General features: G+C 40.5%; 58 protein-coding genes, 1 tRNA gene and 3 pseudogenes (1 of these 62 running past the window's edge). 31 read left to right on the forward strand and 31 right to left on the reverse strand.

The genetic code is table 11. From position 1 onward, the window contains the following. Window positions 1-161: 161 nt before the first annotated feature. Window positions 162-536, forward strand: a pseudogene (locus RMY32_RS29160) (AAA family ATPase); the annotation flags it as partial. A 172-nt stretch (window positions 537-708) separates the two neighbouring features. Here the strand turns inward: RMY32_RS29160 and RMY32_RS29165 are convergent. From RMY32_RS29165 to RMY32_RS29180, 4 genes are all read right to left on the reverse strand, one after another. Continuing rightward, window positions 709-972, reverse strand: a complete 264-nt coding sequence (locus RMY32_RS29165) for a hypothetical protein (protein WP_322683890.1) — start codon at window positions 970-972, stop codon at window positions 709-711. Window positions 973-1,032: 60 nt separating this feature from the next. Beyond that, window positions 1,033-1,284 carry a colicin E3/pyocin S6 family cytotoxin gene (locus RMY32_RS29170; protein ID WP_322683889.1) on the reverse strand — a complete coding sequence of 84 codons (252 nt, stop codon included), beginning with the start codon at window positions 1,282-1,284 and terminating at the stop codon, window positions 1,033-1,035. A gap of 839 nt (window positions 1,285-2,123) precedes the next feature. Continuing rightward, complete coding sequence (locus RMY32_RS29175; RefSeq protein ID WP_322712922.1) at window positions 2,124-3,203, reverse strand: hypothetical protein; 1,080 nt, start codon at window positions 3,201-3,203, stop codon at window positions 2,124-2,126. 53 nt (window positions 3,204-3,256) lie between these two features. Further along, window positions 3,257-4,240: a hypothetical protein gene (locus tag RMY32_RS29180; protein WP_322712924.1), complete on the reverse strand. Its 984-nt coding sequence runs from the start codon at window positions 4,238-4,240 to the stop codon at window positions 3,257-3,259. 512 nt (window positions 4,241-4,752) lie between these two features. Between RMY32_RS29180 and RMY32_RS29185 the strand changes: the two genes are divergently transcribed. The 5 genes from RMY32_RS29185 (at window position 4,753) to RMY32_RS29205 (ending at window position 10,449) form a co-directional block, all read left to right on the forward strand. After that, window positions 4,753-5,505 (forward strand): winged helix-turn-helix domain-containing protein, encoded by a 753-nt coding sequence (locus tag RMY32_RS29185; protein WP_104906469.1) that lies wholly within the window; start codon window positions 4,753-4,755, stop codon window positions 5,503-5,505. 53 nt (window positions 5,506-5,558) lie between these two features. After that, window positions 5,559-6,878, forward strand: coding sequence for a PAS domain-containing sensor histidine kinase (locus RMY32_RS29190; protein WP_322712927.1), 1,320 nt, complete (start codon window positions 5,559-5,561; stop codon window positions 6,876-6,878). 28 nt (window positions 6,879-6,906) lie between these two features. Further along, complete coding sequence (gene phoU, locus RMY32_RS29195; protein WP_322712929.1) at window positions 6,907-7,575, forward strand: phosphate signaling complex protein PhoU; 669 nt, start codon at window positions 6,907-6,909, stop codon at window positions 7,573-7,575. A 432-nt stretch (window positions 7,576-8,007) separates the two neighbouring features. Next, window positions 8,008-8,637: a Crp/Fnr family transcriptional regulator gene (locus RMY32_RS29200; protein ID WP_322712931.1), complete on the forward strand. Its 630-nt coding sequence runs from the start codon at window positions 8,008-8,010 to the stop codon at window positions 8,635-8,637. A 132-nt stretch (window positions 8,638-8,769) separates the two neighbouring features. Next, window positions 8,770-10,449 (forward strand): iron uptake porin, encoded by a 1,680-nt coding sequence (locus RMY32_RS29205; RefSeq protein ID WP_322712932.1) that lies wholly within the window; start codon window positions 8,770-8,772, stop codon window positions 10,447-10,449. Between the two features lie 72 nt (window positions 10,450-10,521). Here RMY32_RS29205 and RMY32_RS29210 read toward each other — a convergent pair whose 3' ends face one another. After that, window positions 10,522-10,782, reverse strand: a complete 261-nt coding sequence (locus tag RMY32_RS29210; protein WP_322672275.1) for a hypothetical protein — start codon at window positions 10,780-10,782, stop codon at window positions 10,522-10,524. 229 nt (window positions 10,783-11,011) lie between these two features. Between RMY32_RS29210 and RMY32_RS29215 the strand changes: the two genes are divergently transcribed. From RMY32_RS29215 to RMY32_RS29225, 3 genes are all read left to right on the forward strand, one after another. Beyond that, window positions 11,012-11,614 carry a DUF3318 domain-containing protein gene (locus tag RMY32_RS29215; RefSeq protein ID WP_322712933.1) on the forward strand — a complete coding sequence of 201 codons (603 nt, stop codon included), beginning with the start codon at window positions 11,012-11,014 and terminating at the stop codon, window positions 11,612-11,614. 90 nt (window positions 11,615-11,704) lie between these two features. Then, window positions 11,705-13,285 carry a hypothetical protein gene (locus tag RMY32_RS29220; protein WP_322712935.1) on the forward strand — a complete coding sequence of 527 codons (1,581 nt, stop codon included), beginning with the start codon at window positions 11,705-11,707 and terminating at the stop codon, window positions 13,283-13,285. A gap of 473 nt (window positions 13,286-13,758) precedes the next feature. Continuing rightward, complete coding sequence (locus tag RMY32_RS29225) at window positions 13,759-13,950, forward strand: hypothetical protein (protein WP_292774856.1); 192 nt, start codon at window positions 13,759-13,761, stop codon at window positions 13,948-13,950. Window positions 13,951-14,134: 184 nt separating this feature from the next. Here the strand turns inward: RMY32_RS29225 and RMY32_RS29230 are convergent, their stop codons facing one another. The 6 genes from RMY32_RS29230 to RMY32_RS29255 form a co-directional block, all read right to left on the reverse strand. Continuing rightward, window positions 14,135-14,539: a hypothetical protein gene (locus RMY32_RS29230; RefSeq protein ID WP_322712936.1), complete on the reverse strand. Its 405-nt coding sequence runs from the start codon at window positions 14,537-14,539 to the stop codon at window positions 14,135-14,137. A 496-nt stretch (window positions 14,540-15,035) separates the two neighbouring features. Further along, window positions 15,036-15,809: a 1-(5-phosphoribosyl)-5-[(5-phosphoribosylamino)methylideneamino]imidazole-4-carboxamide isomerase gene (gene hisA, locus RMY32_RS29235; RefSeq protein WP_322712938.1), complete on the reverse strand. Its 774-nt coding sequence runs from the start codon at window positions 15,807-15,809 to the stop codon at window positions 15,036-15,038. A gap of 47 nt (window positions 15,810-15,856) precedes the next feature. Further along, complete coding sequence (locus RMY32_RS29240; protein ID WP_322672270.1) at window positions 15,857-16,156, reverse strand: DUF3593 domain-containing protein; 300 nt, start codon at window positions 16,154-16,156, stop codon at window positions 15,857-15,859. Beyond that, window positions 16,153-16,488, reverse strand: a complete 336-nt coding sequence (locus RMY32_RS29245; protein ID WP_322694250.1) for a DUF2499 domain-containing protein — start codon at window positions 16,486-16,488, stop codon at window positions 16,153-16,155. Before RMY32_RS29245 ends, RMY32_RS29240 begins: the two co-directional genes overlap by 4 nt. Window positions 16,489-16,604: 116 nt before the next feature. Next, a complete protein-coding gene (locus RMY32_RS29250; protein ID WP_322712939.1) occupies window positions 16,605-17,603 on the reverse strand; it encodes a glycosyltransferase family 2 protein in 999 nt (332 codons plus the stop codon). A gap of 209 nt (window positions 17,604-17,812) precedes the next feature. Then, window positions 17,813-18,523 carry a TVP38/TMEM64 family protein gene (locus tag RMY32_RS29255; protein WP_322712940.1) on the reverse strand — a complete coding sequence of 237 codons (711 nt, stop codon included), beginning with the start codon at window positions 18,521-18,523 and terminating at the stop codon, window positions 17,813-17,815. Between the two features lie 103 nt (window positions 18,524-18,626). On the opposite strand from RMY32_RS29255, the gene RMY32_RS29260 reads away from it, so the two are divergent. From RMY32_RS29260 to RMY32_RS29275, 4 genes are all read left to right on the forward strand, one after another. Beyond that, entirely contained in the window at window positions 18,627-18,776 is a 150-nt protein-coding gene (locus RMY32_RS29260) for a hypothetical protein (RefSeq protein ID WP_322712941.1), read from the forward strand. 208 nt (window positions 18,777-18,984) lie between these two features. Next, window positions 18,985-20,022, forward strand: coding sequence for a polysaccharide pyruvyl transferase CsaB (gene csaB, locus RMY32_RS29265; RefSeq protein ID WP_322712988.1), 1,038 nt, complete (start codon window positions 18,985-18,987; stop codon window positions 20,020-20,022). A gap of 26 nt (window positions 20,023-20,048) precedes the next feature. Next, window positions 20,049-20,366, forward strand: coding sequence for a hypothetical protein (locus RMY32_RS29270; protein WP_322712942.1), 318 nt, complete (start codon window positions 20,049-20,051; stop codon window positions 20,364-20,366). Beyond that, on the forward strand, window positions 20,363-20,710 hold the full coding sequence (locus RMY32_RS29275; RefSeq protein WP_409884266.1) for a hypothetical protein: 348 nt from the start codon (window positions 20,363-20,365) through the stop codon (window positions 20,708-20,710). The genes RMY32_RS29270 and RMY32_RS29275 overlap by 4 nt, the downstream gene beginning before the upstream one ends. A 49-nt stretch (window positions 20,711-20,759) precedes the next feature. Here the strand turns inward: RMY32_RS29275 and pgeF are convergent, their stop codons facing one another. Beyond that, a complete protein-coding gene (pgeF, locus tag RMY32_RS29280; RefSeq protein ID WP_322712945.1) occupies window positions 20,760-21,545 on the reverse strand; it encodes a peptidoglycan editing factor PgeF in 786 nt (261 codons plus the stop codon). Window positions 21,546-21,622: 77 nt separating this feature from the next. Here pgeF and RMY32_RS29285 point away from each other — a divergent pair, with 77 nt between their 5' ends. Together RMY32_RS29285 and RMY32_RS29290 are read left to right on the forward strand one after the other, a co-directional pair. Then, window positions 21,623-22,441, forward strand: a complete 819-nt coding sequence (locus RMY32_RS29285) for a biotin--[acetyl-CoA-carboxylase] ligase (protein ID WP_322712947.1) — start codon at window positions 21,623-21,625, stop codon at window positions 22,439-22,441. 196 nt (window positions 22,442-22,637) lie between these two features. After that, window positions 22,638-24,215, forward strand: a complete 1,578-nt coding sequence (locus RMY32_RS29290) for a M23 family metallopeptidase (protein WP_322712949.1) — start codon at window positions 22,638-22,640, stop codon at window positions 24,213-24,215. Window positions 24,216-24,287: 72 nt separating this feature from the next. Here RMY32_RS29290 and RMY32_RS29295 read toward each other — a convergent pair whose 3' ends face one another. Beyond that, window positions 24,288-24,968 carry a riboflavin synthase gene (locus RMY32_RS29295; RefSeq protein WP_322712950.1) on the reverse strand — a complete coding sequence of 227 codons (681 nt, stop codon included), beginning with the start codon at window positions 24,966-24,968 and terminating at the stop codon, window positions 24,288-24,290. A gap of 353 nt (window positions 24,969-25,321) precedes the next feature. On the opposite strand from RMY32_RS29295, the gene RMY32_RS29300 reads away from it, so the two are divergent. The 6 genes from RMY32_RS29300 (at window position 25,322) to RMY32_RS29325 (ending at window position 31,864) form a co-directional block, all read left to right on the forward strand. Further along, window positions 25,322-25,819: a bifunctional nuclease family protein gene (locus RMY32_RS29300; protein WP_322694241.1), complete on the forward strand. Its 498-nt coding sequence runs from the start codon at window positions 25,322-25,324 to the stop codon at window positions 25,817-25,819. A 174-nt stretch (window positions 25,820-25,993) separates the two neighbouring features. Then, window positions 25,994-27,124: an aldo/keto reductase gene (locus RMY32_RS29305; RefSeq protein WP_322712952.1), complete on the forward strand. Its 1,131-nt coding sequence runs from the start codon at window positions 25,994-25,996 to the stop codon at window positions 27,122-27,124. 296 nt (window positions 27,125-27,420) lie between these two features. Beyond that, entirely contained in the window at window positions 27,421-29,124 is a 1,704-nt protein-coding gene (locus tag RMY32_RS29310; protein WP_322712954.1) for an ABC transporter ATP-binding protein, read from the forward strand. A 184-nt stretch (window positions 29,125-29,308) separates the two neighbouring features. Next, window positions 29,309-29,926, forward strand: a complete 618-nt coding sequence (locus RMY32_RS29315; RefSeq protein ID WP_322712955.1) for a Uma2 family endonuclease — start codon at window positions 29,309-29,311, stop codon at window positions 29,924-29,926. Window positions 29,927-30,074: 148 nt separating this feature from the next. Continuing rightward, window positions 30,075-31,211 carry an AAA family ATPase gene (locus tag RMY32_RS29320; protein WP_322712957.1) on the forward strand — a complete coding sequence of 379 codons (1,137 nt, stop codon included), beginning with the start codon at window positions 30,075-30,077 and terminating at the stop codon, window positions 31,209-31,211. A 2-nt stretch (window positions 31,212-31,213) separates the two neighbouring features. Then, window positions 31,214-31,864 (forward strand): DUF3226 domain-containing protein, encoded by a 651-nt coding sequence (locus RMY32_RS29325; protein WP_322712958.1) that lies wholly within the window; start codon window positions 31,214-31,216, stop codon window positions 31,862-31,864. A 7-nt stretch (window positions 31,865-31,871) separates the two neighbouring features. On the opposite strand, the gene RMY32_RS29330 is transcribed toward RMY32_RS29325, so the two are convergent. Then, the gene (locus RMY32_RS29330) at window positions 31,872-32,750 is read right to left on the reverse strand and encodes a LysR family transcriptional regulator (RefSeq protein ID WP_322712959.1); all 879 of its coding nucleotides are present in this window, start codon (window positions 32,748-32,750) and stop codon (window positions 31,872-31,874) included. Window positions 32,751-33,132: 382 nt separating this feature from the next. Here RMY32_RS29330 and RMY32_RS29335 point away from each other — a divergent pair, with 382 nt between their 5' ends. Both RMY32_RS29335 and RMY32_RS29340 read left to right on the forward strand, forming a co-directional pair. Continuing rightward, on the forward strand, window positions 33,133-33,690 hold the full coding sequence (locus RMY32_RS29335) for a hypothetical protein (RefSeq protein ID WP_292774879.1): 558 nt from the start codon (window positions 33,133-33,135) through the stop codon (window positions 33,688-33,690). A gap of 78 nt (window positions 33,691-33,768) precedes the next feature. After that, window positions 33,769-34,413, forward strand: a complete 645-nt coding sequence (locus RMY32_RS29340) for a DUF3318 domain-containing protein (RefSeq protein WP_292729213.1) — start codon at window positions 33,769-33,771, stop codon at window positions 34,411-34,413. A 143-nt stretch (window positions 34,414-34,556) separates the two neighbouring features. Here RMY32_RS29340 and RMY32_RS29345 read toward each other — a convergent pair whose 3' ends face one another. Further along, window positions 34,557-35,354 carry a 7-carboxy-7-deazaguanine synthase QueE gene (locus RMY32_RS29345; protein ID WP_322712961.1) on the reverse strand — a complete coding sequence of 266 codons (798 nt, stop codon included), beginning with the start codon at window positions 35,352-35,354 and terminating at the stop codon, window positions 34,557-34,559. A 198-nt stretch (window positions 35,355-35,552) separates the two neighbouring features. Here RMY32_RS29345 and RMY32_RS29350 point away from each other — a divergent pair, with 198 nt between their 5' ends. After that, window positions 35,553-36,602 (forward strand): sugar transferase, encoded by a 1,050-nt coding sequence (locus RMY32_RS29350; protein ID WP_322712962.1) that lies wholly within the window; start codon window positions 35,553-35,555, stop codon window positions 36,600-36,602. A 283-nt stretch (window positions 36,603-36,885) separates the two neighbouring features. Here RMY32_RS29350 and RMY32_RS29355 read toward each other — a convergent pair whose 3' ends face one another. The 6 genes from RMY32_RS29355 to RMY32_RS29380 all read right to left on the reverse strand — a co-directional run bounded on the left by RMY32_RS29355 (window position 36,886) and on the right by RMY32_RS29380 (window position 42,609). Further along, window positions 36,886-38,343, reverse strand: a complete 1,458-nt coding sequence (locus tag RMY32_RS29355; RefSeq protein ID WP_322712964.1) for a YcjF family protein — start codon at window positions 38,341-38,343, stop codon at window positions 36,886-36,888. Window positions 38,344-38,446: 103 nt separating this feature from the next. Next, a tRNA-Met gene (locus RMY32_RS29360) sits at window positions 38,447-38,523 on the reverse strand. 47 nt (window positions 38,524-38,570) lie between these two features. Then, entirely contained in the window at window positions 38,571-39,524 is a 954-nt protein-coding gene (locus tag RMY32_RS29365) for an asparaginase (protein ID WP_322712990.1), read from the reverse strand. A gap of 117 nt (window positions 39,525-39,641) precedes the next feature. Next, window positions 39,642-40,142: a CGLD27 family protein gene (locus tag RMY32_RS29370; protein WP_322712965.1), complete on the reverse strand. Its 501-nt coding sequence runs from the start codon at window positions 40,140-40,142 to the stop codon at window positions 39,642-39,644. Beyond that, entirely contained in the window at window positions 40,139-40,597 is a 459-nt protein-coding gene (gene rsfS, locus RMY32_RS29375) for a ribosome silencing factor (protein ID WP_322712967.1), read from the reverse strand. The genes RMY32_RS29370 and rsfS overlap by 4 nt, the downstream gene beginning before the upstream one ends. 737 nt (window positions 40,598-41,334) lie before the next feature. Beyond that, entirely contained in the window at window positions 41,335-42,609 is a 1,275-nt protein-coding gene (locus RMY32_RS29380) for a glycosyltransferase family 4 protein (protein ID WP_322712968.1), read from the reverse strand. Window positions 42,610-42,949: 340 nt separating this feature from the next. On the opposite strand from RMY32_RS29380, the gene RMY32_RS29385 reads away from it, so the two are divergent. From RMY32_RS29385 to RMY32_RS29415, 7 genes are all read left to right on the forward strand, one after another. Further along, the gene (locus RMY32_RS29385; RefSeq protein ID WP_322712970.1) at window positions 42,950-44,128 is read left to right on the forward strand and encodes a DNA cytosine methyltransferase; all 1,179 of its coding nucleotides are present in this window, start codon (window positions 42,950-42,952) and stop codon (window positions 44,126-44,128) included. 170 nt (window positions 44,129-44,298) lie between these two features. Next, window positions 44,299-44,979: a deoxyribose-phosphate aldolase gene (deoC, locus tag RMY32_RS29390; RefSeq protein ID WP_322712972.1), complete on the forward strand. Its 681-nt coding sequence runs from the start codon at window positions 44,299-44,301 to the stop codon at window positions 44,977-44,979. Window positions 44,980-45,084: 105 nt separating this feature from the next. Next, the gene (recO, locus tag RMY32_RS29395) at window positions 45,085-46,101 is read left to right on the forward strand and encodes a DNA repair protein RecO (protein ID WP_322712974.1); all 1,017 of its coding nucleotides are present in this window, start codon (window positions 45,085-45,087) and stop codon (window positions 46,099-46,101) included. Further along, complete coding sequence (locus tag RMY32_RS29400) at window positions 46,088-47,734, forward strand: MFS transporter (RefSeq protein ID WP_322712992.1); 1,647 nt, start codon at window positions 46,088-46,090, stop codon at window positions 47,732-47,734. The genes recO and RMY32_RS29400 overlap by 14 nt, the downstream gene beginning before the upstream one ends. Before the next feature lie 357 nt (window positions 47,735-48,091). Next, on the forward strand, window positions 48,092-49,240 hold the full coding sequence (locus RMY32_RS29405) for a glycosyltransferase family 4 protein (protein ID WP_322712975.1): 1,149 nt from the start codon (window positions 48,092-48,094) through the stop codon (window positions 49,238-49,240). 124 nt (window positions 49,241-49,364) lie between these two features. After that, window positions 49,365-49,760 carry a hypothetical protein gene (locus RMY32_RS29410; protein WP_322712976.1) on the forward strand — a complete coding sequence of 132 codons (396 nt, stop codon included), beginning with the start codon at window positions 49,365-49,367 and terminating at the stop codon, window positions 49,758-49,760. Between the two features lie 163 nt (window positions 49,761-49,923). Further along, window positions 49,924-50,367 carry a DUF29 domain-containing protein gene (locus RMY32_RS29415; protein ID WP_322712977.1) on the forward strand — a complete coding sequence of 148 codons (444 nt, stop codon included), beginning with the start codon at window positions 49,924-49,926 and terminating at the stop codon, window positions 50,365-50,367. A gap of 62 nt (window positions 50,368-50,429) precedes the next feature. Here the strand turns inward: RMY32_RS29415 and RMY32_RS29420 are convergent, their stop codons facing one another. The 10 genes and pseudogenes from RMY32_RS29420 to RMY32_RS29465 form a co-directional block, all read right to left on the reverse strand. After that, window positions 50,430-50,666, reverse strand: coding sequence for a hypothetical protein (locus RMY32_RS29420; protein ID WP_322712978.1), 237 nt, complete (start codon window positions 50,664-50,666; stop codon window positions 50,430-50,432). Between the two features lie 59 nt (window positions 50,667-50,725). Next, complete coding sequence (locus RMY32_RS29425; RefSeq protein ID WP_322712979.1) at window positions 50,726-51,094, reverse strand: putative toxin-antitoxin system toxin component, PIN family; 369 nt, start codon at window positions 51,092-51,094, stop codon at window positions 50,726-50,728. 38 nt (window positions 51,095-51,132) lie between these two features. Then, window positions 51,133-51,960 (reverse strand): peptidase, encoded by an 828-nt coding sequence (locus RMY32_RS29430; protein WP_322712980.1) that lies wholly within the window; start codon window positions 51,958-51,960, stop codon window positions 51,133-51,135. Window positions 51,961-51,970: 10 nt separating this feature from the next. Next, complete coding sequence (secG, locus tag RMY32_RS29435; protein WP_109011945.1) at window positions 51,971-52,204, reverse strand: preprotein translocase subunit SecG; 234 nt, start codon at window positions 52,202-52,204, stop codon at window positions 51,971-51,973. A 116-nt stretch (window positions 52,205-52,320) separates the two neighbouring features. Beyond that, entirely contained in the window at window positions 52,321-53,919 is a 1,599-nt protein-coding gene (gpmI, locus tag RMY32_RS29440) for a 2,3-bisphosphoglycerate-independent phosphoglycerate mutase (protein WP_322712981.1), read from the reverse strand. A gap of 221 nt (window positions 53,920-54,140) precedes the next feature. Then, entirely contained in the window at window positions 54,141-55,835 is a 1,695-nt protein-coding gene (locus RMY32_RS29445; RefSeq protein ID WP_322712982.1) for an ABC-F family ATP-binding cassette domain-containing protein, read from the reverse strand. Window positions 55,836-55,990: 155 nt separating this feature from the next. Next, window positions 55,991-56,533 (reverse strand): annotated as a pseudogene (locus tag RMY32_RS29450) (Rpn family recombination-promoting nuclease/putative transposase); the annotation flags it as partial. 262 nt (window positions 56,534-56,795) lie between these two features. After that, the gene (locus tag RMY32_RS29455; RefSeq protein ID WP_409884279.1) at window positions 56,796-57,044 is read right to left on the reverse strand and encodes a hypothetical protein; all 249 of its coding nucleotides are present in this window, start codon (window positions 57,042-57,044) and stop codon (window positions 56,796-56,798) included. A 58-nt stretch (window positions 57,045-57,102) separates the two neighbouring features. Further along, window positions 57,103-57,279 (reverse strand): hypothetical protein, encoded by a 177-nt coding sequence (locus RMY32_RS29460; protein WP_322712986.1) that lies wholly within the window; start codon window positions 57,277-57,279, stop codon window positions 57,103-57,105. Window positions 57,280-57,440: 161 nt separating this feature from the next. Beyond that, a pseudogene (locus tag RMY32_RS29465) lies at window positions 57,441-57,671 on the reverse strand (class I SAM-dependent DNA methyltransferase); its annotated part runs 54 nt beyond the window's last position; the annotation flags it as partial.

Genomic DNA, 57,671 nt, shown 5'->3' on the forward strand with positions numbered 1-57,671 from the left:
GAAGACACTGTTTGTAGGCGTTTTTTCAGTTCCTCTTCGCTCTCGGCGATCGCAATTTTAAATGGGCGGCTCATGGTTCTGTTAACTTACCTAGTTTGCTTCTCCCCATTATATGCAGATTCATTTTTAATTGGTATTAGACACGAGAAGACTCTCAAGAAGTAGGAGAAATTAAGCGAGTAGTTAATACATTTCTTCAAATTTTGGATGAGTATCAACCCTCTTCAGGGCTTTTAGTAGCAGCAACGAATTTGAATAAATCTCTGGATACTGCTCTTTGGAGAAGATTTGATGACTTGATCGCAGTACCCAAACCCGGAGAACAAGAGCTAGAATTTATACTAAAGGAAACACTATCTGCAATTGAAGTGGGATCTATCAACTGGCCAAGGATTATTGAGCAGATGAGAGATTTTTCTGCGGCTCAAGCTGTGAGGGTTGCACAAGATGCAGCTAAAAGAGCAATTCTTGAGCGAGAGGAGCTAGTGATTCAGGAACACTTAGAAGAAGCGATCGCAGAAATTAAAGTTTCCTAGTATTAATTTTTGGTGTCGGAGAAATAAATGCTTGAAAGTTATCAGGGTTTTCCGCATATTCAGCTTAGGTTGACAACAGAAGGCCTTCCTGCGCCTACATTATTTACAGTTAGCAAAACAATTGAGTTTTATTTTGCAATACTTAGATTTTAAAATCTATGATAAATCTATTTCAGATAGCATCACATTCCATAAAATAATCATATGCTTCTGTGTTCAACTTAAAACTAAAAGTTTTATCAAGATAATTTTCTTGTTCAAAAGACTCAATTGGATAACACTCGTACATAGGATTGTCTAATTCAATTCTAAATAAATTTTGTAAGTTAGAAAGGTTTACATTATCCAAAACTTTCTCTCCTACAAAGTCGCTGCCATGTTTGTCATACCAACGTATAACTCTTTGAACTAATGGTTTATGTGTTGTAATACTCATTACTCAATTGACTATTAGATATAATTTTTAGATAACAGGGGCATAAAGCCCCCGATTATTTTAACTTAGTATACGACGAGAAGCAATTTTAGGGTTGATTTGTTCTCCTGTTTTAGGATCAAACTCACCTAGATGATTGCCCCGTCTATCATACTTTTCAACTAAACCATGCCTAGAATCCCACTCATATCTATACTCTTGATCGTCCCATCTTTTTCTTAATCCCCCTCCTCCTTGTACGGGTGTTTTAGGTTTAACTTGTTTAGCATCTGGAAAGGCTTCAAGAGTTTTTGGTGCGGGATAATAATTCATAATAATTTCTTCAATATGTCTTTAATATAATTAACCTTCAACACTCCTCTCGAAAGAGCGCGTATTGAAGGAAGTAAGTTTTGGAGACACATGAGGAAATTAGTAGATTTACTTTAATAAGACTTAGGCAAAATTACATAAGGCAGAGGCAATTCATGAATTGCCTTTGCCTCAAAATCAGGCTTTTGGCTATTGTTTGCGTAAGTCCAGTTTAAAAATCTACTAACTTTAATTATGACATAAATTATAATGTGGTCAACTTTTTATGCTAGACTAACACCTGCTTCGAGCTTTAAAGCTATACAAATTGATATTTCCTATTTATACGTCAATTGTCGAGGCTCAAGTTGAAACAGAGATTCAACCCCTGATAGAAATTCAATCTCTCGTAGTTAGCTGAGGCGATCGCACCCCCGTTATTAAACGTCTCCAGAAATTAAATATGGATTATCCAGAACCCTTGTAGAGATGTAGCAGTACTACGTCTCTTTTTCAGCAGATGCCTATTAAGATTTGTATTTATCGCGTTAAAAGTGAAGGTTGCTACAGAGGTAATATTATTTATTAACTTGTTTTAGTGAAACTTAAATTCTCTGTGATATATTTATGTAATCAAGAATACCCGTAATATTGTAAATATTAAAACTTAGTATTATGTCTAGTCAAGAACAAAATTCCAACAAAGCATTGAAGCAAACGCAGGTTAGCGCAATAAAGAAGAAAGTACAACCTCCCCCAGACCTCAAAAAACCAAAGAAAACCGAATAAAATTATTAAAGTTACTTGTAGAGACTTAAATTCAATTAAGTCTCTGCAATTTTTCTCAAAAATAAATCAGCTTACTTATTTTTCGCTTGAGTCTTTGCCTGTTCTAAAGCTATTTCTTTGATTGCCTGATATGAATTAACATTTGAAGTACCTTCAATAGCTTTAACTGCCAAATCCTGAACTTGTTTGAGAGCGGATTCAAGTTGTTTAGAAAGATTTTGAATTCGCATCTCTTGATTAGTAATAGTTTGTTCTAAAGATTGCAGTCTTTGTTCATAAAAACGCTTTTGCCCTTCTACTTCCTTAGAATATAAATCTGATTTTACTTTAGCTTGGTAGTGGGCGATGCCTTTGCCTTCTTCTGTAGCTTTTTTGATGGCTGCTTCTTTATCTTTTGGAAAAGCCTCTACCTTGGCTTTTAATTCTTCAAATTGTTTCTCTCTCTCAGAAATTGCTTTCTCCCGTTCAGCCCACTGCTTTTCTGTTTCTTGTAGTGATTCTTCCAGTTGCTTATATAGCGCTTTCTGCTCTTGTTCGTATTCGTCATTTTGCAGTTGTCGCTGGAGTTCTAAATTATACTTATACTCTGTTGCATCGCGTTGCCGAGTTTTATTCAAGTTTTCATTCCGTTCTTTTATCGCCCTTTGCTGTTCCTCTTGTTCTTTTCCCCAAGTATTTCTTTGCTCTAGCATTTCTTGGAATAACACTTCAGAACGTTGGTTATATTCTTCTTGATAAGCTTTAGTATTATCTTCATAGGCTTGGATGAGAGTATCCAAGATATCATCAGAAATTTCTAAATTATGCAGCTGTGTTAATTGTTGGATTTCTTCTTCTAAAGTTCGCCTGATTTCTTCCAAATTAGAGGCTTTTGTGGTTAGCTGTTCCGATAATTCATTAGCAGCACTGCCAAAACCTAATTGAATCTTTGCCAAGCTTTCAATTGTATTGTTCATCTTCTGTTGGACACTAGAAAGCTGATTCATAACTATTTTTTGTTCTAATTTAGGTTGTTCTTTAGTTCCAAACTGGCTTTCTTTGCCAACTTTATCAAGTTCTGATTTCAATGCTGCTTTTTCTTTTGCCAACTCCTCATACGCCTGAAGAATTTCTACTTTAGTATTCTTATCAGTCGGTTTTTTCCCCACCACAACAAACCTCCTCTTCAGGAATTTAAAATAATTAAGATGCTACGAACTCACAACTATTTAGCGTTAGAACTACCAAAAGCTCTCATAGCTAAGTCTTGTGCTTGCTTTAATGCAGTTTGCAATTGAGCAGAAATGCCTTCTATTTGCTCTGATTGTTTCTTAATTGTTTCTTCCAGAGATTGAATTTTTTGTTCATAGCTCTGTTTATTAGATTCCCATTCTCTTTCAAATAAATCAGCCTCGATTTTAGCTTTTTGGCTTGTTTCTTTAATTGCCTCTTCTCTAGCCTTCTTAACTGCTTCTTCAAGTTCGCTAGGAAATGTAGTTACCTTTTGTTCATAATCTGCAAAGAGTGGTTGGCGTTCAGCGAAGATTTTTTCTCGTTCTGCCCAATCTTTCTCTTTATTTTGAGATTTTTCTAGTATTTCCCTTTGTTGTTGGCGCTTTATCCCTTCGTAGCTGTCTGTATTGAGTTTGCGAGTAGTTTCTAACTTATACTGAAATTCTTCTTGTTCTTTCTGGCGATCTTTGGCTAATAAATCATTGTATGCTTTGAATTTTTCTTCATACTCTGCTTGCTCTTTTTGCCATTCTTTCCGCCTGATTGTAATTTCTTTCTCTAATGCTTCCCTTTTGCTAATAGTATCTTGTTCGAGAATTTTTAATTTTTCTTGATGTTCTTGACTTAAAACGTCTAAAGTATCTGCTACCACTCTAATTTGTTGCAGTTCTTGTAGACGTTGGGTTTCAATTTCTATAGCTCGGTTCAATTCATCTAACTTGGAATTTTCCTGAGCTAGTTTTTCAGATAATCCGTTGAGAATACTGCCAAACTCCAATTGTAAATCAGCTAAACCTTTGACAATACTATCAACTGTATATGCAGAAGCTGCTTGCAGAATTCCTTGATTTTTTGCTTTTTCTGCTTCCTCTTGTTTGGTTGCTATTTTAGATTCAAGTTTTTTTCTTTGGATAATAATTTGTTGAAATGCTTGCATTAGTTGTTGTTTGCTGTCTTTGACTCCAACTGTAGTCATCTTTCAACTCCCTTCAATAGGCAAATTTTATTGGGTAGCAAGCCATACCAATGACTACCCTATGCAGACATCAGAGTAGCTTTTTAATCAACATTTTTAACGCGGTGGAAATACTGAAATGATCCCCATCTGAGACTTAGTGGATACGAATTTTCCACATATATGTCTTTCTGTTTTTCAGGTATAGTTTTCCCTTTGAGTTTTAGTGGTACATTTGTACTAAAATAAATATACCTAAACTAATCCCCTCTGTCAAGATAATCCTTCATGCAATAATGTCTTTGGATCTTGTGAAGACAGAATCGAAAATTTAAAGTTCTTAATTAAAAAACTATTTATAAACTTGCAGGCACAGTGATTTATGATTTAGGAGACTGCTGTGGTATATGTTACTTTTTGTAAATAAAATCTAAAAGAATTAGCCTTAGTAGAAGCGCGGTTGCAGTAAGGCGAGATAATAGATTTAATCATCCTAATTGATACAAGCACAGTCCTAGACTTTTGTGATATCAATGTATACCAGTGAATCGACCAAATACTCTGCCAGAACGGATATTGGACAAACCAGCCGTATTCTAGTAGTAGAAGATGAAGAATTAATCCAGGAAATGCTAGCTGTAGCTCTGGAAGAAGAAGGTTACGGGGTGATAACTGCCCCCGATGGGCGGTCTGCTATAGAGTATCTCAAAAGTTTTGAAACCAATTCAGGGGAACTTCCCTTCGATCTGGTCATTCTTGATTTGATGCTGCCGCAAATCAATGGGCTAGATATTTGCCGTTTGCTACGTCATCAAGGCAACCCAGTACCGATTTTAATGCTCAGTGCTAAGGGTAGTGAAACTGACCGTGTTTTGGGGTTAGAGGTGGGTGCAGATGACTACCTGACCAAACCCTTTAGTATGCGCGAGTTAGTTGCTCGTTGTCGCGCTTTACTCCGCCGCCAACGCTTAAGTAATTTACCGCAAATACCTGTATTAAAATTCAAAGATGTTACTTTGAATCCTCAAGAATGTCGTGTGCTGGTTCGCGGTCAAGAAGTGAGTCTTTCTCCTAAAGAGTTCCGCTTGCTGGAACTGTTTATGAGTTATGCCCGCCGGGTATGGTCACGGGAACAATTACTCGATCAGGTTTGGGGGCCGGATTTTGTCGGCGATAGTAAAACTGTAGACGTTCACATTCGGTGGTTGCGCGAAAAATTAGAGCAAGATCCCAGTCATCCCGAATATATTGTGACTGTAAGAGGTTTTGGCTATAGGTTTGGATAATTAGTTGGGATAGTTGTTAGTTTTTAGTAGTCACCAAGAAACTAACAACTCAAATGCTTTTATTGGGATTTTTTCTGGGTTTAGCGGTAGGCATTGGGTTTTGGGTTTGGCAACAGGTTCAACTTAACCGCTACCTGGGGCACTTACTCCGACCGTTAACCTCACATTCTTACAAGATGGGACTGCTGCTAATTCCTGGGTTGCGGCAGGAAATAGCGATGGTGAAGCAGCAACGGCAAGATTTGCAGCAGTCGTTGCAAACTTACCAAGACCTGCTAAATTTTGCTCCAGTGGGGTATTTGCAGGTTGATGAGGAAAATCAACTGCTGTGGTGTAATCGACAGGCGCAGGAAATTTTGTATCTGCAAAGGTGGCAACCAGAACAGGTGCGTTTGTTATTGGAGTTGGTCAGGTCTTATGAACTCGACCATTTAATTGAGCAAACTCGCGATCGCCAAAAACCCCAGACGGGAGAATGGGTATTTCATCCCTCTTGTGATGATGCAGCAGAGATGGCAACAATCAAATCTCTGGCTTTGCGGGCCTCTAGCTTGCCTTTACCCAATGGACAAGTGGGAGTATTTTTAGAAAATCGTCAACCCCTATTAGATATAAATCAAGCACGCGATCGCTCTTTTTCCGATCTAGCACACGAACTCAGAACGCCCTTGACTTCAATTCGTTTGGTTGTAGAAACTTTACAAAACCGTTTAGAACCACCTTTAAATCGCTGGGTTAACCGCCTGATGCAAGAAGTTGACCGATTGATCAACTTAGTGCAAAGCTGGTTAGACCTTACCCAAATGGAAGCAAACCCAAATATGCAATTGCAAGCCAAAGCTGTAGAATTGCGATCGCTGATTACATCTGTTTGGGAAACGCTAGAACCTTTGGCACAACGCCAACATCTGTCTTTTTCTTATTCTGGTCCCGAAAATCTGTGGATTAAGGCAGATAAACCCCGGATTTATCAGGTTTTTCTGAATTTGTTAGACAATAGCATTAAATATAGTCCTCCTTGCACAAGTATTTATGTTGAAGCGAAAATATTATCAACAAAGGATAACGATCCTGCTTCCTCAATCTTGGAAATAAATCTTATTGATTCTGGAGTCGGCTTTTCTGAAGCAGATTTACCCCACGTTTTTGAGCGATTTTATCGAGGAGATAAAGCGCGAACTCATTCCCCCCACGATAGTAACTCTATAGGAGCGATCGTTGGCAATGGATTAGGATTAGCGATCGTTGAGCAAATTCTAATCGCCCACGGTGGTTCAATCAAAGCAATGAACCATCCAGAAACTGGTGGTGCGTGGATGCAACTCCAATTTCCTGAAGTTATGGCAAACTCCTTAAGCCAAGACTATAGTTAGTAATATCTTCACCTTTGAGACAACAAATGTGAAAGCTGTCGACCATACTCCCAATCCTCAAAGACCACAACTCGCACGCGCCATTAGGCGCTTAGAACGGGATGTATTACGCATGGGTGCTTTGGTAGAACAATCATTTCGCCTCAGCCACCAAGCGTTATTTGCTCGTAACTTAACAGCAGCTGAAGAACTTCCTCGATTAGATAAAAAGATCGATCGCTTTTATCGTCAAATCGAATCAGACTGTACGGCGATTATGACGCTACAAGCGCCTACAGCTTCAGATTTGCGCTGTTTAAGTGCCTTTATGCAGTTGGTGCGAGACTTAGAGCGGATTGGCGATTATGCTGAGGATTTAGCTGAAATTGCGATTAAAATTTTTCCTTATGCGCCTCATACGTCTTTACCCGACATTGAAGCTATGTCTCTTCACGCCCAGGCGATGCTGGCAACTAGCTTAAAGGCTTTAGGAGATTTCGATGAAGCCGGTGGACGCCGTTTAAAGCATCTGGATGATACTGTAGATGATGCTTACGATCGCGTTTATCAGACTTTAGCCCAACAACGAGATGTGTCTGGTGTAGTCGAACCAATTATACTACTAGCACTGGCAATTCGTTGTCTGGAACGTATGGCAGATCACGCTACGAATATCGGTCAAAGGGTAGCATATATTGTCACCGGTCAACGCTCCTAATTGATATGCTGCAAAGATCCCCGACTTCTACCCTCCAGATGTCTGTAAGAAGTTGGGGATCTAAATCCAGCGATTTAGTAAGTGCCATTCCACCCTCATATCTTCATAATTTTTGCGCCTACAGACTTACTTAGTCTTCAGAAAATACCAAATATTAAAAAATAAGTTAACTAAATATTTTACTAAAAGCTTACCTATTCTTAAACTTACACAATTAAAGTAACGGATAAACAACTAAAAATTTTGGCTATATCTTACTGATAAATCCCTTAAGTAAAAGTTGTTACCATCAGAAGATTTTGAGTTAGTTCCTAGCTCTGAATTGAGAAAAATAGACTTTCAGTTAAGACAGGTAAATTTTGATACAAATTATTAGAGTTTCTTAATCATTGTAAATAGCGAGATTCCCTGATAATTATGTAGTTACGGTTAATGATGTATTCCTCAAGTCCTACTTCAAACTCTTCTACCGTGTCAAATGGTTCTGCTTTGGACGGACAATTACCCCAACAGATATTTACCCGTCGGGAAGTAATTCCACCTGACAATAACGTAATTTGGCGAATTGAATATGGTGCAGTTCGTACCTTAACGTGGAGTGAAGATGGAACATTCATCACTCTTGGTTATTGGGGACTAGGGGATCTGATTGGCTATCCTTTGTCTAAGGTGAAACCCTACCAGATTGAATGTCTCACGGGCGTAGAAGTAAGCATTGTGCCACCTCATTTGTGGCATCAAGATATTAATGCTTTGTTGTCTCATATTCAACAAGCAGAGGATCTACTAAGCATTGTGCATCAAAAACCAACTTCGTTACGCTTATGGCAGTTTTTAGTCTGGTTAAGTGAAAAATTTGGACGTGACATAGATAAGGGCAAGCTAATTGATTTAAATATTACCCATCAGGATATTGCTGAAGTTTTAAATACTACGCGAGTAACTGTTACCCGACTCTTACAGCAGTTAGAAGAAGAAGGAACAGTTTTACGTCACAAACGCCGCATTATCTTGCAATTACCAAATAAATTAATTAAAAACTATAGTTCAACAGCATGTTAAATGAATTGCTTGTAATAATCACAGGGTAAATGTATAATCGTTGCTGTGATTGTGTGTAAAATCCACAAAAAAGAAGTGTTTAAAGCACTTTCTCATGGCTGGATTATTGTAGGTGTGAGTGAAACAAAAAACATGACAAAACGATTCTGGAATCTTTTTAAGATTAGTCCGGTTGTATTAGCTGCTACATTTTTTGTTGCTAATAGTGCCTTAGCAGGTGAAGTCAACGAACAGGTAACAAATGTTGGCGAGTTATCTGAAACTCAAGAGTCTAACGACATGAGTCAGGTAACATCAGTTTCTCAGTTTTCGGATGTGCAGCCTACAGATTGGGCGTTCCAAGCTTTACAATCTCTAGTTGAGCGCTACGGCTGTATTGCAGGTTATCCTAACAGTACCTATCGTGGAAACCGTGCTTTAACCCGTTATGAATTTGCCGCAGGTTTGAATGCCTGTTTAGATCGGGTTAACGAACTGATTGCTACAGCTACTGCCGATTTGGTCAGCAAACAAGATTTAGCTACTTTACAGCGCTTGCAAGAAGAATATTCTGCTGAACTAGCAACTCTGCGCGGTCGTGTAGATGGATTAGAAGCCCGCACTTCTGAGTTGGAAGCTAATCAGTTCTCCACTACCACCAAGTTGGTTGGAGAAGCAATTTTTGCCGTGTCTGATGTTTTTGGTGACAGTAGAGCAGTTCCTGGTGGTGCTCCTACTCAAGACTTGAATTATAACACCACTTTTAGCGATCGCGTTCGTTTGAACTTGTTGAGCAGTTTCACTGGTACAGACCAGTTGCAAATTCGTTTGAATGCTAACAATACCATTTCTAATGTTGGTAGCGTTGCTGGTGGTGTTGCAACCGGTACTGGTACTAACATGACCCGCTTGGCTTTTGATGGAGATAACGGCAACGCAGTTGTGATTGATAAAATCAACTATGCATTCAACTTTTCTGACGCGGTGCGTGTCAAAGTTGACGCTAGTGGTGGTGAATTATACGAAAACGTAAACACCTTCAACCCTGACTTTGCAAGCTCTGCTAGAGGTGCGCTCTCTCGCTATGGACGTTTTAGCCCGATTTACCGTCAAGGTCAAAATTCTGCTGCTTTGACTGTTACTTTAAATCCTAACAAAGCTATCAGTTTGACTGGTGCTTATTTAGCGCCTTCAAGTGGTACTAATGGTATCTTTGGTGCTAATAATCCCGGTATTAATAATGGGCTGTTCGATGGTGATAACACCATCTTCGGTCAATTAACTTTCAAACCCAGCAAAGCCTTCAATATTGGTCTAACCTATGCCCATAGTTACTTCGCTGGTAATGCTGCCAACAGTCTCTTCCAAGGAACAGGTAGCGCTTTTGCCAATAATCCCTTTGGGGCTGGTACTCGCACTGAATCCAATAACTACGGTATAGAAGCTACCTTCCAACTAGGCTCTACCTTGGCTATTAGTGGTTGGGGAGGTTATACAACTGCTGATGCTCTTACTGGTGCTAATGCGGGTACAGACGCAGATGTTTGGTACTGGGCTGGAGCGCTTGCTTTGAAAGACTTTGGTGGTGAAGGCAACGTTTTAGGTGTGATCTTTGGTCAACCACCCAGAGTTACTGGTGGTAGTATCAAAAATGTCGCTGGCAATACTACCTTCGACGACAGTACTTCTTATCACTTAGAGGGTCTTTACAAGTACAAGATTTCCGATAATATTCAAGTAACACCTGGCTTGTTAGTAATTTTCAATCCAGAGCATAATGATGCTAACGACACAGAATATGTAGGTACTCTACGTACTACCTTCACCTTCTAAAATTGGCAAAGCTCAGAATTAGATAAACAAAACCCCACCTAAAAGTGGGGTTTTGTTTAGGAAGAAAATTAGCTATGTAGGATGGTAATCTGGCTGATTGGATATATCTTTTGGGGGGCGATCGCTACTCCAAGCCCACCACACAGAACCACAGTGACAGTAATAGAACTCTTGCCATTTGCGACGACGGTCTTCTGTAAGAACAGGCGATCGCCGATTTAGCCAAACTTTCTCAGCTTCTAGGCTACTTGAGTGGCAGTTAGGACAGCAAAAATTGTATGCATGTATTGCCTTATTCGTCCATTCAGGTGGGAGGGTAGCAAAAGCGTCCATGTAGTTACAAATATAGTCTTAATGGCAAGCCAAAACTTTGAGGTTTGGAATTTGGCGGCAAAGGAATACTATAAAATCCCGCCATACTATCAAACTGCTGAATAAATATTCTTATAGATCGATCTGAATTTATTCAAGACTGTGAAATCTCATAAATCAAAGGTTAACACGAAAACTTTATTTTTTACACACCTAGTTACTATGCACATTATGGCTAATAATTAAATTTATGGAGCCAAATGTTGAAATTCGCCGTTTGTTAGATGTGATGCCTGCTTCTGGTCGGATGACGACAAAAATCGTCAGTAAGCCAGAGCAAGCAAAAGTAATTGACGCTTCCTTTCCCCAACCCTGGAACCAAGCGCGACCGATATATATTAATTTTGATTTGTGGCGTCGCCTGACAAAGCCGCAACGAGACTTGCTGCTGTTGCAGATGGTTAGCTGGTTGACGGGGATAAAGTGGTTTAAACCCGACATTTATCAAGGCGTGGTGTTGGCTGGGCTGTTAGGCGGATTCTTGGAAGCAGCACAGTCAGATGTAGTGGGCGTTGCTGTCGCTGGGGGATTAAGTTCGATCGCTGCTTTTCGGATCTGGCGCACTAATAAATCTCAAGAGTCAGAGTTAAATGCTGATGCAGCCGCAATTAAAATAGCACAGCGGCGTGGTTATTCAGAAGTTGAAGCAGCACAGCACCTATTATCAGCAATTGAAGCAGTAGCCAAAATTGAAGGGCGTTCCAGTTTGAATTTTACTGAGTTGATTCGTTGCCAAAACTTACGAGCGATCGCAGGTTTATCACCAGTGGGTATACCAGAAAGTTATAAGTAAAAATAAGTAATAATCAAAATTCAGAATTCATCTGTCTGAATAGTTAAAGAATCAGAAGAATATCTGAGAATAATCGCATTTACAGCAATCTTGCCGATTCCAAAAAAATTGTATTCTGAACTAACAATGTTAAGCAATAAAATTAGTAAATATACTTCAAAATTACCTTTTAATTCTCCTTGGTTTATTATTATTATTTTTTCTTTTCTTGGTTTAATAGGTATTCTTAATCATTCCATGTGGCGAGATGAACTAAATCCCTGGCTGATTGTCAGAGATAGTGAATCGTTCGGGGATTTAATTGCAAATATTCATTATGAAGGTCATCCTGTTCTATGGTATTTTTCTCTGGCAATTTTGAGAAAAATAGTTGATTCTCCGATTATTATGCAAATTTTCCATTTGGCAATTACTGTTGTTTCCGTTACACTTTTTTGCCTATATAGCCCTTTTAACTATCAACAAAAATTTTTATTTTCTTTTGGCTTCTTTCCTTTTTACGAATATCTTTTAATTTCTCGAAACTATGCCTTTAGTATGTTATTTGTTTTTGCATTCTGTACAGTTTTTGCATCTAGAAAAATAACTTATGCTTATTTGGCAATTCTATTGGGTTTACTAGCAAATAGTAGTGCTTATGGTTTACTAGTATCATTTTCTTTATTATTAACTTTGCTAGTTGAATTTTGTTTTGATAGTGAACATCGGCAACACTATTTTACTCAAACCAAAAAATATGACTTATTTTTAAGTATTTTAATTATCACATTATGTTTTATTTTATCCATTTATATTATTACTCCTCCGACAGATAGTTATCTTCACGGTGGGTTAAATAATGGTTGGCTAATACAATTAGATATCCGTCATCTGTTGAGAAGCGTTGGCAGAGTATTTGGTAGTTATTTATTAATTATTCCTACACATAAAAGATGGTTGGATTTAATTGTTTGTGCGACAATTGTTTTATTTATTGTAGTTTTAACTTTAATCAAATTATCTGAAAAGCCAGTTATTTTCTTTTTCTACATGATAGGCAATTGTATATTATTTGCCTTTACATACTTGAGATTTATAGGTATGCCACGGCATTTTGGACATTTTTATTTAGTTCTAATAGCTGCTTTATGGCTGGGAAGTTATTATCAAAAGTCTCTAGTTTTACTTAATAAAATTTCTATTGTTCCACGTTCAATTACATTGATTCATAAATGGCATTATCTGGCTTTGATGCTTATTTTTTATGTTCAGTTTGGGGGAGGAATTTATAGTTTTTCAAGAGATTTAATTGTACCATTTTCTGCTAGTCGCGAAACAGCCCAATATATTCATAAATCTGAATTGGATAATGAGTTTATTGTTGCCAGTCGAGATGCGAATATGGCTCCTTTATCGGGTTATCTGAATCGAAAGTTTTACTATCCAGAGATTGAGAAAATGGGAAGCTTTACTTTATTTAAAAAAGGTCGTCAAGAAGTGGAACAAGCAGAGATATTAAGCCAGATTAATTCTCTACTTCAAAATCAAGATGAGCGAAATAAAGTTTTGCTGATTTTAAATAAAAAACTGAATGTCAATCGCAATGATTTGAAAATTGTTCCAATTAAAGATTTTCAGAGAGGCTGGGTGGATAATGAAAGATATTATCTATATTGGGTAGATGAAGTATAAAAATAATGCACCACAGAACTTTGTAGTTTAATATGGTATTAACTTTTTTGTACTAAAGGATCGGCATTTACATTTGAGTGTATCGCCATAAATACTTGTTTTATCCAGTGGCTATCGATAATGAAAGATATTTCCTTAAAGCTACAGCAAGGAACTAATCCTGCTTTCTTAGCCATTTTATAGCGTTGTTTTATGTTAAAAGCTAAGGGCTTAATTGTTATACAAGCAAAATGTGTCCCCAAAACACCTCAAAAATAACGCTTTTGCATCCTTTGACTAGCTTGCCACCGCTGATAACTAGCTGGGATGCGTGAGGCTAATCTACACTGGAATAAGAGAATGTGTGTTTAACTGGCTTATATATCCAAAACTGGGGAGTTTTGTCATACCTTCTCGGTGTTCCTTATGAGGTGATTACCTCGTGTGTTAAAACTTAACTTAAATTCTGTCAGTTACTAACGGAGTTGATGGGAATGAGTACCTTAATTTTTATCGGCTTGATAGGGGTTTACGGAGGCGGCGCTTGGAAATTTTGGAATGGGTTTGGACGGACTAATTTTAATCCAACTTTGACTAATCGGATTGGTTTATCTTTGCTATGGCCAGCTTTGTTTATTACAAATCAGTCTTATCGTCGAAACTTTAGAAAGGCGTTGAAGGGTTAGGGATTACTATTAAGCCTAACGTCATCCAATCCTGACGGTGGTATATATCTCAAATAAATAACCTATAACCTCGCTCCCCTACTAGGGAAGCGAGGTTAGGTTTGCTCCTTTTACCAAAGAGAGCAATTAGGGAGGGATAAGTTCGTTAACCGTTGGAAAATATTTCAGCTGATGAATTTACCAATTATTTACCGTTGGTTAATAGATGGATTGCTCCACCAACAGCTGCACCATCAATAGCATTGCCAAGAGTATCTCTCTTATCGCCAGTAATTACACCAGTCAATGCACTAGTGCCTGCACCGACTCCGACATCTTGAGCGGCGTTCCGGTGACGGCGATTGCGAGTATTTCTCAGACCATTTGCACCATTGACGGCTGCACCAGTGACACCACCCTTAACAGCATTCCCTAATACACTGCCATTTCCCCTAACGGCTCCGGTTACAACGTTGGTAACAGCTCCAATACCTGCATCTCTTAGTACTTGGTCATCAGCAGCAGCGGGTTTGGCGGGAACTAAGGTTACACCAGCTAAACTTGCAGCCATGAGGCTGGGTAAAAGTGTGCGTTTTAGGATTTTATTCATTGTGTTACCTTCTCAAAACATCAAACAATTTTCTAAAAACCAAAGTTACTAGAGTCTGATAAAATTTAAATTTTTTATCTGAATCACAGCAACTATATTGTTTGAGAACACATTTATTATTGCATTTCCAAAGTCATAACTGCATCTACTGAAAGCATTAATATAAATTCAGTCCAGAGAAGGCCTTACTGATTTTTTAAATCATACAAGGGATTACATCTTGACAAAATCAATCAAATATGAAATGTAAATTTTTCACAATTAACAAGAAATTTGTAATCAGAAATAAGGTAGTGTTTACCTTATCTATCTAAAGATAGTTGTCAAATTAATTAAACTAATATCAATTCAATTAATGATTGCAATACATTCTTGGTTAAAGACGCGATTCATCGCGTCTCTACAAGATGGTCTATTTGTCGCATCCTTGATTATCTATCCCACCAGCGCAACCAGAGTAATTCTAGATTTTGATAGCGAACTTGCCAAGAAAATGTCAAGCAAAGGTAGAAAAACCAAGATTGGGGGGAATATCCTGAATTCGCCCAGGCCCGATCGCTCGTAATGCTTCTTTGAATAAAATATCCCCAGTATACAAGGCACGTCCGACAATTACGCCAGTCACGCCTTGAGGTTCTAACGCCAACAAACTCAACAAGTCGGTGACAGAACTTACCCCGCCAGAAGCAATTATTGGGATGGAAATTGCTGCTGCAAGTTCTCGCAAAGCTTGTAAATTTGGCCCTGTAAGTGTACCATCCCGGTGGATATCTGTGTAAATTATGGCGGCTGCGCCCAATTCTTGCATTTGTACAGCCAGTTGAGTGGCTAAAACTTCTGAGGTTTCTAACCAGCCGCGAGTTGCGACTCGACCATTACGGGCATCAATACCGATAATAATCTGTTCGGGAAATTCTTGGCAGAGTTCTTGCACTAACTGCGGTTGTTCTACAGCAATGGTTCCGAGAATTGCCCACTGTATGCCTAGATTAAATACTTGTTGTACACTGTTGCGATCGCGCAATCCTCCACCAATTTCAATGGGTACTGACACCGCATGAGCGATCGCTTCAATTGCCCCCAAATTTACTACTTTACCTGCTTTAGCACCATCTAAATCAACTATATGCAATCTGGTAGCACCTTCATCTACCCACTGTTTGGCAACATCAGCAGGATTTTCGCTAAAAACTTGCGAGCGATCGTAGTCTCCCTGATACAGTCGCACACAGTGACCTTCTAGTAAATCAATCGCTGGAATTACGTCCATTTAACTCTTCCTCATTGCAATCAAAACGCTATCTATAGCTGAATTTACTATTTTTCATTTTTCATTTGTAATTGCCTTACAGCTTGCCCAAAACCTAGCACAAGCAAGATGTTAGAAAGCGTCAAAAATACTTCTGCACCACCGTGCAACCAATCTACATTGGCCAAAGACTTACCATAATGCAATACAGCATAAATCCCCGCGGGGATGGTAATGGCAACAAAAACGAGAGTGCCGTAAAATCCATACAGCGCCAAACGCGGCATTTGCGGACTGCGGCTGATAAACCACAAGAAACCCAAATAGGGAAACAGTGAAAGTGCAAACAGGGTTTCTTTAGAAATCATTGCTCTGATTTGATAGGGTTTGGTTCAACAGTGTTAACTGATTTGGTAGAACGCCAAATCAAATACGCCGCCGCCCAAAGTGTAAAATTACCAACTAAAGTCATGGTAGCTTGAAGCGTTACCAGCCATTCCAGAGATTCGGCGTTGTCGAAATAATGCCAGGTACAAGCACACATAGCGCTGACTAAAGCTGGTAACATCGCCAGGGATAATCCCCACCAGCTGCGGTTATTAGTCAGTTCGCCGTAAGTCCAGATTAACCAAATGGCGACAATCCACTCAATAACGCTAGAAACATGAATAATCCAGGTAGGAATCGAAAGGGCGTGCATAAGAAAGTTAGGAGTTGGGAGTTAGGGATTTGGAGAGTAGCACTGTCAAGGTGATATATATTGAATTTTATATTTGTTTAAACAAACCTTTATTATGCAACGCCAAATAAAGATTCTTATTTATAAACGTCTTCTAAATTATCTAGTTTGTCAGAATTGCTCGTTGAGTTGAAGGATTTGCGCTCAAAACCACCTACTTCTGACAAAGTATATAGGGGTCTGGCTTTAACTTCTTCGTAGATGCGCCCTATATATTCACCTAAGATGCCAACACTGACTAACTGCACAGAGCCGAGAAAGAAAATTGCCATCAAAATAATCGTAAACCCAGTTAAAGGCGAATGGGGGACAAAAAGACGCCAATACAAGACTAATAAAGCCATGAAGATGGCCACCGCCGCTGCTACTAAGCCTAAGTAGGTTGATAACCGCAGTGGCACTATTGAAAAAGACACTAGACCATTGATAGCAAGGGCTAAGGATTTGGTAAAAGTGTATTTAACTTTCCCGGCAAAGCGGGGGTTGCGCTCGAACTGAATTGCTGTTTGCTGAAAGCCAACCCAAGAACGTAAACCACGAATATAGCGGGTACGTTCTGGCATAGAATTGAGAATATCTACAATCTGCCGATCCATTAGACAAAAATCACCAGTATCAGTAGGAATCTCTACATCTGCAAGCTTCTTAAGGATACGATAAAAAAAATAGGCAGTAAAACGCTTAAACCATCTTTCTTTAAGGCGTTGAGTGCGTTGAGCGTAGACGACTTGATAGCCCTGTCGCCATTTTTCAACCATGTCGGGGATTAGTTCTGGTGGGTCTTGTAAGTCTGCATCAAGGATGACAATAACTTGACCTCGGACAAAATTAAGACCAGCAGTTACGGCAATTTGATGACCAAAGTTACGAGCAAAGCTCAGATAGCAAATGCGCGGGTCTTTTTGATGGAGGTCTCGTAATAATTGTAGGGAGCGATCGCGGCTACCATCATTGATTAAAATTAATTCGACAAGCCCATCCATCCGATTCATTACTGCACTCAGTCTGCGGTATAGTTCTGGAATAATTTCTTCTTCGTTATAAATTGGAACAATGAATGAATACTTTGGTAGCATCTAAAAATATTGTTTAATTTTTTTACAACTAATACCATTTGGGATTTTAGATTTTAGATTTTGGATTGTGAAATCTCCATTGGATAAGTGTTTCGGTTTTCCATCTGTCGCAATCATTTTTCAAATTGGTATAAGATAACAGGCTGCTTGCGATCAAAAAGCTGTGGTTCACAGTATACCTAGCAACACTCAAGTTTCATGCTCATACTTTATTTATTCTTCGGATTTATGTTATCTGAAGAGTCTGATTTTTTCAGGCTTTCTACAGCTTTTTTGGCAAAAGTTCGACGATGACGATACCAAGTAGACCCTGCTACCAGTGTTCCAGTTAAGCCTAATGCAAGTATTAGCGGCAAAAAATCGCCTGTGTTCACTGCCTTCAGACCAGAACTACCTAGTAGTACAAAAGGTAAGACACTAGGAACAGTACCAAGTGTTGTACCGAGAACATAATCTTTAAAGCTAATCGAAGTCAGTCCCGCGACAAAGTTGACCAAGCCATAGGGCATGATTGGTACTAATCGGATGGCAAACATATAAAAAAGCCCTCCACGACGCACCTCAGCATCCATAGCTTGCCAGCGTCCTGCTAGTCTTTTTGCAACTGTTTTGCGTCCAATAGTTCGAGTAAAAACGAAGGCAATTATTGCCGCAATGACTGCTCCAACACTAGTCCAGACAGTACCCAGCCAAGGGCCAAAAATGGCACCTCCAGTCAAATTTAGTACCGTTGAGGGCAAAACTAACATGGTTGCCACAACGTACAAAGCAATATAAATAATAGGTGCCCAGATACCAGAAGATTTCAGCAAAGCTTGAATTTGTACTGGTTCAATGCCGCCAAGAAGATATACGGTTATACCAGTTGCAATTATGCAACTCAGCGTGAGTAGCAAAATACCAGTTTTCAAGTTCCACATTAGAACTTTACTCCTACTTTTTGTGTAACAAAACCCATCTTTTGAAAATTTAAATCCTTGTAGAGACGCGAAATTTCGAGTTTCTACAAGGATTTTTCACTAGATGTCTATTGTATTAGCTAGTTTTAAAGAGAAGCGATCGCAACCTTTATCCAAGTATCTACCTATCCAATCACAGACCAGAAAACCGCAAGCTAGCAAGACTTTTGTCAATGAAACCGGAAGTGAACACTTTGGAGTTGAAAAAATGTAAGTAATTATAGCGCCTGCTATCCTGCTTAAGACAAGTCTGCTATGGATAACTGTGACATTAGCTCTCTGACGATTTGCCAATGAATTTCCTAAGTTGTTTGACCACTGCTATAGAACTTGGGAATGAGTTTACCATCTATATGGGAGACAGAGATTCATTTAACAATAGCTATTAATTAATCCAAAATCCAAAATCCAAAATGGTCAAAATGCGGGCATTATTGTCTGGATATTACGGTAAAGGTAATGGTGGTGACGAAGCTTTATTGGCAACGCTTTTGCAAATGTTACCATCTCACGTAACGCCTGTGGTGCTTTCTGGTAATCCAGAGGAAACCCGCGATCGCTACAATGTAGAAACCTACGATCGCATGGCTCCCTTAGATGTACTACAAGCTTTACGCTCATGTGATGCCTTAATTTGGGGCGGCGGGAGTCTCATTCAAGATGTTACTAGCACTATCAGCCCATTTTATTACGGGGGGCTGATGGCATTAGCGCAGAAAATGGGTTTGAAAACTGTTGCTTGGGCGCAGGGTATTGGCCCTTTGGTGCGTCCGCAAACTCGTTGGTTAGCACGGCAAACCTTTAAGAATTGTACCAAAGTTAGTGTCCGCGATCGCGCCAGTGCGGCTTTATTATCTAATTGGCAAATTCCTTGTATGATAGCTCCTGACCCAGTTTGGGCGTTGGAATCTCAACCAGTACCCGGACTTTGGGATTTACCTGCACCGAGAGTTGCGGTAACGTTGCGATCGCATCCCCAACTGACAGAAACACGTCTAGCAAATTTAACTCGTGCTTTGGTGGATTTTCAAAAAGCCACGCAAGCATTTATTTTATTACTACCGTTTCAAAAAAGTGAAGATTTAAGTATTGCCGAAGCTATTCAACCACATCTTAAAGATGTTAGCAAGATTTTGTGTCTAGAAGATCCGCAACTTTTGAAAGGTGTGTTTCGCGGTGTGGAAATGGCAATTGGAATGCGCTTACACAGTTTGATTATGGCAGCTGCTGAAGGTTGTCGCTGCTTTGCTCTCAGTTATGACCCCAAGGTAAATCGTCTCATGGAAGACTTGGAAATGCCTGGTTGGGATTTAACGAGTTTACCCGATGATCCCAATTTAATTGGTCTGACTTGGATGGAGCATTACGCCAATGGCGATCCTTTATCATCAGAGAAAATCCAATCTTTGGTGGATGGCGCTTTAATGCACTGTGAACTGTTGAGTGAAGCTTTAAGTTAAGTTTTTGTCTAGATATGAGGAATGATATGACACAGGTATCCCAACCAAAACGCACTCGCATTTTACCAGCATCAACCTCAGTCTCTGAAGAAGTACACCAGCGTCAGGAACAACGTGATGCTCTTGCTATGCGGTGTCGTGCTGTTTTCGAGCGCTTACGTCCAACTTTGATCGAAATCCATTACAACTGGCATATTGCCATCGATCCTGAAACAGAAGAGTATCTCATTGACCCAACACTCTTGGGGATAATGCAAAAAATTCATGATGCTTATGGCAATACTAACGAAGTAAAACTTACTATATTCCGACTCAACGATACAGGAACCTGCGGCAGGTTATGAGTCTCAGTTTATGGTTAATGCGAATATCACCTGACCTTCTCTCGATAAACTATATCAATGAAGAGAATATTTTAGAAATTGGTATTGGCACAGAAATAATTTCTGTAATTTATGAACTTTATCCTGACGTTGAATTCCATGATGGTTATTATTACTTTCCAGGATGCACTAGAGAAAATCCTAGTGATTTTTCTGTATGGAAAGTCTTTTTAGATGATGAACCCGTAAAGTTGATTTATCTCTCGCCCCATGTTGGCATGTGTGATTTGAGAATTATTCAGGATCTCTGTCATCAGTTAAAATGCCGTATTTTTGATCCACAACATGGCGAATTTATATATTGAATCCAAGCTGATAAAGCGATCGCTCTATCAGCCAAAACACATTTGAATGCTAGTGACTTGTTTTGCCGCTAACAATCCCTGACCACTGTACTTTTTTCTCTTTCTCTCGACGATAAGAAAAGAAATGCTCTGGAGTTTGGAAAGTACAATAAGGTGCGATCGCAATTTGTTCTGCACTAATCCCCATATTTTCCAGTTGTAAGGTATTTACTCGCCGCACATCTAGCCTTACCTTTCCTGGATTAGGGTCTTCTAGTAAAGGTGAATTTGGTAACTCATGTAATGCAGTTACAATTTTTTCTTCGTCATTCTGTGATATAATACTAGCCCCAATTTCGGCAGCCACTTCAATGGAGACTTGGTAAACCTCACCAGCGATCGCAGGCCCCATAGCGATACGTAAATCATCGAGTTGGCTGCCTTGGGATTGTAATCGAGCGATCGCCAAGGGCACAATCTTTTTAGCAGTCCCCCGCCAACCCGCGTGTAATGCTGCCACTTGTCCAGTTCGCACATCCCCAATTAGCACGGGTGTGCAATCTGCGCTAGCGACCCAAACCGCTTGTCTTGGCTGTTCGCTGATTAAACCATCTGCCGAGGCGAAATCCTCTTCAGCAGAACTTAAGAAGCTTTCAACTTCTTGGGGGGTGAGAACAGTATTGCCATGAACCTGCTTTAAGCGATAGACTGATGCCTCTGGTTGCAATACTTCTGTGATAACTTGTGGCGATCGCGGCCAAAACTGCTGGGTAAAGAAGCCGTGATGCCAACCTTCCAGAATACTACAAGTTAGATAGGGCAGTCCTTCCCAATTGCGCCAGTGCCAAATGTGCATCTTCAACCAAACCTAAACAGAAATCACTCATCAGCCAATCAATGCTAACTTGAACAACGGAATTTAGGTTAACTGCTGTGGGATTTAATTTGCAAAACTTGGAAGCAGCCTTGCAAGCAGGGCGTAAGCATACATATTTACCATTTTCCCTTCATTTTTTTGAAAGCGTCTCCTCAACCAACCAAACCCTCTGGAACTTACTCAACCAAGGGGCTATTTCAGGGACAGTAGTAATCGCAACTGTGCAATTTGCTGGGCGGGGACAATGGGGCCGCCAGTGGATTTCTCCGGCTGGGGGATTATATGTTTCCGTGGCGATTTCTTTCGACCACAAAATAGAGGCTACTGACAGCTATCAGCTAACTTTTGCTACTGCTTGGGGAATTGCGTCGCAATTGCGCCAATGCGGTATAGATGTTGGGATAAAATGGCCTAACGATTTAGTTTTAAATGGTCGCAAACTAGGCGGCATTTTGACAGAAACCAAAGTAAACAAAGGACAAATTACCCAAGCAGTAATCGGTATTGGTATTAACTGGATAAACCCAGTACCAGAAACTGGAATCAATCTGGAATCGTGGCAAGCTTCCCAAGATTTCAGACCAATTTCGTGTCTGGAAATGCTCACTTCTAAAGTCTTACTAGGAATAGAATCCGGTATGGAGTGCCTTGAACAAGAAGGAGTAAATATACTCTTGTCTCGCTATTTAGAATTGTTTACAAACATAGGCGATCGGGTGTATGTCAATAATCTTTCGGGTACAGTAGTTGGGGTGACTCTTCAAGGAAATTTACGAGTTGATTTAGAAACACATGATACAAAGGAATTAATTACACCGGAAATTTATATTGAACCCGGTACAATCAGTTTGGGGTACCATAAATCTTCCGTTTAAATTTGAGGTTTGTTCAAAATTTCGCTCTTGGGGCAAGACAAACCACTAGCACCGCAAGGCGGAATTCAAAATTCAAAATTCAAAATTCAAAATGAATACAGCGTAAGCGTTTCGTTGATTTTGAATGGGTGGTTTATTTACGCCGTGCTGTACTAGCATCATCTCTTTAGGCAATTACACACAACTGAGAGAACAAATGACGCAGCGCAAAAATTCTGCCGATCATCGTTTGCATTACTTATGGCAGCAAAGTCTAACAAAAAAACGTTTTGCCTCAACACTACCAGCTCAGAGCCTCTGTTGGCTGAGTAGCGTTAGCCTCCTTAGCGGTGGCTTCGTGTTTGCCCAAACGGAAGCACAAATAGACAACATCGTTCCCACTGTTGAAAGTTCTCAACCAACAGCAGTTACAAATCCAGTTAAAGCCTCGACTTTTAAAAAACAGGCTGTTGCGTCGCCGGAAGCCGCTCAAGCGCAACCGGAATTTTCCCAACGGCGAGCCAGACTCAGACAAAGACTAGCCAAGCCAGAAGTTGCTCAATCAAAAGAGCCAGTTAGGCAGTATACACCCAAAATCGAAGCTGCTGAACCTGTTGTGATTATCAGACAGTCAAAGCCTAAAGTAGAAGCCTCCCAGGTTACTCCTGTCAGGGTGAGACAGGAAAAACCCAACACCCCAGCCCGCTATGCACCTGAAAAACTTCCAGTAGTTGCTCAACCATCAAATAACTCTAACAGCCCTGTCAGTGCAACGGCGGAAAAAACCAAGGATTATAATAACGCTTATATCGATCCTAATAGTTATGACAGTGGTGCAACAGCTACTTATCAAGCACCAAACTCTGTAATTGTTACAGAACGCTCCAGTGGTTGTCGAGCCATTTTGCCATCAGGGCAAAGTGTATTAGGCGGCGTTTGCGCCAAAGTACCCCAAAGGAGTGTAGCTGATTCTAATGGTAAATCATCACCTAATTGGCTCAAAAGAAGTCAAAACGCCCAATTACCAGTAGTTCCACCCGTGCGGCCAATTGCAACTACTGGCAATACTAGTAGATGGCGTGCTGCTCAAAGTGGTTCTAGCGGTGTCGTCACCAAGAGCGCATTTCGCCCGAATCGGTTTATCCCGACTCCTGCTGAATTCAGCCCGACAACAGTGAGTGCAGCTCCCATTGCACCGAGTGGTGGGACTTTACCGCCACCAATGGCAGATGGTAACATTGCACCCCGCCCCAGCAACGTAGCTTACGACTTCTCACTAGCATCAGTATTGCCGCAAATCCCCTATATGGGGAGAGTAGCTTATAGTGGTACGGGAATGATGTATCCACTATCTATTCCCGCTCCTATTACTTCTTTGTTTGGTTGGCGAATTCATCCAATCACAGGTACTCAACGCTTCCATGCTGGTACAGACTTGGGTGCGCCTACAGGAACACCAGTTTTGGCAGCTGCTGCGGGTCAAGTGGAAACTGCTAATTGGGTGGGTGGTTATGGTTTAACTGTTATCCTAAATCACAAATCTGCTGAACAAACTCTCTACGGTCACATGTCAGAAATCCTTGTTCAACCCGGTCAGTGGGTACAACCTGGAACTGTCATCGGGCGAGTTGGCAGTACTGGAAACTCCACAGGTCCTCACCTGCACTTTGAAGTCCGCCACCTGACACAAGATGGGTGGGTTGCTTCTGACCCAGGCGTGGAATTACAAAGTGCCCTCAGTCAGTTAGTGCGGGGTTTGCAAACCGCTCAGGTGAGCCAGGAACCAGGCAGTTAGAAGAAAGTTTGGAGTGAGGAGTGAAGAGTTATGAATTTAAAACTCCTAACTCCTAACTCCTAACTTTTTTAATTACAAATACCCGTGTTCTGCTAGGAATGCGGGTGTAATGCCATCTATACTATTGTCATCATTAGCTCTGGTGTGGGGGTTGCCAGAAGAAAGGAATTTTTCGACGTATTTGCCGAGAATATCCCCTTCTAAATTCACCAAACTGCCAGAAACCAAATAACGAAGATTTGTCTCGCTGTATGTCAGGGGAATTACCGCTACTTTGAATTGGGAGAGTTCTGGCTCATAATCGGCGACTGTGAGACTGATGCCATTGACGGCAATGCTACCTTTGGGGACAATGTACCGTGCGATCGCCTCGGATGCAATAAAGGTCATTTCCCAAGAACTAGCAGTTTGTTGTGCCACTAGCAATCGACCGATGCCGTCTACATGACCCATCACAAAATGACCGCCAACTTTGCTGCCTACCTTTAACGACGCTTCTAAATTGACATATTTCCGTTGGGTTTGCTCACCTCCCAAGGTTGTCCGGCGTAGAGTTTCCGGTGAAGCCGTGGCAATAAACCCTTCTTTTAAAACTTGTTCCACTGTCAGGCAAACACCATCTACAGCAACACTGTCACCATAAGCCAAATCTTGCATAATTACTTCACCCGAATGGTTTACACAAGTAATTTGCCAAGAATCGCCCCCTAAGGGTTCCATCGTTCCTAATGCCTGGATTAATCCTGTAAACACGGCTTTTTTGTTAAACTAACTCTATTTATTGCCTAATTTTGCCTGGAATCAATTGGTAATTGTCACATAAATCTCGAACATCCAAGTATATTTTCTGACTTTTTTTCGCATAGCTTTTTTGCATAGGAATATTAACACATTAGCATCCTTCACAGGGCATACTTGGGTAAGAAGGTTATTCTCTAAGAAGACCAATTTGACTTACTCTGGTTTTCACCACAAGTTCGGAGTTTAATAGAAGCAATTATAGAGAACGAATGCTTATGTTTATTACTGTCACCAAACCGCCTAAAAATGGGTGCTATTTATTACATGGCATCCAAGACTCTCAAAGCATTGTAGAGGCTTAGGCAATGATTGAAATGAAAGTCGCTGGCATAGCATTAGATGCCATAACCCGCAGCCCGATCGTCCTTTTGAAAGATTCTTCAGATCGGCGGGCTTTGCCAATTTACATTGGTCAGGAACAGGCTAGGGCAATTATGGGCGCACTGGAAAATCAGAAGCCTCCTAGACCCTTAACTCACGACCTGATTGTGAATATTTTAGAGACTTGGAACATGACTCTAGAAAAGGTGATTATTCATTCCCTGCAAAAGGATACATTTTATGCAGCTTTAATTGTCCAGCAAGGCGAAATCAAAAAAGAAATTGACGCGCGTCCTAGCGATGCGATCGCTATTGCCCTCCGTACAAATACTCCCATTTGGGTAATGGAAGAAGTCATTGCCGATGCTTCTATCCCTGTAGATCGCGATGCAGATGAAGCCGAACAGCAAGCCTTCCGTGAATTTATTTCTAATCTCCGTCCTGAAGATTTGATCAAGCGCTTTGGTAATGACGACAGCTAAATTAAAGTTATGAGTTATGAGTTAGGAGTTATGAGTTATTTTGCTTCAACTCTTAACTCGTAAGCAAAAAAAGTTAGGAGCAGAGCCGGAGACGCTCTGCCTCCGGTTAAGAGTTATGATTTACTTCTTTCAATTCCTAACTTATAACTCGTAACTCCTAACTCTTTGTTAAAAATGCAATACCGACGCTTTGGAAAAACGAATCTGCACCTCTCGGTTTTTTCCTTGGGAACGATGCGCTACTTGGCTGATTTTGAAAATGCTCATCAGACCATCGAACAAGCCTTAGCGCTAGGAATTAATCATCTAGAAACCGCCAGAGGTTATGGCAAAAGCGAGGAGTATCTTGGTAGGGCGCTAAAAGCTGGGTTGTCAGTACCTCGAACTAGGCTTTATGTCACTACCAAAATCTCAGCCACAGCAGATGCTGACACTATGCGTCGGTACATCGACGAATCTCTAGAACGATTACAGCTAGATTATTTAGATTGCTTAGGAGTTCATGGTTTGAACACTTGGCAACATTTGGAGTGGGTACAAGCCAAAAATGGCTGTATGCAAGCAGTAGAGGAAGCTGTTGCTGATGGCCGAGTACGACACGTTGGTTTTTCCACTCACGGGTCATTAGAGGTAATTCAGGCAGCAATCAACACAGATTTATTTGAATTTGTCAATCTGCATTATTACTATTTTTTTCAACGGCACGCACCAGCAATTCAACTAGCTGCCGAAAAGGACATGGGCGTTTTCATTATTTCCCCTGCTGATAAGGGAGGACGACTCTACACACCACCACAAACTCTAAAAGACCTGTGTTATCCGTATTCACCCTTAGAATTGAATTATCGATTTTTACTTGCAGATCGCCGTATTACTACTTTGAGTATAGGGCCAGCTAACCCAAAGGAATTAAGAGAACCTTTGCAAATTGCTGACCATGATGGAGAGTTAACATCAGCAGAAATTTCCACTTTCTGGCGGTTAGAAAATCATCAAAAAATTGCTTTGGAAACTGATAATTGTAGCCAGTGTTATGCTTGTTTGCCCTGTCCAGAAAATATCAATATTCCAGAGGTATTGCGGTTACATAATCTTGCCGTAGCATACGAGATGAAAGACTATGGCCAATATCGTTACGGAATGTTTGAAAATGCAGGTCACTGGTTCCCTGGAATGAAAGGCAACCGTTGTACAGAATGTGGTGACTGTTTGCCTCGCTGTCCAGAAAAGTTAAATATTCCAGCTTTATTAAAAGATACTCACCAAAAATTAAATGGGAAAGCAGGTAGGAGATTGTGGGGATAAAAATGTAAACAGGAGTCAGAATATCCGTTAATTTCAGCATGGTATTTACCACCCAGTCGCATACTCGTCATTCTAGCTCCTGAGTTCTGAGTTCTTTATTGTTAAAATAATATAAAGATTAATAGAATCAGGAAGATCCGCCCAAGCTGGGGTGTCTCACCAAAAAAAATGAAAATTAAAAAAAAAGAAATATCCTACGCCAATCACTGACGGTTTTCCGCTACAGTGGACGGGCTGTAAGCTTAGTATGGACTACTAGCCGATCGCTTACTATTTTTCTGGCTAGTTTAACTTTAATGGCTGGTCTTTTACCGGCGGCGATATCCTACATTAGTAAGTTAATTGTTGATGCAGTGGTATTTGCATCTCAAGCTAATACACAAAGCGATGGTTTTGTCAATATTTATCCCTCGCTATTTTATGTAGGATTAGAAGCGATCACTGTAATTTTACTAGCAGGCAGTCAGCGGGGAATCACCATTTGTCAGTCGTTATTGCGGGCGCTAATGGGTCAGCGAGTAAATGTACTCATTTTAGAAAAGGCGCTGACACTGGATCTTAGGCAATTTGAAGACTCAGAATTTTATGACAAATTGACCAATGCCCGACGAGAAGCATCGGTTCGTCCCCTTTCCCTAGTCAACCGCACCTTTGGGTTGGTGCAAAATGCCCTTTCCCTAATTACTTACGGTATTTTGCTAGTAAATTTCTCAGTTTGGGCAGTGGTGGTACTGATTTTGGCAGCTATGCCTGTATTTATTGCCGAAACCAAATTTGCTGGAGAAGCCTTTCGCTTATTTAGTTGGCGTGCGGCAGAAACCCGACAACAGCACTACTTAGAAAATCTATTAGCAAGAGAAGATTTTGTTACAGAAGTCAAACTCTATCAGTTGGGAGAGATGCTGCTAGGACGTTACCGCAGCCTGTTCGATCAACTCTATGGCGAAGACCGCGATTTAACTCTGCGGCGAGGATTGTGGGGATATCTGCTGAGTTTAGTCAGTACTGGGGCTTTTTACCTAGCTTATGCTTGGATTGTGCTGGAAACAGCGTTAGGTAAGATTTCCTTGGGAGATATGACAATGTATCTCACTGTGTTTCGCCAAGGACAATCTACTTTTTCCAATGCCCTCACTTCTATTGGAGGGATGTATGAAGACAACCTATATCTATCAAATCTCTACGATTTTCTGGAAGAAGAAGTACCAAAATCTTGGGGTAAAGCAACCATTGGTTTAAATTCCCAAGATGGTATCCGTTTTGAGAATGTCTCATTTACTTATCCGGGAAGTTCCAAGCCAGCATTGAGAAACATTTCGCTGCATCTCAAACCCAGAGAGAAACTGGCAATTGTGGGTGAAAACGGTTCCGGTAAAACTACCTTAATCAAATTACTTACCCGACTCTACACCCCGGACTCTGGGCGAATTTTCTTAGATGGTTTGGACTTGCAGGAATGGGATGTGGATGTGTTGCGGCGTCGCATTGGTGTGATTTTTCAAAACTTTGTCCGCTACCAGTTCACTGTGGGAGAGAATATTGGTGTAGGCGATGTAGAACATCTCGAAAATAAAACACAGTGGAAAACTGCTGCCCAAAAAGGCATGGCCCAATCTTTTATTGACCAATTACCTCAAAGCTTTCAGACTCAACTTGGTCGTTGGTTTAAAGGAGGACAAGAACTTTCTGGAGGACAGTGGCAGAAGATTGCACTGTCTCGTGCTTTTATGCGATCGCAAGCAGATATCTTGGTGTTAGATGAACCAACATCAGCAATAGATGCCCAAGCTGAGTTTGAAATTTTCAATCATTTTCGCTCGATTACTCAAAATCAGATGGTACTTTTGATTTCCCATCGCTTCTCAACGGTACGAATGGCTGACAAAATTCTAGTTATAGAAAACGGCGAAGTTATAGAACAGGGAACTCACGAAGAATTGTTACAGCTAGGAGGACGTTATGCCAAGTTGTTTCTCTTACAAGCCGCTGGTTATCAATAGGAAAAGAAGTTAAAAGACTATGTGAATTGAGATAGCGATGCCTACAGTCGGCTGCGCCTACGCTCACCTTGTAGAAAGCACATAAAACCTCTATCTAACCTATTAACCAGTTCGGTCAACATGGATAAAATATCTTTAGTGCTTAGACGATCCGTATTGTTAAACATTGTTACCCGATAAAATTATGCAAATAACAAAACAGCGATACTATACCCCAGAGGAATATTTAGAACTAGAAGAAGCTGCTGACTACAAAAGTGAATACATTGACGGGCAAATAATTCCTATGGCGGGTGGAACAATAAATCACAATCGAATCTCGTTGAATCTAAGTGCTGCCTTAAATTTTGCGTTTCGCCAGCAAGATTACGAAGTTTTCATGGGTGATGTTCGTCTGTGGATACCCCAAAAGCTTACCTATACATATCCAGATGTGATGATTCTGGCAGGTGAACCAGAGTTTTTTAACAACCGGAAGGATGTAATTCTGAATCCACAGATTATTGTTGAGGTTTTATCAAAATCTACCAAAGGGTACGATCGCGAAGATAAATTTCAGGCTTACCGAACTATTTCCACTTTCCAAGAATACCTATTAATTGACCAAACTCGGATTCATGTAGATCAATTTTCCAAAACTGGGAAAAAGCAATGGACGCTTCGTGAATATGATGAAGAAGATGAAGCGATCGCACTTGTAACCGTACCATTTGAGATTTCTCTACAAGATTTATACAACAAGGTGAAGTTTGAGCCTGTTGAGCCAGAAGGCGAAAGTGCTGATGTTGAGGAATTGGGGTAAGGTGCGTAGGCGTAGCCCATCGAAGATATCGCTTAATTTATCTCAATTGACAAAGGCGAGCGCTTGTTTTTGCTCAAGTGAGAAGTGTTAAGAGTGCTTATACTAAATACTAGTCATTAACTCTTTGTTGTCTGCGGCTAGCAAAATTATGTTGAAGACGATAAAAATAGAGAATTTCCGTAGTTTTCAATCTTTCGAGCTTCAGCAGCTTGGTAGAGTAAACCTGCTCGTTGGTAAAAATAATATTGGTAAAACATCAATACTAGAAGCAATTCAACTTTTATGCTCACGGAATAATCTTGATCCACTACGTAAGACAATGACTAACCGGAGTGAATATTTTTTTGATGATGAGCGTAGTGAACGTAGGTTAAGTTCAGCTCAAGACCTTGATGTTCGCCACCTTTTTTATGGTCACGAAATTGAACTGGGGAGCAAATTTTCAATAACAGGTACTAATGGCAATATTCAAGAGGAGCTTGTTGTATCAATAGAAAAACGCAAAATTTCTTCAACAGAGCAACTTAGCTTATTCCCTGAGTTTCTATATGATGAAGTGTCAGATGCATTAAGGGAACTAGACTTCAGTATTAACTGGATTTATGGGCAAGAAGAAAAGCCTTGGAGATTACCGCTATCAGCTAATGGTGGACTTCCTATAGAGGATTATCCTCGCCAATTGCGTAGATATACTAAAAATTCAGTACCAAAAATACAATTTATAACATCATCTTCTTTAGAAACCGAGAAGATGATTGAACTATTTGATCAGATAGTACTAACACCTGAAGAAAAACTTGTAGAGCAGGCACTTCATAGAATAGATTCTAAAATTCAACGTATTGCTCCAGTTAGTTCTCGAAAGTCCAGGTATTCCTTAGATTCGCGGGGCGGTTTTTTTGTACTTCTTTCTGATAGTAATCAGCGTGTACCAATTGGTAGTATGGGTGATGGTATTTGGCGTATCTTAGGACTTGCACTCGCTACAGTGTGTGCTAAAGATGGATACTTATTTGTTGATGAGATTGATACCGGACTCCATTTTACGGCTATGTCTGATATGTGGAAACTGATTTGGGAAACAGCCAAAAGATTAAATGTGCAAGTTTTCGCAACTACACACAATAGTGATTGTTGGACAAGTTTAGCTACTATTGCAGAGCAGGAAGACGCAAATGAGGATGGTATTAGAATTCACAGAATTGAGAAAGGTAAAGAAACAAGTGTAGTCTTCACTGAACCTCAAATTGTCATTGCTGCCGAAAGAGAAATTGAGGTACGTTAGTAATGGCAAAAGCTTATAAACCCAAGAAACTGTTAGTAGAAGGACAAGAAGATTTACGAGTTATACCAGAATTAATAGAAAAAAACGGAATTCGTTGGGGTGAGAATAAAAGGGAAGCAATTGTATCAATACAAGATTGCGAAGGTTACGAAAACATTGATGCAAACCTTATATCTACTGAATTACAAGCATCAGGACTCACCCATTTAGGCGTGATAATAGACGCAGATGAAGATTTGCCTGCACGTTGGACAAGCATAAGAAATGCTTGTTTGCCAAGTATCCCCGACATTCCTGAAGAAATATCAGAGACAGGACTTATTCACGTTACAAAAAATGGAATTAAGTTTGGTATCTGGATTATGCCAGATAACCAAATGAGAGGTATGTTAGAGAGCTTTTTAGCTTATATGATTAGAGATGAAAGCGAAACTATTTGGCAATATGCTCAGGAAGTAGCGCAAGAAGCAAAAAGCAAAGGAGCATCATTCAAAGATTCTTATCTTGATAAAGCTAAAATTTACACTTGGCTAGCATGGCAAAAAGAGCCAGGAAGACAACTGCATCAAGCAATAAAGTATGAAATTTTAAATTCTCAACATCCAAAGGTGCAGACCTTTTTAATATGGTTTAAAAATCTGTATAACTTATAAGATTTTGCTATTTTAAAAACGCAATTTGTAGAAATTTCCTTAGCACAGGTGTCATATCTTCTTCCCGCCACACTATAGCCGTTTCTACTAATGGTGTTTTCTCCTCCAGAGTACGATAAACTACACCAGTTCTTTGAAGATTTTGCAATGAAGACGGTGCGATCGCAATCCCCATTCCTGCTGAAACCAATCCGATAATCGTCTGCATCTGAATCGCTTCTTGAGTCACTTTTGGGCTGAAGTCTCCTTGCTGACAAAGACTTACGATTTGGTCGTAAAGTCCGGGCCCCAAATGGCGAGGGAACATGATAAAGTTTTCGTTTACTAGCGATCGCACTGAAATCTTTTCTTGTTCAGCTAAGGGATGAGTTTTTAACATAGCCACAATTAAAGCTTCTTGCTGAATGCACTCTTGATTGAGTGTGTTGTCTTCTAAGGGTGGATGGGCAAAACCTACATGGATGTGCCGATTCTGTAGTGCTTGCTCTTGCTGAGTTGTGGTTAATTCTTGCAATACCAACTCTACTTCTGGAAACTGTTCTTGGAATCGCCGCAAAATCACAGGAAGCAAATCATAAGTTGCCAAACTGGTAAACCCAATTCGCAGTAGTCCCTTTTCACCTCTTCCCGTTTTTTGGGTTAGCTCAATTCCTTTTTGGAGTTGAGTTAAAAGTTGATAAGCTTCTTGCAAAAAAACTTGTCCTGCTTCTGTTAGTTGCACTTGTCGTTTGGTTTTACGGTGAAACAGTTCTACCCCCAATTGCGCCTCTAATTGCTGAATTTGCTGGCTTAAAGGCGGTTGAGCGATGTGCAGTCGCTCGGCGGCTCTACTGAAGTGCAGTTCTTCAGCTACAGCAATAAAGTAGCGCAGGTGTCGCAGTTCCATTTTTTCGATATTTCATAAGTTTCAATTTTCTATTTGCTTACAAATCCTGCCACTATGCTTGCTCTAGCAAGACATTCATTCAAATTATAAAAAATTAAAATTTAAGGGAGTTAGGACTATATCCTTGACTGACTAACATTTGAAAAACAGTAACGATTGTTTCTTTAAGAATCAGCAAGAGTCATTCAAAAAACATCATTCATAGGGTCGACCGAACGTCTATTTTTCTTATCTTCAATGCCCCATACCTCATAACCCATCCCCAATACCTTAATTGCATACTTCTATGCGATCGGAAGTATCCACACCAACCCAAACAACTACCCCTAGCAGGTTAAACTAGGTCTGGTAACAACTGCTCCACGTTCCTTATGAGGCTTTTATGGGAGCTAACCTCAAACAGATTGCCAACTATTTAGACAACCTTGGTTGGGACTACCGTTTTGATGATGAAGAAGACCGAATTATAACAGGTGTAGAGGCTGATAATCTAGAAGATTTCCTAATAGTTGTCCAACTGGATGAAGAAGGAAAATTTTTTCGGGTATTTGCCCCTCAAGTTCTGGGAGGTATCCAAGACCATCCTCACAAAGCAGCTATCCTCCAGACAATGCTTGCCATTTCCTGGGAAACCAAAATGTTGCAATGGGAGTATGACCCATCCGATGGTGAAATTCGTGCCATTATTGAGTTTCCTTTAGAAGACTCGATTCTTACAGAAAAACAATTTCACCGTTGTCTGAGTGGATTAATTCAGATTGTGGATGGCATAGCAATACCTCGCTTGACAGAAGTGATGGCGACAGGCCTCGATCCTGGGAATATAGAACTTGGGGAAAGACTATTACTCAGTATTCAAGAAGAAGCCCCAGGATTGTTAGATTTACTAGAAAAAGCAATGGAAGCGCGAAAAAAGCGAGGAAGTTTTCCTAGTGAGTGAGACGGATCGTTACTTAAATAGCTATACTCCAAAGTGATACCCTCACTATATACTGAAATTTTCTGGGGCTGGATATTTATGACATCCTATGCAACCTCCTCTGCTAAAGCGGAAATGAGCGAACTCCGGCGGTTGAAAGCCTTACTACCACCAGAACTGCAAAGCTGGGTCACGGTTGAAGGCACAACTGAGGTCAATCCACCCCTGGTTCGCTGCGAAGAAATTGGTAAAGACCAGGTAGAAATTCAAATTGATTTGGTGAAATGGGATGCCCTCGCTATGGATCAGCGTAATCTGCTGTTCTGGCATGAGGTTGCTCGCGTTCAAAATGACACAATTCCTAAAGATGGTTGGGAAATGGCAGCACTAGCCATCGGTTTAGGTGGTGCTGTCGGGGAATTGTGGGTACAAGATGGATTGCTGCTGGTGTTAGCTTTGTCGCTTTGTGGCGTGTCAGGCTGGCGACTGTACCAAAAGAATAATGGGGAAAAGCAACTAAGAGAATTGCTCAATGCTGATGAGAAAGCGATCGCTTTAGCAACTCGTTTTGGTTATAGCCTCCCCAATGCCTACAAGAGTCTCGGTAGCGCCTTGAAAACCCTGATTGATAATACTCCTAGTAAGCGTCAACGGTCGAGATACGAAGCAAGACTCTCTGCCCTCAAACGCAGTGCCAATAAGGCAAAAGCTAAATCCAAAGCTCCAGATGAGGGCGCACTATAGCAACTTCTATTTGAAATGGAATAAATCAGCCCTGCTGCTAGTAATTGGGCTGCTGCCTTCCTAATTCATAACAGGGAACAGCCCAATTACCATTTCATAAAATCTTACTTTTTTCTTGACTACATCTTTATCAAACTAAAATTTTACAACTGGTTTAGCATTTTATGTGTCTGGGGGATCACGCGCACGTGCTTAAGAAACCTCTTCATCAAAGCTTGCCACATCAAAACTCGATCGCTGGAAGGCGCAAGTACAGGTACTGGAGAAAATTGTTCTGATACTGCCAAAGGCGTAACAGGTTGTAAAAATACTGATATATCTGGACTAACCTCTGCCACCAACGAAGCTGAACGTTCCAACTCGGCGGGATCTGTGTCTTGAGACACAATTATCTTGACAAAAACATTTAAATATGAGTCATAACATAACTGGAGAAATTTACTATGTTCTTGCCAATGACTTTCGCCGCTAACACTGGGCAGTTTTAAATCCATACCTACAGAGTCTAAGTATGGGATAATCATTGCTAGTTGTTCTGGGCGATGTCCGCCAGTTTCTAAGTATATAGGTAGACCAGTTATGGCTCGCACTTGGGGTAGAAACTGCGTTAAAAATGAGGCATGAAGAAGCGGTTCGCCGCCAGTTAAGCTAATGCTATCGTGTAGACAAGGTAGATTTTGCTGTTCCACCCATTCGAGTAATATGGGTAATGAGACAGGGTTAGAGTGAATTTCAAAGTCGCGCAATCCAGGCGATCGCTCTATCCGACAAGTTGTAGGTGCACTCCAAGTGTGGGCGCTATCACAAAAGTGACAGCGCAAATCACACAAAGCAAAACGAATAAATATCTGACGTGTCCCTACATTCAGTCCTTCCCCTTGAATGGCAGAAAAGACCTCAATCAGGCGTGCGGTAGGTGTAACCGTATTTTTAGCAATCATTTGATGAGAGCAACGCGATCGCGCTGCGTCGGCACAACAGCAAGGATGTTTTTTGGCTTCTTGTTCTATTGTGAATCGTCGCTAGCGATCTCCAATCTCAGCCCCGGTAAATAGCAGTTAGTCCTAATTACCACTAATTCCGATATTAGGTTCAGTAATTTTGTAGGACAAAGTAATGTTTGGCATATTACATTATACATGGCAACGAAAGTGCAGAGCTTCATGACTAGCCAACCGACAGAGGTCGATTTTCCAGTTAATTCCCTAAACGACATGGCTATAGTGCAGGTGCCGACGCGGTTGAGCGTGCTGGAGGCTTTAGGCTTTAAGCAAACCTGCCAAGGCTTAATCCAGCCCAATTCACATCCTAAGCAAATCATTATTGATTTTCACCAAACTACTTTTATCGATAGTAGTGGTTTAGGTGCCTTGATAAGTAATTTTAAATACGCTCAAACTCAGGGTATTACATTAACACTGCGGAATGTAACACCTCAAGTCATGGCAGTCCTAAAACTCACAGGATTGGATCAGGTTTTTCCTTTAGAGCTTGTGGAGGATGGGTCGTTAATAGAACAAGATGACGTAGTAGATAATCGCAAAACAACTTCCCGTAAAGTAGAGCAGTTACCCACTACTCACCCTTCTATGGTTTCTTGGATGAAACGGTTCTTAGATATTGTCGGGTCAGTGATTGGTTTATTAATTACAGGAATTTTGTTTATTCCAATTGCGATCGCGATTCAAATTAACGATCCCGGGCCGATTTTCTTTAGTCAAATTCGTTGTGGTTGGATGGGTAAGCGGTTTAAAATTTGGAAATTCCGCTCTATGTGTGTGGATGCAGAAGCGAAGAAATCTGAAGTTAAAAACCAAGTGCAAGGTGCTTTTTTCAAAAATGAGAATGATCCCAGAATTACTAAGGTAGGGCGCTTTTTACGACGAACTAGTCTTGATGAATTACCCCAATTTTGGAACGTCCTCAAAGGAGAGATGAGTTTAGTAGGCACTCGACCGCCTACACCCGATGAAGTCGAACGTTATGAAGTACCAGAGTGGCAACGTTTAGATGTAAAACCCGGTATGACTGGCGAATGGCAAGTAAATGGACGTTCTACAGTCCGTAGTTTTGAAGATGTAATTCGTCTGGATTTGCAGTATCAAAAAAATTGGAGTTTAGTGTACGATTTAAAGCTAATTTTCAAAACTATAGCTATTCTGTTTAATAGAAACAGTGGTGCTGTTTAGCTAATTATCCTTATTCACAATTTTTTGATAACTAGCAATCACGATATTCTTAAATACACCCAAGCCTATTTTAGGCTTGGGTAAATTTTATATTTACTAACAGCAGCACACAAGTGTCAGCCAATTTTGGTTTTGAGATTTTAGACTGATTTATTAAAAGAAAGATATTTATGTATTTTTATCCTCTATTAAAATTAGGGTTTGAAAAAAATTTTGGATTTTGAATCATTAAATCCAAAATCCAAAATCCAAAATCTAAAATTTAGCGATCTTGTGTATAAGATTATCCCATTGTCTTCTGAACATTAACTACTTCAACGGGCTGCACTTCTGGTAACAAACGCTTCATGCCTTGCTTAACAAACCCCTGCAAAAAACCAATCTGCTGATTTTGCTGAAATACCTTTTGCAAGGTTTGCCGCAAATTCTCCAAATTCAAACCAGTTCCAGAATCTATCGCTATTTCCTGCTGTTGGAAATACTCAACTAAACTTAACCCTGCGACTCTAGTCAAATAAGCTGCACTTACTCCCTGCACTACGCCACCAGCAACAAAGGTAACGGCATTACTTTTCAGAACAGTACTAATCGCCTTTGTAGAAAGTTCAACTAAACCCAATTTCAGCATTAAACTTCCCATTGTTCCAGCTACGGTTTGTGCCTGTTCTAGAGAAAATTTTTGCTGATAGATATTACCCAAATCCATTACCATTTGAGCATTAATTGCCGCAGTTGCCAGAATATCAAAGGCTGGTACTGGGTTAGCAAAGGCAGCAGCAGCAGCTATCCACTGATATTGTTCAATAATTGGGGTGGCGCGATCGCGTCTGGTTTCATTTAGCCAATTTTTCGCCTCAGCTTTCAACAATCCGGCTTTCCTCATGGTTGTTAACCAAACTAGCCGTTGTCCTTGCTGTGCCAAAACTTCACCCAAATGGTGCGTTAACTGCTGGATATCTGCTGCTGGTTGCTCCATCCACTCTTGCACAGAACCATCAGCCTCATGCTTTCGGACTTTGATGGCAACGGGAGAGGCCGCAGTTGCAACTACATTTCCCTGCATCCGCTGTTTCAATTGACTAAAGATGTTGGCGCTTTCATCGGTTAAATACTGGTCTTGTTTGTTGAAAACCAGCATATTAGGCTGATTTGCTGCCTTTAGCTGCTGTAAAGTTTGAAATTCTGAGTCTGTCAAATCACCGTTTGTCAGAAATAGAACAAAATCAGATTTTGCTACTTCTGCCAAAATAGCCGCATCTGAATTTTCACCCACTTCTCTAAATAAAGGTGCTGTCTCTTGTAGAGACACGGAATTTTGTGTCTCTAGATTTTGCTCTAGCACTTGAATTAAAGTGCTTTTACCCACGGATTTCCCGCCAGTCACAGCCACTTTAATTTGTTGTCTGTCTAATTCCAGCAATAATTGGGCAACTTGTTCTCTGAGTGTCTCTAAAGCTGGATGGTTTTCTGCTTCTTGTGCTAGTTGGTTAATTACAGTTTCAGTTTTAGCGATCGCACTTTCCACTGTTGTCCGATCTACCACCATACCATCTAGCTGTTCTAAACTGTCTTTGGAGCGTTTTTGCTGGAATAACCACAAACCACCACCGACAGCTAAGACACTTAACAAACCGAATTCACCCACCTGCACTATAGAATCGTGCCAACTGTCCAACATCCACAGGGAAAAGGAAAGTCCCAATCCTCCCACTAAAATTGGTCGCTGCAACTTCACAACCATGATTCTCCGCGCTTTTTGGATGGCTATTTCTTCCAGAATAGATCAAAATAAAACAAAACCCTGCAATCTTTACTGATTGTAGGGTTTTGTTTTATTTTCTATGTGGTGGCGGGAAGTGGATTTGAACCACTGACCTTCGGGTTATGAGCCCGACGAGCTACCAGGCTGCTCTATCCCGCGTTGCTCTTAACTTTTATAGCATAACCTAATAGTCAAGAGTTTGGCAACTACAAAAATGATAATTCTCCAATTACTTCTAAACGCTTGTATTTTCCCAAGGTGACAAACTTTTCTGAGAGGCTTTCGGCGGCGCTGGGACTAATCCACCCCATTTGCTGGAGTAAGTGAATAGCCACAGCATATTTTGCTCGTTTTGCCCCATCCATGACTTTGATTGCCAATCCCAAACCTTCACCGAGTCTACCAATGCACTGCACTCCTTCGGCACCACTTTTGCTGACTATTTCTCCTGGAGTTAAGCGCATCAGTTCCGTATCAAATTCTCCATCTCCTGCGACCATTGCGGGGTGATGAGTCATAGCACGGACAATGCGCTCCATATCCAAGTTGGTACTAGAGGCTAGCAGTGCATATAAAGATGCCATATGACCGAGTTGCATCAGATAAGTTGGTGCGCCACAGTCGTCATGAGCGCTGATAAATTCTGCGGCTGGCATTCGCAGCAACTCTGCTACCTTGCCCAAAATTAACTGCTGTATTGGGTGCTTGCGATCCAAGTAGTTATTCAAAGGCCAATGGCGTTGCTGACAAACAGCTAACATTCCGGCATGTTTTCCAGAGCAATTGTATTCTAGAGGACTGTGCTTATCTTCAGGAATTGGACACTGGAGTATAGTTGGATCGAGATCGGCCCGCCAAAGGATGTTAAATACCTGTCGGACTTGATCTATTCTTCCTTTATGAGAACTTGTAATAATTGCTAAGTCGCGATCGCTGAGTTGATAGCGTTCCAGTGTACCTGTTGTGGTGACAGCGAGTGCCTGAAATGGTTTGAGGGCTGAACGGATAAATGCAGCAGTTTCAGAATTTCCCGCAACGGTTAGAACCCGTCCTCGTTCGTCGCAGACAACAGCTTGGACTATATGCCTGGATTCAATAATACCTTCCCGCAGCAACCGGACTTCCAGAGCTGTGGCTTGAGTTCGTTTTCCCATTGTCATGGGTTTATATTTATCACCTTTTTTAATTAATTTAGTCATTGGTTATTAGTCCTTTGTCCTTTGTCCTTTGCTTATTTACTAATGACTAATGACTAATGACTAATGACTAATGACTCTTTAAAACAAATGCCAACCTATAGTACCAATAACGTACATTCCCGCCAACCCAGCGAAGGTAAATTGTAACCGTCGCAGAATGGGTTTGATCTCGTATGCAACAATTAAGCGATCGCGGTTCAGGACTTCCTGTGGTTTTGTCCAAGTTTGACCGTCGTACCAGCCGGACTCTTCATAAAATACTGTGGGACTACAAAGGCGATCACATACGTAGAACCAGCCTAAGTATAACCTTACCAATATCAGCACTAACCCGACACTGGCTCCTGCTGCACCACAGAGAAGAAAATGTGCAATATACTTGTGAGGAGGAAAACTTGCCGCAGCTATAGGCCCTGCGAAGAGCCAAGATAAACCCCAAATCCAAACAAGTTTCGTGATATACTCGCGCCAATGTAAAGTGGTATCACGAAATAGCCAGGAAGTTTTTAACTCTTCGTATTCATTGAGTGGTTGTTGGTCTGTAGGAACTGGGCAATTAGAAACCGAAGACCTAATCATGTTGGCTTACCCTCACCTTCATCAGATTCTGGAAGGGAAATACGTTCTGCATGAATCCAGAACGCTTCTAAATTATAAAACTCCCGTTCCTTGGGCATCATGATATGAACGATCACATCACCGTAATCTTGTAGTACCCAATTGCCCTCGACTTTTCCTTCTGTCCTTAAGGGACGGCGTTGCAACTCAGTTTCGACTTTTCCTTCAATTGCTTGAGCGATCGCCCTTACCTGTACCTTAGAATAGCCAGTCATCATCACAAAGTAATCCGCCAAGTAAGATACTTCTGCTACTTTGAGCAATAGAATCTCACCTGCTTTGCGATCTGATGCCGCAACAGCGATAGTTGCAGCTAATTTTTCGCTCGCCTCTTCGGTTTGGCCGTGGCTTATTACCGCACTCTTCGTCAGTGGGACAGATTGCAATGGGAAATTTCCTTGGAAATAATCAGTCATTAAACCTCAGGTGCTTTCTTCCTTTTGAAACAATTGTTGACATTTACTTACAAACAACGAACAATTGATCTGACAAATATGCCAATAGGTTTTTTTGAATACTAACAAAAAAACAGGTGTCTATGGGATTGGTTTGATAATTGGCTGTTTAGATTTCGATATCCGCAACAGCTGAAAAGCTGATGGTTATTGTGCAGCGATAAATCAACCAATAGCTTTGCAGCAGTAATTGACAGCGAAAATAATTGCAGATTAATCAAACAGCATAATATGTAATCTAAAGCTAGTAATTTGCAAGTAACTACACATCTACGCTTTATACTGTCTGCTAAAAATTACGATACAACACAGCATACTAATTACTGGTCTAGCAAAAGTCTGATTTATTATACACCTATGATTTATAGTGTTTATATATACTTTGCAAGTAGGTAATCACGGGTTAAACTTCTTGCATAAATCAAAAATAAAGAACCCCACCCCGCATTTGAGTAAAGCAAATGCTCCTCTTTCCGATGCTTTGGGGAGGGGTTGGGGGTGTGGTGTTAGGGACTTTTGCAAGAGGTCTATTGAATGAAGTGAGCCACGAGATTTTTAGTTCAACAATCCACCTGACAACCTGCTTGTCTATTGTTATATTTTTATTAGTAAAATTCGCTACCTTAAAAATTCCTAATATTTAGGCATGAGAGTATAATCGTAATTTCTACAGATGTAACATAATTTTGCAGCAAAGATTAAACTTCTTGTTTCGTAACTATGCCTGTAGATTGAATTGCTCTACGTTCTGCTGTCAATGAGTAACACAAGGACTCATACTGATTTAAAGCTTGCTCAAAAGCATATTGCTCAACGGCATATTGGCGACTTTTATAACCCAGAGTTTTGACTTTTTCGGGGTTTTGGTACAAATCTAAAATTGCCATCGCTAAAGCTTGGGGATCTTCTGGAGGAACGATAACTCCGCCGCCACTTTGCCTAATGGCTCTTGCTGCCGTACCATTATCGGGTACAGAAGCAACTAAGGCCCCTCCACTAGCAAGTAACACTTGAATTTTTGACGGCATGTTGAAGGATACAACATTTTTCTTTTGTACCACTAAACCAATATCCGCAGCTGCTAACATCTGTGGTAAATCTTTGCGGGCTTGAAATGGCAGTAACATCACATTATCTGCGCCGCAGTCTAGACATTCCTGTTGTAATCGCTGTAAACCTTTTGTTTCTCCAACGATGACAAAGACAATATCTGGGATATGGCGCAACACAGAAGCAGCTTTGACAACGCTTTCTAAGCCTTGGGTTAGGGCAATGTTACCTGAATAAAGTACTAGAAATTTGCCGTTTAGATTATGTGCTGTACGGAAAGGGTTATCCTCTTTAGGCAAAGGGCGGATAAAATTTACATCAACCCAGTTGGGAATTTGCACAATTTTGTCAGCTTCTACGCCTTTAGATCGCAAATTTTCCACAAACCCATCGGCAATGACGCTAATTTTAGTGGCAGTGCGGTAAGCAAATTTTTCTAATAATGTAAACAATCGGATAAGTAATTTATTTTTCAATAGACCGACATGGACGGCTGCTTCTGGTAAGATATCTTGTAGATTTAAAATTACAGGACAAGCACGTAACCATCCTAAAAGAGCAACTGGTACACAGCTTGGCAAGGATGGGGATGTTGAGAGTATCACATCTGGGCGCCAACCGATGAGGGCGGGTACAAAGCTAGTGACGACGAAACTAGCATCTAATAACACCCTATCTAATAGGTTGGGTTGTGGACGAATCCAAACGTAACTGCGTTGAATTTGAACGCCATTTTTGTATTCGTTGACATACCATTTACCCCGATATTCCTGGTAAATTTGCCGCTCAGGGTAATTGGGCATAGCGGTGACTACACGCACTTCATGCCCACGTTTCACTAGTCCCTCTGCTAATTCAGTCATTAGTGGGGCAATACCAATCGGTTCTGGATAGTAGTTGTAGGAGTAAATTAAAATCCGCATAAAATTTAGTCCGAAGTACCCCGGCTTTTTATTTAATGACAAATATTTGTCTGAAATATCATTTGGGCTTGGAAACCCCTATATTTAATTGTGACTCCAGACTCTTTTTCTGTCAGGTATTTTCCTTAAAGATTGAGTAAACTTTAAGATGTAATACTTAGAGAAACTGTAAATTTTTTTGACTGGTTAAGCAGTTTTTTAATTGTTATTTTTTAATTGGTACTTACGTAGAAATCCTAAATATATTAGTTTTTGCCAACCCTTAAATCAAATTTAGGATAGTTAATATTTTCCTAAAATCTGAATATTAATAATACTTTTTGCTCGTACTAGTAATTCAATGAGCGATCGCCCTTGTATTTTCTCTTTTTTTGCTGGCTCAGGTTTCCTCGATTTAGGTTTTGAAACCAGCGGTTTTAATATTGTTTATGTCAATGAAATCTTCGCCCCATTTATCGCCGCCTATCGCTATTCACGAGAAGTTCTGAAAATGCGATTGCCCGAATATGGATATCATCACGGTGAACCAGCCGATGTAACAAATCTTATTACCGGAAAAGCAGCACAACACCTTAAAGAATTAGTCAAAGACTGTCGCAAATCTCATCATATAATTGGTTTCATCGGCGGGCCTCCCTGTCCTGATTTTTCTATTGGTGGAAAAAATCGAGGAAGTTTAGGAGATAATGGTCAACTTTCTGCTTCATATATTGAATTAATTTGCCAAAATCTTCCCGACTTCTTTTTATTTGAGAACGTTAAGGGTTTATGGAAGACTACAAAACATCGTTTATTTTTTGAATTGCTCAAGCAACAATTATACGAAGCAGATTATATATTAACAGAACGATTAATTAATGCTATCGAATATGGCGTACCCCAGCATAGAGAAAGAATTATTTTAATTGGTTTCAAAAAGAATTTTCTTCAGAACATAGGAATCAAAATCGATAGTGAAAAGTTACTACATGAGGAATATTTTCCTTGGGATAATTATATTTTATATCCTCACGAAAAAGCCTTTGCTTACCCTTGGTGTAAGTGTGAACCATTCCAAGAAAATTCTTTAATACCTTGTCCTGATAATATACCTGAAGAATTAACAGTTGAATACTGGTTTAGAAAAAATAATGTTCTGAAACATCCCAATACTGAAAACTGTTTTCAACCAAGGGCAGGTATCACAAAATTTGCTGCTATTGATGAAGGAGATGATTCTAAAAAGTCTTTCAAACGTCTGCATAGATGGCGTTACTCTCCGACAGCTTGCTATGGAAATAATGAAGTACATTTACATCCTTACAAAGTCCGGCGGATTTCTGTAGCAGAAGCTTTAGCTATCCAATCTTTGCCTGCAAATTTTGTACTTCCAGAAAATATGTCACTCACTAATATGTTTAAAACTATTGGTAATGGTGTTCCATATTTGGCATCGCAGGCATTGGCTCAAAGTATTATTAACTTCTTAACAAATAGTGCAAACAAACCTCTTTATATTCCCAGTATTACTACTACTTAGCGTTAACTTAAACACTTGTATTAATCCTGGGATATTTGTAAAGCCGATATTAAAGACAATTCAGCAATTTGTTTTCAGGATAAACTCGTAATAAATGTGGTTTAATATATATATAAGAAATGTTTTAATTTTTTATAAAGTTTAATAATCAATCACTGGCAGAAGACACGATGGCAGCAGACTATCCAGATATTGATATTGCGCCATTTATCGATCACGCACTGTTAACGCCAACCGCTACTCCAGAGCAGGTTGAGCAATGGTGTGAAGAAGCATATAGATTCAACTTTGCAGCAGTTTGTCTGTTCCCCGCTAATGTTAAGCAAGCAGTTGAACTTCTCCACGGTAAAAACCCGAAAGTTTCTACGGTGATAGGCTTTCCTTCTGGTGCAACGACTTCAGCAGTGAAACTGTATGAAGCTCAAGAAGCGGTGGATAGTGGGGCCACTGAGTTGGATGTAGTCATGAATTTGGGCTGGTTGAAAGCTGGCAAAACTGAAAAAGTCCATCGGGAGATTGCCGAAATTTGCGAAGAGACTGGGCAAACAGTCAAAGTAATTTTGGAAACTAACCTGTTGACAGATGCAGAGAAAAAAATAGCTGCTGAAATAGCTATGGAGGCGGGAGCAGCGTTCTTAAAAACTAGTACAGGTTGGAATGGTGGTGCCACAGTGGCAGATGTACGACTTTTGCAGGAATTGGCAAAAGAAAAAGTGGGAATTAAGGCTTCAGGTGGTATTCACACTATCAATCAAGCCCTAGACTTAATCTTAGCAGGTGCTACTAGATTAGGCACATCTCGCGGTATGGATTTGATCCGTCAGCGCGATAACTTGGGAAAGGGTGAATAGTCATTTGTCCTTTGTCATTTGTCTTTTGTCATTTATCCTAATCTAATGACCGTTGACCAATGACTAATGACTAAATAACTACTAATGAGTAATGACTAATGAGTAATGAGTAGAACCTATAAAGCAACTGGTATTAATCTTAAAACCCAGGCGCTAGGAGAATCGGATAAAATAGTGACGATTTTGACACGAGAATTCGGTCTAATTCGAGCTGTGGCTCCAGGGTCACGTAAGCACAACTCCAGCCTGGGCGGTAGGAGTGGAATGTTTGTTGTGAATGAACTATTAATTGCTAAAGGGCGATCGCTTGATAAAATTACTCAAGCACAGACGTTAAAAACTTATCCTGGTTTAGCTAAAGATTTGGGAAAACTGGCTGCCAGTCAATATTTAGCAGAAATAGTTCTGTGTGAAGCTTTGAGCGAACAACCCCAAGAAGAACTTTATGATTTGTTCAATGAACATCTCCATCGCTTAGAGGCGGTGTCTAGTGCAAATTCATTTGGTGTTTTGGCTCATCTAGCTCATGCTGTGTTTCATCTTTTAGCCTTAGCAGGACTGACGCCACAAGTGCAAATCTGCTGCCTATCTCAACGTTCCCTGAAGCCAGACTTCACAGACCCCAACTGGCAAGTAGGATTTAGCATCCCTGCGGGTGGAACGGTTTCCTTAGAAGCTAGAGAACGTTTGCGAAAAGAAGGAGAAAGGGAGATAAGGGCACAGAGGCAGAGAAGCAGGGGAGCAGGGGAGCAGGGAGAGATTAATAACCAATACCCAATGCCCAATGCCCCATCCGCAATGCTCAATGCTCCATTCCCAATGACGCCAGTTGTTTCAACGGAGGAAACCTCCGCAACGCACTGGCTCCCCAATGCCCAAACAATTGTTATGCATCGGCAAGAAATACCTGTGATTTCTAGTCGTTTGGGTGCTATGGAACTAGCTTTGCTTCAACATCTGTCACAACCAGAGATAATGCAAATTGATGGTGCTAGAGATCGTAACTGGTTATCTGTTGAGCAGATTTTGCGCCAGTATGCTCAGTATCAATTAGGTCGCCCTATTCGCTCTGCTACCTTGATCGACTCTTATTTTGCTGCCAACCATGATGCAACCGTCTGATTTGGATAAAAAAATCCTGCCTTTGTCACCTAACCTCGCCAAAAAACAGAATAGAGTATCAGATCCTACAGTCAGAAATCACTTGAGTGCTGTTCCCAAGTGTACACCTAGTCAAATAAATGGCCAAGAAATGTCCCCAAAAGACGTTTCTAAAAACGATCAAAGTTGGACAACAGAGATCCCAAAAACTGATGTTACAAGCCAATCAGAAACACAATCTGAGGACAAATTAACCACTGCTGAGGTAGATAGCAATGGCCTTCGTAATGGGCAGATGTCAGTAGCTACTAGCCCAGAGAAAGAATTACCGAAATTAGATGGGTCGGGTTCAGGTGGAGAAGCTATTACAGGGAATGTAAAACAGCTAGGATTTTTACCTGTATTAAAAAATCCTAATTTCTTGGCTCTTTGGGGCGGTCAAGTTTTCTCTCAACTAGCAGATAAAGTTTATTTGGTACTGATGATTGCCTTGATTAATACTCAGTTTCAAGGAAGCAATCAGAGTATTAGTGGTTGGGTATCAGTCTTGATGATGGCTTTTACTATTCCAGCCGTATTGTTTGGTTCCGTTGCTGGAGTGTTTGTTGATCGCTGGTCGAAAAAGGCTGTGCTGGTAGCAACAAATATTTGGCGCGGCATTCTGGTTTTGTCAATTCCCTTCATGCTGTGGTTGACTCATGATTGGAAACCCATAGGATTGTTGCCAGTGGGTTTTGTAATTATCTTGGGTGTGACTTTTTTAGTTTCGACTTTGACCCAGTTTTTTGCTCCGGCAGAACAGGCGGCAATTCCCTTGATTGTAGAAGAACAGCATTTACTCTCGGCTAATTCGCTTTACACAACAACGATGATGGCATCGGTGATTGTTGGGTTTGCTGTTGGGGAACCATTGTTAGCGATCGCTGATGGACTTTGGCTGCAAATTGGTGGTAGTGGTAGTTTGGGCAAAGAACTTTTAGTAGGTGGCAGTTATGCGATCGCTGGAATAATTTTGTTCATCCTGGCAACTAAGGAAAAACACCACCCCGATACAGAATTCCCTCACGTATTCTCTGACTTGCGAGACGGTTTTGCCTATCTCAAAGCAAATCATCGCGTCCGCAATGCTTTGATTCAACTGATTATCTTGTTTTCTGTCTTTGCAGCATTAACTGTTCTAGCCGTTCGGATGGCAGAAATAATTCCCAATATGAAAGCCTCCCAGTTTGGCTTTTTACTAGCAGCTGGCGGTGTTGGCATCGCTGCTGGAGCAACAATTCTTGGTCAATTTGGTCAACGTTTCTCCTATACTCAGCTAAGTCTGTGCGGTTGTATGGGTATGGCTGCATCCCTGATTGGTCTGTCAGTATTTACAACTCAACTGTGGCTCGTCTTGTTACTGGTAGCGCTAGTGGGCATCTTTGGGGCACTAGTGGGAATTCCCATGCAAACTGCCATCCAAACAGAAACACCTCCAGAAATGCGTGGTAAAGTTTTTGGCTTGCAGAACAATGTAATTAATATTGCCCTCTCCTTACCTTTAGCATTAGCTGGTGTTGCAGAAACCTTTCTGGGATTACAGGTTGTTTTTTTGGGATTAGCTGCGATCGTCTTTTCAGGAGGTATATTAACTTGGTATAACTCACACAAGTAGTTATCAGCTAACAAGAGTTATTATTCATTACCTTGATGTAATTAATAATTTACTTAAAGCTTTTGTATTCATGGTAAACTGTTGCCAGTGAAAATTTATCACATACTTGCCGGATATGAATCTGACATTAGTCAGAATAAGTTGTTGAAATATCAGAAATTAACAACTTATAACTAAAATAAATAAAGCCATCAATCCACTGGTTTAATTAGCTAGAAAATAAGCTTTTTAAACTAGTATAAAGTTGTGGAAATTTTTAATAAATAAAAAACCAGCAAGTATAGCTAGATAAAATAAAAATCACAAAGGACACACAATTAATAGATTTAACCCGCTTTTCTTACAGCTAAATAAAGAATGCGTATAGCCTGGATTGGAAAAAAATCACCCTTTTGCGGCAATGTCACCTACAGTCGAGAAATTACAAATGCCTTGCTAGATAGGGGACATCAAGTTAGCTTTCTTCACTTTGCCCAGGAAGAGTCCGAACCTGATAATTGGCCAAATCTTCGAGAGGTTTCCCTACCTTTCATTTACAAGTCCCAGGTTTACACAATTCCCACTTTTAAAGCCACCAAAGTTTTAACCGATTCACTGCGGGAAATCAAACCAGATGTAGTCCATGCTTCCTTAACATTATCTCCTCTAGACTTTTTTCTACCGGAAATCTGTGAGGAACTGAGGTTGCCCCTAGTTGCCACTTTTCACACGCCATTTGCTGGCAAGGGAGCAAAGCTGGTATCGGGAACACAACTTTTGGCTTATCAGCTCTACGCACCTTTTTTAGTTAACTACGATCGCGTGATTGTATTTTCCCAAATTCAGCGAGAATTATTGGCAGGGATGGGCGTGAGGGAAGAAAATATTGCCGTAATTCCTAACGGTGTTGATACTGCCAAGTATTCTCCAGGATTTTCTCAAATCAAAGCAGAATTTAAAGCCGAACGTTTATTTGTGTATCAGGGTCGCATAGCGCCAGAGAAAAATGTTGAAGCCTTGCTTCGGGCTTGGAAGCAGTCCGCAATGGGGCCTGGTACTAAGTTATTAATTGTTGGCGACGGCCCTTTAAAGTCTTCCTTAGAGCCGTTTTATGGTTCAGAATATGGCATTATCTGGTTAGGATTTGTCGCTGATGAAGACCGACGCATCGAAATTTTGCGGGGCGCAGATGTATTCGTATTGCCTTCATTGGTAGAGGGTTTGTCCTTATCTCTGTTAGAAGGAATGGCGTGTGGGTTGGCTTGTTTAGCAACAGATGTGGGTGCAGACGGAGAAGTATTGGAAAAGGGCGCGGGTGTAGTTATTAGTACTAAAACAGCGCGATCGCAATTGAGAACCCTTTTACCAGTGCTGCAAGACCATCCAGAGTTAACAACCCTACTGGGGCAAAAAGCTAGACAGCGTGTATTAGACCGCTATACCCTTAGTAAAAATATTAGTATGCTGGAAGAACTTTATAAAGGAGTTTTAGCACAGCGACCTCTACCACTAAGTCGCAGAGCGTAGGGAAAGGGAAAAAGTGCGATCGCACTGTAAATCTTAAGATGGCAATAAGTGCGATCGGGTAAAATACAAATACCTAACTCAGAATTCTCTTACCAGTTTTACAAGGCTATCTAAAGTTAAAAAAGTGAAGTATCACGCAAGTCAGATAACGGTGATAAATATCCCTGACTTAGAGCAGCTAGAACATGGAAAGTGCTGCCGAACATACGTCTACTGCTTCACAAATCCGTTGCCCGAACAAAACGTTATTCACCAAATTGCAAATAGTTTGGAGAAGAGATTCACCTTTTCCAAGGAAGTATATGAGATTCCTGAAGATGTTGAAATTTGTGCATCTATTTTCATAGAGCGTTTACAAGATAACGAAGCCAGAGTTCGTGTTTTGACAAATCAACCAGAAGAAGATTGCGTTTACATCTTTGGGATATACAGTTTGCCACGCAAAATTGAGGAAAGGTTTGGAACTGTACAGTTGATTCAGGGAGAACAGCGAGAGATTTGGATTACTGACAGACGGTAGGGTAGAACTTTTGCTTAATTATTCTTCTGGGAGTCGCTGGATATCTTCTGACTTAACTTATCAATGCTGTGTATATTTTTTCTAGGCAATTCTCGGCAAAAATTAATAAATTAGTTAACATGAAATAATAAATAGTAGTAAATTAAAGCTACAAAATCAAAAAATGACTGCAATCATCGACATAAAAACATTATATGAATCCAATTACCTGCAATGGTTAGAGGAGACTATTAAATGTCTCAAAAATCGACAATTAGCAGACATTGACTATGAAAACTTAATAGAAGAATTGGAAGATTTGGCTAAGAATGAAAAAAGGCGAATAAGAAGTTTATTAGAACAGATTATTAGACATTTATTACTTTATCAATATTGGGATTTAGAAAAGCCAAGAAATGCTAATCATTGGGCAGCAGAAATCATTAGTTTTCGGAACCAACTAAATGAAGATTTAAGTGCCAATTTACGCAATCATTTAGAGGAGAATTTCAGCAGAATTTATAGCAATGCCTTAGATTATGTAAAAGCTAAAACGAATTTAACCAATTTACCTGAATTATGTGCTTATACTTTAGATCAAATTTTGGATAAAAATTGGTTGCCTTAATCTCTGATTCTTTGCACGAGACATATTCATATTTTAACTCAGAATATCATAAAATTAAGTCACTACAATTTATCGTATTCTTCTGGTTCTACGTTAGGTACTTTATTCAAAACTTGCTGAAATTTTTCCCAACTACCGCTTTTGACTTTTTCTTCCAAATAGTCTTTAGTCATCCATGCAGAAACTTGTGCAGATAAGGCAATAGTTGCAAGTTGTTCAATAGAAATATTTTCTCTGGATCCTAAAGCTTCAATTTGTTTGTATAAAGATTCGGGTAGCTGTACATTTAAGTTAGTCATGGAATTTCTCCTACTATTTGCAAGAATTCTTTGGGTGAAACTACCCTCAGTCCGAATTTTTAGGCTGCTTGTAAATCTTTTTTATTGTAAGTGATGATAAAGTCGGCTTGGTATTCAACAGCTAAATCGATGAGAAAATCATCATCAGGATCGCGTGCTACTGGCCGCCATAAATAGAAAATGCTACATCTATTAGCGATTCTACAAATAGCTTCAATAACGTTGTCAATATCTTCATCGCTCAATCCAAGCTGCTCTTTTTCTTGTTTGAGAATTTCTTCATACTCGAAGACTAAGGTGGTAGAGACATTTAACTGCCAACGTGTATCATTCAGAATTGTTAACAGTTTGTAAGATGCACCACGATTAGATCGTAAACCAGTAAGCAGTACATTAGTATTAAGTACAAGTTGGTACGAATATGTCATTATTTCGCTATTACTAGCATTTTTCCGTAGTGACGAGCTTATAGTCTACCTATCGATCGATTAATCTTTGAATTATCTACTAAAGACCATCCTAAACTGGTTGGCTGTTCATAAACCCGTTTTAGAGTATTTACATCTCTGGCAGAAATAGGCGACGGGTTACGAACTTGAGAAAAGTATAAAGCATCAGTTTGTAGCGGACTATGACCCCAAATTCCCAGCGCATGACCGAATTCGTGGCGGGTAGCTGCAATAAGATACTCACCTGTTTGACTGGGGCTTAACAAGATGGTGAAGCGGTGGGATAAGACTTTGTTGCTGGTGTATAACTCGTAAGTAGTTTGGGCCGATCGCGCACGGGGTATATTACTACCAGGCGAAATTTGTAGAGGTGGTGCTTTTCGGACAATCGTAATATCAGCAATTTCTGGCTGTTCGACTACTGTTAAAGGTAAATAAGTACTCCACTCCTGTATACCCTGCAAGACACCATTGACCCATGCTTGAGCTTGTTTCTCGCTAACAGCTTTTGGTGGTTCTACGTAAACTCTAACAGGAAATTGCGACCAGACTAAATAACCAACTTGGGTTGTTGTGATTTGGGAAAAGTAGTCACCACTGTTAGTGTTATCTTGCCACTGCGCCAGTGTGGGCGGTAGGGGATGTGGTTTTGGGGAAGTGGCGAGACAAATTATTAAATCTAAATGTACATATTCTGGTACTATTGCAAACCCATTACTCAACTGGATATTAGTAAAAATGATTAACAGCCCTGTGCCAATAAACAAGGCAAGAGCTGTAATTAACCGTCGTGAAATTAAATTTTTTAGGGTGTTAAGTATCTGGTGTTGGGTTCTTTTCCCCATTTACCTATCCTTATTTAGGCAGCCAACCAGCACTTAAAACTACTGTTAAACCGAGAAAAATTACTGTCAATGCCCAAGTAATTCGGTTTAAGGTGTTTTCTGCACTCTTGGTGCTGCTAAATAGCTGGGCTTGTCCACCAATAGCGCCAACGCCATCACCTTTAGGACTATGCAGTAAAACCAAGATAATCAAACCAGTGGCGGAAAATGCCCAAATGCCTTGCACGATATTACTAACTGTCATGGTAGGAATCTCATTTATAAAAAGTTTCAAAAAACAGAATTCAAAAGTTAGGAGTTTTTAGTAAACTCCTAACTCTTGTACAGAGCCGATTAATCGCCTCTGTACTCAGCAATTTTTTACAGCCCTACTTGCACGGGAGTGCGAGTACGTTGTAGCTCGTATTCTGCTGTTTTCAGCAGCGATCGCCCGGTCATTTCTGGTGGCTGAGGCAGCTGTAAAATCTCTAGAATTGTGGGGGCAATGTCGGATAGCTTGCCATCGCTTCGCAGTTCGACATTTGTACCATATCCAGGGATTTTAACTTTCTCGCCTTCTACCAAGATCAAGGGGACTGGGTTAGTGGTGTGGGCTGTCCAGGGATTACCCCCCTCATCTAGCATATACTCAGCGTTACCGTGATCGGCAGTAATAATTGTTGTACCGCCGGCTTTGATAACGCTTTCTAACAAACGTCCCAAACAGCGATCGACTGTTTCAATCGCTGTAATGGTAGCGTCGATTTGACCGGTATGCCCTACCATGTCTGGGTTGGCATAGTTAATTACAACTAGAGAATACGCACCCTTTTGAATCGCAGCGATCGCAACATCTGTAACTGCTGCTGCTGACATCGCTGGGGCGCGATCGTAAGTTGCTACCATCGGGCTGCTTACTAGTTCCCGATCTTCTCCGGGAAAAGGTTCCTCCAGACCCCCATTAAAGAAATAGGTGACGTGGGCGTATTTTTCTGTTTCGGCGGTGCGGAACTGATTCAGACCATGATTGGCTATGACTTCTCCCAGAATGTTACTGAGATTCTGCGGCTCAAAGGCTACAGCCACGGGTAAGTCTGGATCGTACTGGGTAAAAGTGACAAAAGACAGGGGTGTGATTTGCTGTCTTTCAAAACCGTTAAAAGTGGGACTGACCAAAGCTTGAGTCAGTTGTCTGGAGCGGTCGGGGCGGAAGTTGAAAAATATCACCCCATCCCCTGGTTCTATTGCACCGGGAGCAATTCTGATTGGGTTGACAAATTCATCTTTTATCCCTTGGTCGTAAGATGCTTGCAAGACTTCCACAGCCTTGAGACCATTACCAACACTATCTTGTATCATCATGTCGTAGGCGCGTTTGACTCGATCCCAGCGGCGATCGCGATCCATCGCGTAGTAGCGACCGCTGAGGGTAACTATGCACCCAATTCCTATGCGGTCTATATAATCTTGTAGCAGCGCGATCGCTCTTACACCGTCAGTTGGGGCTGTGTCACGACCATCGGTGATGGCGTGAATACAAACTTCTGGAATTTGCTGGTTCTTGGCTAAGTCAAGTAGTCCGAATAGATGGGTGATATGCGAATGTACCCCTCCCTCAGAACAAAGCCCGACTAGATGCAGCTTGCTATTCCGAGAACGAACTTCCTGGCAAATTTTGACGAGTGCTGGGTTTAAGGCAATAGAACCGTCTTCGACTGCATCGGAGATGCGTACAAGTTCTTGCGGTACCACTCGTCCAGCACCAATGTTCAAATGACCAACTTCCGAGTTGCCCATTTGACCTTCTGGCAACCCTACGGCTTTTCCTGATGTGTGGATGAGAGTATGCGGGTAAGCTGCCCATAAACTGTCCACAATGGGAGTTTTAGCAGCAATAATGGCATTTCCTCGCGTTTGGTCGCAGTAGCCCCATCCGTCTAAAATGACTAGCACCACAGGAGCAACAGGTGCTTTGGTCATAGTAAAATTGCCCTTTACTTTTTGTAATACCCGAATGATACCACTGCTAATCCACGCCGCAAGTGAATTTTTGCTTATTAACTTCTTTTACGAAGGACTTGCGGTTTTTGGAAATATTTTTTAAATTTTAGTAGTTTTCCTGTGACGTTTTGGAACACTCATAAGGAGTGATTACTTAGTAATAGCGCTAAAACGCTACTACTAAGCCATTTTCTAGTTTCTCATTTCCTTTTTGTAGAAGCTTTAGCAGCTTTAGCCGCTTTTTTCGCTGCTTTTTCGGCTTCTATTGCAGCTAATTTTGCCTGTTCTTTTTCTTCGGCAATTTTCTGGAGATAGTAATGATAATCTCCTAAATAGACGCGGAATTCGCCATCACGAATTTCGACGATTTTATTTGCTACTTGAGAAATAAAGTAGCGGTCATGAGAGACTACAATTGCCGTGCCATCATAGTTTTGGAGCGCCTCTTCCAGCATTTCTTTAGCTGGAATATCTAGGTGGTTTGTCGGCTCATCTAAAATTAGTAGGTTAGCAGGACGTAAGAGCATTTTTGCCAATGCCAAACGAGCTTTTTCTCCTCCACTTAATGCCGCAACTGCCTTAAATACTGTGTCTCCAGTAAATAAGAAGCGTCCCAAAAGCGTGCGGACTTCTTGATTATCCCAGTCGGGAACTTCATCATGGATAGTTTCCATGACAGTTTTTTTCAAATCCAAAGCTTCAGCTTGATTTTGCTCAAAGTAACCAGGAATAACGTTATGATCCCCTAATTTAACAAGACCTTCTGTGGGTTGTTCCATACCCATAATTACGCGCAGAAGGGTAGATTTTCCAGCACCGTTGGGGCCAAGAAAAGCAATGCGATCGCCTCTTTCAATTAGCAGATTTGCTGCCAAAAACAAGATTTTATCACCATAAAGATGAGTTAAATCTTGAATTTCTACTACCTCGCGTCCACTGCGGGGTGCGGGTGGAAAACGGAAATGTAGAGTTCTTACCCCAGCAATGGGTGCTTCAATGCGCTCAATTTTTTCTAGTTGCTTTTCCCGGCTTTTTGCCTGAGTACTGCGGGTAGCACTGGCGCGGAATCTATCAACAAAGGTTTGCTGTTTTTCTAATTCTTTCTGTTGGCGTTCGTAAGCACTCAGTTGTGCTGATTGACTTTCGGCTTTTTGTGACAAATATGCTGAGTAGTTACCAAGGTAAGTAGTGGAAACGCCACGTTCAGTTTCCACAATTTGAGTGCAGAGGCGGTCAAGGAACTCCCGGTCATGGGAGACTATTACCATTGGCGTAATCAGCCCTCTGAGGTAATTTTCCAACCACTCAATAGTTTCTAAATCTAGGTGGTTAGTCGGTTCATCCAGCAGCAACAAGTCAGGTTTTTGCAGCAGGATTTTACCCAAACTCATCCGCATTTGCCAACCACCACTGAAGGCACTGACGAGGCGATCGCCATCTTCTAGCCCAAACCCCATCTCTGGTAAAATTTTCCCGATGCGTGCATCTAAGTTGTAGCCATCCAAGGCTTCAAATTTGCGCTGCAAGCGATCCAATTTCTCGATCAGCCGATCCAGTTGATCTGGGTTAGCCGTTTCCATCTCCTGTGGTATATGTGCCAGAGCTAACTGTACTTCGTTGGCTTCTTTGAAGACAGTCCAAAATTCTTCTTTAACGGTGCGGGTAGGGTCTACTTCAAACTCTTGGTTGAGGTAGGCTATATGTAAGCTATTAGGACGGATAATTTCGCCTGCGGTGGGTTCAATTTCCCCAGAGATGATTTTGAGTTGGGTAGATTTTCCAGCACCGTTGACACCGACTAAGCCAATGCGATCGCCTGGTTTAACTTCCCAGTTGATATCTTTGAGAACTTCGCCTGTGGGATAAATTTTACTTATATTTTCTAGTCGCAGCATTAAGTTTCTCTCAGGTAGGGAGTGGGTGGTTGAGGACGAAGTACTAACACCGCCTCTAATATTAACAAAAATTAACTATAAATTCGTCGCGATCGAGTTCGGAAGCCGCAAACAAAATTTGGCTGGAGCCACGGATAAAATTTACCACATCTATCTTAAGGCTGGCTTTGTATTACTTGTCTGACTTCTTCGACACTCAAATCTAGCGCCTGTGCTACTTGTTCTACAGTCAACCCGACTGCCAACATTGCTGGTACTGCTTTTAGTTTCCCTTTAATCTCACCTCTAACCTCACCTTGTTCAATGCCTTGTTCAACCCCTTCCTGAAAGGCTTCCTGATAAAATCTGGTTTGCTTTAACTCACTTAAGCCAAACATTTCTTCCATCTCCTCCCTACTCATTGTGGGAAACTTGTAAGCCAAAATAGTTTCTATAAATTGTAATAATTGCTGCTGTTTTGATGGTGAGTTTATCTCTGATTTGGTTCTGTCTATCAACTCCCTTGCTTGTGCGATCGCAATGTCTTCGGTTGCAATTACTAATTTAGCAGTTGCAATGCCAATTGGAAGCGATCCACCTTCACCTAATTCATCCAAATAAATGCGCCTGACGCGCCCACTTGTGAAAAACTCACGGTAATGTTTGATCTCTCCTGTATCTACATTCCTGTTTGGGTATAAAACCACAGCAGCCCAGTCAAAATAATTTGTAATTGTTAATTCGTAATTCGTAATTATTACCCCACACAGAAATGCAGTAGCTTGAAGAAAAAATCAAATTTATTTTTTTATCAATAAATTGATTTCCTCCGTACTCTCAATGGATTAATTAATAATTTATAATTAATGGACTTTTAACTACGAACTACGAATTACGAATTACGAATTAAAAATGATGATGTCTGTTTTCACAATTTTATATCATTTGAAGATTTTGATTTGCTGTTCATGTGTTACTTTGTTATTCACAACCATCTCGCACTTTCAATAATTGCTCTTTTGTTATCCCTAATATACGTGAAAGGGGCGCTAATAAATTATCATCAAATGCTTCTCCGGCATAAATATTATTCAGTTCCGTAGGAGATAATTTAAAGGTATCGCAGAACTTAGCAAACTCCTGATTACTCAAGTCAAGCTCTTTTTGCCGATCTTGAAGTAAAACTGCGATCGCTCTAGTTCCATACTTTGGACGTTCACTAGTTTTCACATATTTTTCCATTAAATAATATACTTTCCTGGTATCGCCTCCCAGTTTTTTAATTAAATCAGTACAAGCCATTTTTAGTGCTTTTTTTTAAAACTTCTTCTTCATTTAGAAACTTAATAATTTCGCCAGCATATTCTGGTTTAAAAAATCCCACCAAATCACCTTTATGGTAAATTGGTATATAAGGCTCATTTGATTCAAAATGCCAATCTAATGGTTCGTTGCGTAGCGACATAGCTGCACCCCTAAATATTTTAAGATTGCACCATTTTAAATCCACTTACTCATTATCCGCCAGGGGTTATATTTTCTCGCTATTTCGCAGCGTCCAGATCCCCGACTTCTCAAAGAAGTCGGGGATCTAACTTTTCACAAATGATTTAGGAATGCTATATTTCAGACTGGTACCCAAGGCCCAATAATAGATTCTCTCTGTTTTTCTTTCTTAGCTAGCTCTAAATTCAATTCCAAGAGTTTCTCTAAAATGTCATCGCTAGAATCAAAACCATAGGCTTGCATCACTAATTTATCTAACTGTTCATGCAGTTTATAAAGCTGGCTGGTTGGCTCATCAAAAAATTTGTTATACAGCGTAGTGATTCCCCACTTTTTTGACTCCATTTGTTG

This window comes from Nostoc sp. ChiSLP03a (genome assembly GCF_034531215.2).
Classification (GTDB): domain Bacteria; phylum Cyanobacteriota; class Cyanobacteriia; order Cyanobacteriales; family Nostocaceae; genus Nostoc.

Coding starts and splice junctions, on each gene's coding strand:
- RMY32_RS29165 (WP_322683890.1), bottom strand. CDS start 972: ATGAGTATTACAACACATAAACCATTAGTTCAAAGAGTTATACGTTGG.
- RMY32_RS29170 (WP_322683889.1), bottom strand. CDS start 1,284: ATGAATTATTATCCCGCACCAAAAACTCTTGAAGCCTTTCCAGATGCT.
- RMY32_RS29180 (WP_322712924.1), bottom strand. CDS start 4,240: ATGACTACAGTTGGAGTCAAAGACAGCAAACAACAACTAATGCAAGCA.
- RMY32_RS29185 (WP_104906469.1), top strand. CDS start 4,753: ATGTATACCAGTGAATCGACCAAATACTCTGCCAGAACGGATATTGGA.
- RMY32_RS29190 (WP_322712927.1), top strand. CDS start 5,559: ATGCTTTTATTGGGATTTTTTCTGGGTTTAGCGGTAGGCATTGGGTTT.
- RMY32_RS29200 (WP_322712931.1), top strand. CDS start 8,008: ATGATGTATTCCTCAAGTCCTACTTCAAACTCTTCTACCGTGTCAAAT.
- RMY32_RS29205 (WP_322712932.1), top strand. CDS start 8,770: ATGACAAAACGATTCTGGAATCTTTTTAAGATTAGTCCGGTTGTATTA.
- RMY32_RS29210 (WP_322672275.1), bottom strand. CDS start 10,782: ATGGACGCTTTTGCTACCCTCCCACCTGAATGGACGAATAAGGCAATA.
- RMY32_RS29215 (WP_322712933.1), top strand. CDS start 11,012: ATGGAGCCAAATGTTGAAATTCGCCGTTTGTTAGATGTGATGCCTGCT.
- RMY32_RS29225 (WP_292774856.1), top strand. CDS start 13,759: ATGAGTACCTTAATTTTTATCGGCTTGATAGGGGTTTACGGAGGCGGC.
- RMY32_RS29230 (WP_322712936.1), bottom strand. CDS start 14,539: ATGAATAAAATCCTAAAACGCACACTTTTACCCAGCCTCATGGCTGCA.
- hisA (WP_322712938.1), bottom strand. CDS start 15,809: ATGGACGTAATTCCAGCGATTGATTTACTAGAAGGTCACTGTGTGCGA.
- RMY32_RS29240 (WP_322672270.1), bottom strand. CDS start 16,156: ATGATTTCTAAAGAAACCCTGTTTGCACTTTCACTGTTTCCCTATTTG.
- RMY32_RS29245 (WP_322694250.1), bottom strand. CDS start 16,488: ATGCACGCCCTTTCGATTCCTACCTGGATTATTCATGTTTCTAGCGTT.
- RMY32_RS29250 (WP_322712939.1), bottom strand. CDS start 17,603: ATGCTACCAAAGTATTCATTCATTGTTCCAATTTATAACGAAGAAGAA.
- RMY32_RS29255 (WP_322712940.1), bottom strand. CDS start 18,523: ATGTGGAACTTGAAAACTGGTATTTTGCTACTCACGCTGAGTTGCATA.
- RMY32_RS29260 (WP_322712941.1), top strand. CDS start 18,627: ATGTCTATTGTATTAGCTAGTTTTAAAGAGAAGCGATCGCAACCTTTA.
- csaB (WP_322712988.1), top strand. CDS start 18,985: ATGCGGGCATTATTGTCTGGATATTACGGTAAAGGTAATGGTGGTGAC.
- RMY32_RS29270 (WP_322712942.1), top strand. CDS start 20,049: ATGACACAGGTATCCCAACCAAAACGCACTCGCATTTTACCAGCATCA.
- RMY32_RS29275 (WP_409884266.1), top strand. CDS start 20,363: ATGAGTCTCAGTTTATGGTTAATGCGAATATCACCTGACCTTCTCTCG.
- pgeF (WP_322712945.1), bottom strand. CDS start 21,545: ATGCACATTTGGCACTGGCGCAATTGGGAAGGACTGCCCTATCTAACT.
- RMY32_RS29290 (WP_322712949.1), top strand. CDS start 22,638: ATGACGCAGCGCAAAAATTCTGCCGATCATCGTTTGCATTACTTATGG.
- RMY32_RS29300 (WP_322694241.1), top strand. CDS start 25,322: ATGATTGAAATGAAAGTCGCTGGCATAGCATTAGATGCCATAACCCGC.
- RMY32_RS29305 (WP_322712952.1), top strand. CDS start 25,994: ATGCAATACCGACGCTTTGGAAAAACGAATCTGCACCTCTCGGTTTTT.
- RMY32_RS29310 (WP_322712954.1), top strand. CDS start 27,421: ATGGCTGGTCTTTTACCGGCGGCGATATCCTACATTAGTAAGTTAATT.
- RMY32_RS29315 (WP_322712955.1), top strand. CDS start 29,309: ATGCAAATAACAAAACAGCGATACTATACCCCAGAGGAATATTTAGAA.
- RMY32_RS29320 (WP_322712957.1), top strand. CDS start 30,075: ATGTTGAAGACGATAAAAATAGAGAATTTCCGTAGTTTTCAATCTTTC.
- RMY32_RS29325 (WP_322712958.1), top strand. CDS start 31,214: ATGGCAAAAGCTTATAAACCCAAGAAACTGTTAGTAGAAGGACAAGAA.
- RMY32_RS29330 (WP_322712959.1), bottom strand. CDS start 32,750: ATGGAACTGCGACACCTGCGCTACTTTATTGCTGTAGCTGAAGAACTG.
- RMY32_RS29335 (WP_292774879.1), top strand. CDS start 33,133: ATGGGAGCTAACCTCAAACAGATTGCCAACTATTTAGACAACCTTGGT.
- RMY32_RS29340 (WP_292729213.1), top strand. CDS start 33,769: ATGACATCCTATGCAACCTCCTCTGCTAAAGCGGAAATGAGCGAACTC.
- RMY32_RS29345 (WP_322712961.1), bottom strand. CDS start 35,354: ATGATTGCTAAAAATACGGTTACACCTACCGCACGCCTGATTGAGGTC.
- RMY32_RS29350 (WP_322712962.1), top strand. CDS start 35,553: ATGGCAACGAAAGTGCAGAGCTTCATGACTAGCCAACCGACAGAGGTC.
- RMY32_RS29355 (WP_322712964.1), bottom strand. CDS start 38,343: ATGGTTGTGAAGTTGCAGCGACCAATTTTAGTGGGAGGATTGGGACTT.
- RMY32_RS29365 (WP_322712990.1), bottom strand. CDS start 39,524: ATGACAATGGGAAAACGAACTCAAGCCACAGCTCTGGAAGTCCGGTTG.
- RMY32_RS29370 (WP_322712965.1), bottom strand. CDS start 40,142: ATGATTAGGTCTTCGGTTTCTAATTGCCCAGTTCCTACAGACCAACAA.
- rsfS (WP_322712967.1), bottom strand. CDS start 40,597: ATGACTGATTATTTCCAAGGAAATTTCCCATTGCAATCTGTCCCACTG.
- RMY32_RS29380 (WP_322712968.1), bottom strand. CDS start 42,609: ATGCGGATTTTAATTTACTCCTACAACTACTATCCAGAACCGATTGGT.
- RMY32_RS29385 (WP_322712970.1), top strand. CDS start 42,950: ATGAGCGATCGCCCTTGTATTTTCTCTTTTTTTGCTGGCTCAGGTTTC.
- deoC (WP_322712972.1), top strand. CDS start 44,299: ATGGCAGCAGACTATCCAGATATTGATATTGCGCCATTTATCGATCAC.
- recO (WP_322712974.1), top strand. CDS start 45,085: ATGAGTAGAACCTATAAAGCAACTGGTATTAATCTTAAAACCCAGGCG.
- RMY32_RS29400 (WP_322712992.1), top strand. CDS start 46,088: ATGCAACCGTCTGATTTGGATAAAAAAATCCTGCCTTTGTCACCTAAC.
- RMY32_RS29405 (WP_322712975.1), top strand. CDS start 48,092: ATGCGTATAGCCTGGATTGGAAAAAAATCACCCTTTTGCGGCAATGTC.
- RMY32_RS29415 (WP_322712977.1), top strand. CDS start 49,924: ATGACTGCAATCATCGACATAAAAACATTATATGAATCCAATTACCTG.
- RMY32_RS29420 (WP_322712978.1), bottom strand. CDS start 50,666: ATGACTAACTTAAATGTACAGCTACCCGAATCTTTATACAAACAAATT.
- RMY32_RS29425 (WP_322712979.1), bottom strand. CDS start 51,094: ATGACATATTCGTACCAACTTGTACTTAATACTAATGTACTGCTTACT.
- RMY32_RS29430 (WP_322712980.1), bottom strand. CDS start 51,960: ATGGGGAAAAGAACCCAACACCAGATACTTAACACCCTAAAAAATTTA.
- secG (WP_109011945.1), bottom strand. CDS start 52,204: ATGACAGTTAGTAATATCGTGCAAGGCATTTGGGCATTTTCCGCCACT.
- gpmI (WP_322712981.1), bottom strand. CDS start 53,919: ATGACCAAAGCACCTGTTGCTCCTGTGGTGCTAGTCATTTTAGACGGA.
- RMY32_RS29445 (WP_322712982.1), bottom strand. CDS start 55,835: ATGCTGCGACTAGAAAATATAAGTAAAATTTATCCCACAGGCGAAGTT.
- RMY32_RS29460 (WP_322712986.1), bottom strand. CDS start 57,279: ATGTCGCTACGCAACGAACCATTAGATTGGCATTTTGAATCAAATGAG.